The sequence below is a fragment of the Brevibacterium sp. genome (assembly GCF_022712115.1).
Classification (GTDB): domain Bacteria; phylum Actinomycetota; class Actinomycetes; order Actinomycetales; family Brevibacteriaceae; genus Brevibacterium; species Brevibacterium salitolerans.
Genome location: NZ_JALAHB010000197.1, coordinates 1 through 45,764, shown reverse-complemented (window position 1 = coordinate 45,764; position 45,764 = coordinate 1). Strand labels below are relative to the sequence as shown.

Annotated in this window: 38 protein-coding genes and 1 pseudogene; 29 read left to right on the top strand and 10 right to left on the bottom strand. The window is 71.5% G+C overall.

Annotation, left to right across the window (positions count from 1 at the left end; genetic code table 11):
- Window positions 1-2 precede the first annotated feature (2 nt).
- From Q0A33_RS11320 to Q0A33_RS11310, 3 genes are all read left to right on the top strand, one after another.
- On the top strand, window positions 3-713 hold the full coding sequence (locus tag Q0A33_RS11320; RefSeq protein ID WP_291796480.1) for a thiamine phosphate synthase: 711 nt from the start codon (window positions 3-5) through the stop codon (window positions 711-713).
- Between the two features lie 102 nt (window positions 714-815).
- The gene (gene thiD / locus Q0A33_RS11315) at window positions 816-1,688 is read left to right on the top strand and encodes a bifunctional hydroxymethylpyrimidine kinase/phosphomethylpyrimidine kinase (RefSeq protein ID WP_291796477.1); all 873 of its coding nucleotides are present in this window, start codon (window positions 816-818) and stop codon (window positions 1,686-1,688) included.
- Between the two features lie 11 nt (window positions 1,689-1,699).
- A complete protein-coding gene (locus Q0A33_RS11310; protein WP_291796474.1) occupies window positions 1,700-2,497 on the top strand; it encodes a TenA family protein in 798 nt (265 codons plus the stop codon).
- Window positions 2,498-2,709: 212 nt separating this feature from the next.
- On the opposite strand, the gene Q0A33_RS11305 is transcribed toward Q0A33_RS11310, so the two are convergent.
- Window positions 2,710-2,892 carry a hypothetical protein gene (locus tag Q0A33_RS11305; RefSeq protein ID WP_291796471.1) on the bottom strand — a complete coding sequence of 61 codons (183 nt, stop codon included), beginning with the start codon at window positions 2,890-2,892 and terminating at the stop codon, window positions 2,710-2,712.
- Between the two features lie 201 nt (window positions 2,893-3,093).
- Here Q0A33_RS11305 and Q0A33_RS11300 point away from each other — a divergent pair, with 201 nt between their 5' ends.
- From Q0A33_RS11300 to Q0A33_RS11265, 8 genes are all read left to right on the top strand, one after another.
- On the top strand, window positions 3,094-4,224 hold the full coding sequence (locus tag Q0A33_RS11300) for a GuaB3 family IMP dehydrogenase-related protein (protein WP_291796468.1): 1,131 nt from the start codon (window positions 3,094-3,096) through the stop codon (window positions 4,222-4,224).
- Between the two features lie 10 nt (window positions 4,225-4,234).
- Complete coding sequence (locus Q0A33_RS11295) at window positions 4,235-5,290, top strand: SURF1 family cytochrome oxidase biogenesis protein (protein ID WP_291796465.1); 1,056 nt, start codon at window positions 4,235-4,237, stop codon at window positions 5,288-5,290.
- The gene (locus Q0A33_RS11290; RefSeq protein WP_291796462.1) at window positions 5,287-5,730 is read left to right on the top strand and encodes a DUF3817 domain-containing protein; all 444 of its coding nucleotides are present in this window, start codon (window positions 5,287-5,289) and stop codon (window positions 5,728-5,730) included. The genes Q0A33_RS11295 and Q0A33_RS11290 overlap by 4 nt, the downstream gene beginning before the upstream one ends.
- Before the next feature lie 186 nt (window positions 5,731-5,916).
- Entirely contained in the window at window positions 5,917-6,315 is a 399-nt protein-coding gene (locus Q0A33_RS11285; RefSeq protein WP_291796457.1) for a GntR family transcriptional regulator, read from the top strand.
- A gap of 153 nt (window positions 6,316-6,468) precedes the next feature.
- Entirely contained in the window at window positions 6,469-8,097 is a 1,629-nt protein-coding gene (guaA, locus tag Q0A33_RS11280; protein ID WP_291796455.1) for a glutamine-hydrolyzing GMP synthase, read from the top strand.
- Between the two features lie 229 nt (window positions 8,098-8,326).
- A complete protein-coding gene (locus Q0A33_RS11275) occupies window positions 8,327-8,977 on the top strand; it encodes a biotin transporter BioY (protein WP_291796454.1) in 651 nt (216 codons plus the stop codon).
- Between the two features lie 224 nt (window positions 8,978-9,201).
- Window positions 9,202-9,915: an ABC transporter ATP-binding protein gene (locus Q0A33_RS11270; protein WP_291796490.1), complete on the top strand. Its 714-nt coding sequence runs from the start codon at window positions 9,202-9,204 to the stop codon at window positions 9,913-9,915.
- Window positions 9,912-10,523 carry an energy-coupling factor transporter transmembrane protein EcfT gene (locus tag Q0A33_RS11265; RefSeq protein WP_291796452.1) on the top strand — a complete coding sequence of 204 codons (612 nt, stop codon included), beginning with the start codon at window positions 9,912-9,914 and terminating at the stop codon, window positions 10,521-10,523. Before Q0A33_RS11270 ends, Q0A33_RS11265 begins: the two co-directional genes overlap by 4 nt.
- Before the next feature lie 163 nt (window positions 10,524-10,686).
- Here Q0A33_RS11265 and Q0A33_RS11260 read toward each other — a convergent pair whose 3' ends face one another.
- Entirely contained in the window at window positions 10,687-11,865 is a 1,179-nt protein-coding gene (locus Q0A33_RS11260) for a glycosyltransferase family 1 protein (protein ID WP_291796450.1), read from the bottom strand.
- A 141-nt stretch (window positions 11,866-12,006) separates the two neighbouring features.
- On the opposite strand from Q0A33_RS11260, the gene Q0A33_RS11255 reads away from it, so the two are divergent.
- From Q0A33_RS11255 to Q0A33_RS11240, 4 genes are all read left to right on the top strand, one after another.
- Complete coding sequence (locus tag Q0A33_RS11255) at window positions 12,007-12,633, top strand: hypothetical protein (RefSeq protein ID WP_291796448.1); 627 nt, start codon at window positions 12,007-12,009, stop codon at window positions 12,631-12,633.
- Between the two features lie 104 nt (window positions 12,634-12,737).
- Window positions 12,738-13,760: a tRNA pseudouridine(38-40) synthase TruA gene (gene truA / locus Q0A33_RS11250; protein WP_363316582.1), complete on the top strand. Its 1,023-nt coding sequence runs from the start codon at window positions 12,738-12,740 to the stop codon at window positions 13,758-13,760.
- A 158-nt stretch (window positions 13,761-13,918) separates the two neighbouring features.
- The gene (locus Q0A33_RS11245) at window positions 13,919-16,417 is read left to right on the top strand and encodes a 5'-nucleotidase C-terminal domain-containing protein (protein WP_291796444.1); all 2,499 of its coding nucleotides are present in this window, start codon (window positions 13,919-13,921) and stop codon (window positions 16,415-16,417) included.
- Window positions 16,418-16,675: 258 nt separating this feature from the next.
- The gene (locus Q0A33_RS11240) at window positions 16,676-16,867 is read left to right on the top strand and encodes a hypothetical protein (protein ID WP_291796441.1); all 192 of its coding nucleotides are present in this window, start codon (window positions 16,676-16,678) and stop codon (window positions 16,865-16,867) included.
- A 156-nt stretch (window positions 16,868-17,023) separates the two neighbouring features.
- Here Q0A33_RS11240 and Q0A33_RS11235 read toward each other — a convergent pair whose 3' ends face one another.
- Window positions 17,024-19,135 carry a hypothetical protein gene (locus Q0A33_RS11235; protein WP_291796438.1) on the bottom strand — a complete coding sequence of 704 codons (2,112 nt, stop codon included), beginning with the start codon at window positions 19,133-19,135 and terminating at the stop codon, window positions 17,024-17,026.
- Window positions 19,132-21,867 carry a hypothetical protein gene (locus Q0A33_RS11230; RefSeq protein ID WP_291796435.1) on the bottom strand — a complete coding sequence of 912 codons (2,736 nt, stop codon included), beginning with the start codon at window positions 21,865-21,867 and terminating at the stop codon, window positions 19,132-19,134. The genes Q0A33_RS11235 and Q0A33_RS11230 overlap by 4 nt, the downstream gene beginning before the upstream one ends.
- A 261-nt stretch (window positions 21,868-22,128) precedes the next feature.
- Here Q0A33_RS11230 and rplM point away from each other — a divergent pair, with 261 nt between their 5' ends.
- The 3 genes from rplM to glmM all read left to right on the top strand — a co-directional run bounded on the left by rplM (window position 22,129) and on the right by glmM (window position 24,654).
- The gene (gene rplM / locus Q0A33_RS11225) at window positions 22,129-22,572 is read left to right on the top strand and encodes a 50S ribosomal protein L13 (RefSeq protein WP_291796418.1); all 444 of its coding nucleotides are present in this window, start codon (window positions 22,129-22,131) and stop codon (window positions 22,570-22,572) included.
- A gap of 40 nt (window positions 22,573-22,612) precedes the next feature.
- On the top strand, window positions 22,613-23,119 hold the full coding sequence (rpsI, locus tag Q0A33_RS11220) for a 30S ribosomal protein S9 (protein ID WP_291796417.1): 507 nt from the start codon (window positions 22,613-22,615) through the stop codon (window positions 23,117-23,119).
- Between the two features lie 170 nt (window positions 23,120-23,289).
- The gene (glmM, locus tag Q0A33_RS11215) at window positions 23,290-24,654 is read left to right on the top strand and encodes a phosphoglucosamine mutase (protein WP_291796416.1); all 1,365 of its coding nucleotides are present in this window, start codon (window positions 23,290-23,292) and stop codon (window positions 24,652-24,654) included.
- A gap of 76 nt (window positions 24,655-24,730) precedes the next feature.
- On the opposite strand, the gene Q0A33_RS11210 is transcribed toward glmM, so the two are convergent.
- Together Q0A33_RS11210 and coaA are read right to left on the bottom strand one after the other, a co-directional pair.
- A complete protein-coding gene (locus Q0A33_RS11210; RefSeq protein WP_291796414.1) occupies window positions 24,731-26,719 on the bottom strand; it encodes an ABC transporter ATP-binding protein in 1,989 nt (662 codons plus the stop codon).
- 204 nt (window positions 26,720-26,923) lie between these two features.
- Window positions 26,924-27,970, bottom strand: a complete 1,047-nt coding sequence (gene coaA, locus Q0A33_RS11205) for a type I pantothenate kinase (protein ID WP_291796412.1) — start codon at window positions 27,968-27,970, stop codon at window positions 26,924-26,926.
- Between the two features lie 281 nt (window positions 27,971-28,251).
- On the opposite strand from coaA, the gene Q0A33_RS11200 reads away from it, so the two are divergent.
- The 8 genes from Q0A33_RS11200 (at window position 28,252) to Q0A33_RS11165 (ending at window position 37,987) form a co-directional block, all read left to right on the top strand.
- Window positions 28,252-29,640, top strand: a complete 1,389-nt coding sequence (locus Q0A33_RS11200) for an MFS transporter (protein ID WP_291796409.1) — start codon at window positions 28,252-28,254, stop codon at window positions 29,638-29,640.
- Window positions 29,641-29,707: 67 nt separating this feature from the next.
- Window positions 29,708-31,582, top strand: a complete 1,875-nt coding sequence (gene glmS / locus Q0A33_RS11195) for a glutamine--fructose-6-phosphate transaminase (isomerizing) (protein WP_291796405.1) — start codon at window positions 29,708-29,710, stop codon at window positions 31,580-31,582.
- A gap of 11 nt (window positions 31,583-31,593) precedes the next feature.
- Window positions 31,594-32,127: a holo-ACP synthase gene (locus tag Q0A33_RS11190; RefSeq protein WP_291796402.1), complete on the top strand. Its 534-nt coding sequence runs from the start codon at window positions 31,594-31,596 to the stop codon at window positions 32,125-32,127.
- Between the two features lie 236 nt (window positions 32,128-32,363).
- Window positions 32,364-33,602 carry an aconitase X catalytic domain-containing protein gene (locus tag Q0A33_RS11185; protein ID WP_291796399.1) on the top strand — a complete coding sequence of 413 codons (1,239 nt, stop codon included), beginning with the start codon at window positions 32,364-32,366 and terminating at the stop codon, window positions 33,600-33,602.
- Entirely contained in the window at window positions 33,599-34,228 is a 630-nt protein-coding gene (locus Q0A33_RS11180; protein WP_291796396.1) for a DUF126 domain-containing protein, read from the top strand. The genes Q0A33_RS11185 and Q0A33_RS11180 overlap by 4 nt, the downstream gene beginning before the upstream one ends.
- Before the next feature lie 107 nt (window positions 34,229-34,335).
- On the top strand, window positions 34,336-35,364 hold the full coding sequence (locus tag Q0A33_RS11175) for a TAXI family TRAP transporter solute-binding subunit (protein ID WP_291796393.1): 1,029 nt from the start codon (window positions 34,336-34,338) through the stop codon (window positions 35,362-35,364).
- Window positions 35,365-35,600: 236 nt separating this feature from the next.
- Complete coding sequence (locus Q0A33_RS11170; protein ID WP_291796390.1) at window positions 35,601-35,894, top strand: DUF1850 domain-containing protein; 294 nt, start codon at window positions 35,601-35,603, stop codon at window positions 35,892-35,894.
- Window positions 35,891-37,987, top strand: a complete 2,097-nt coding sequence (locus tag Q0A33_RS11165; protein ID WP_291796387.1) for a TRAP transporter permease — start codon at window positions 35,891-35,893, stop codon at window positions 37,985-37,987. Before Q0A33_RS11170 ends, Q0A33_RS11165 begins: the two co-directional genes overlap by 4 nt.
- Window positions 37,988-37,997: 10 nt before the next feature.
- Here the strand turns inward: Q0A33_RS11165 and Q0A33_RS11160 are convergent, their stop codons facing one another.
- Together Q0A33_RS11160 and Q0A33_RS11155 are read right to left on the bottom strand one after the other, a co-directional pair.
- A complete protein-coding gene (locus Q0A33_RS11160) occupies window positions 37,998-39,395 on the bottom strand; it encodes a M20 family metallopeptidase (RefSeq protein ID WP_291796384.1) in 1,398 nt (465 codons plus the stop codon).
- A gap of 45 nt (window positions 39,396-39,440) precedes the next feature.
- Window positions 39,441-40,952, bottom strand: a complete 1,512-nt coding sequence (locus tag Q0A33_RS11155) for an AbgT family transporter (RefSeq protein WP_291796380.1) — start codon at window positions 40,950-40,952, stop codon at window positions 39,441-39,443.
- 262 nt (window positions 40,953-41,214) lie between these two features.
- Between Q0A33_RS11155 and Q0A33_RS11150 the strand changes: the two genes are divergently transcribed.
- A complete protein-coding gene (locus tag Q0A33_RS11150) occupies window positions 41,215-42,126 on the top strand; it encodes a LysR family transcriptional regulator (RefSeq protein ID WP_291796377.1) in 912 nt (303 codons plus the stop codon).
- A 99-nt stretch (window positions 42,127-42,225) separates the two neighbouring features.
- On the opposite strand, the gene Q0A33_RS11145 is transcribed toward Q0A33_RS11150, so the two are convergent.
- Both Q0A33_RS11145 and Q0A33_RS11140 read right to left on the bottom strand, forming a co-directional pair.
- Window positions 42,226-43,479 carry an MFS transporter gene (locus Q0A33_RS11145; RefSeq protein ID WP_291796483.1) on the bottom strand — a complete coding sequence of 418 codons (1,254 nt, stop codon included), beginning with the start codon at window positions 43,477-43,479 and terminating at the stop codon, window positions 42,226-42,228.
- Between the two features lie 188 nt (window positions 43,480-43,667).
- The gene (locus tag Q0A33_RS11140; RefSeq protein ID WP_291796374.1) at window positions 43,668-44,105 is read right to left on the bottom strand and encodes a MarR family winged helix-turn-helix transcriptional regulator; all 438 of its coding nucleotides are present in this window, start codon (window positions 44,103-44,105) and stop codon (window positions 43,668-43,670) included.
- Window positions 44,106-44,229: 124 nt separating this feature from the next.
- Here Q0A33_RS11140 and Q0A33_RS11135 point away from each other — a divergent pair, with 124 nt between their 5' ends.
- Window positions 44,230-45,564 carry a M20 family metallopeptidase gene (locus tag Q0A33_RS11135; RefSeq protein WP_291796371.1) on the top strand — a complete coding sequence of 445 codons (1,335 nt, stop codon included), beginning with the start codon at window positions 44,230-44,232 and terminating at the stop codon, window positions 45,562-45,564.
- Window position 45,565: 1 nt separating this feature from the next.
- Window positions 45,566-45,764: pseudogene (locus Q0A33_RS11130) on the top strand (hypothetical protein); the annotation flags it as partial.

The window sequence follows — 45,764 nt, the reverse complement described above, 5'->3', positions numbered from 1 at the left end:
GGCTGGCGCCCTACGACTGGACGCTCTACTTCGTCACGGACACCGCACAGTGCGCGTCCGTGGGCCGGACCGTGGCTGAGACCGTCGCCGAGGCCGTGGCCGGCGGTGCGGGCATCGTCCAGGTGCGGGACAAGGACGCCTCGGACGCAGAGGTCGAGGCGCTCACCCGCGAGGTCCTCACGGCGGTGGAGCGCGGTGCGGCCGAGCGGGCCTCGGCCCCGGTTCCGGTCTTCGTCGACGACAGACTGGACGTGGTGCGCAGACTCCGCGAGGAGGGCCTGGACGTCCACATCCACGTGGGCCAGACGGACGAGCCCATCGCCGAGGTGCGGCGTGTGCTGGGACCCGAACCCCTCGTGGGGCTGTCCGCCCGCACCCCTGAGCAGTTCGCCGCGGCGGCGGCTCTGCACGACGAGGACACCGGGGCGGGCCTCGTGGATCTCCTGGGCATCGGCCCCGCCTACGACACCACCACCAAGGCCGGGGCGCCGGCGGGCTTCGGGCCGGACGGCATCGCCGCGCTGGCCTCGGCCGCGGTGCAGATGGGACTGCCCGCCGTGGGGATCGGCGGGATCACCGCTGAACGCGCCCCGGAACTCGCCTCCGCGCCCCTGCTGGGCATCTGCGTGGTGTCCGCGATCTGCCGCGCGGAGGATCCCCGGGCCGCCGCGGCCGCGATCCGGGCCGCCTACCTGGGTGCTGCCGCAGGCTGAGGAACCGCGTTCCTCCCTGCTCCTCGCCCCGCACGCTCCTCGCGGCTCTACCCCCGCACGCTCCTCGCAGCCACCCCTGCACGCTCCTCACGGAAGGCACCCATGCGTCCGCCCGCAGCACTGTCCATCGCCGGCACCGATCCCTCCGGCGGCGCCGGCATCCACGCCGACCTCAAGGCCTTCTCCGCCCGCGGCGTCTACGGCACCACCGTCATCACCGCCCTCGTCGCGCAGAACACCCACGGCGTGAGCCGTGTCTATCCCGTGGACGCGGACTTCGTCGCCGACCAGTTCGCCGCCGTCCTCGACGACATGCCCGTGGACGCCGCGAAGACCGGCATGCTCGGCTCCCGCGAGCTCGTGGAACTCACAGTCGAACAGGTGCGCACCCGCGACCTCGGCTTCCTCACCGTCGACCCCGTCATGGTGGCCACCTCCGGTCACAGGCTGCTGGAGGAGGACGCCGTCGAGGCCGTGCGCACACTGCTCGCACCCGTCGCGGACCTCATCACCCCCAACCTGCCGGAGGCGGCGCTGCTGCTGGGCGACGATGTGGCCCCGGCCTCGGACGCGGAGGAACAGCGCGCGCACGCGCTCGAACTCGTGGCCCGAGGCTCCCGCGCCGTCCTCCTCAAGGGCGGGCACATGGCCGGGAACGAGCTGCTGGACGTCCTGGCCGTCCGCGTGGGGGAGGGGATCGTGCTGCGCGAGTTCCGGCATCCCAAGGTCGCCACCGCGCACACGCACGGCACGGGCTGCACCCTTTCGGCTGCGATCACGGCCGAGGCCGCCGCGAGTGCGCGCGCAGGACGGGACCCGCGCGAACCGGAGGAGCTCGCCGAGGTGGTGGGCACCTCGCTGGACTATCTGGCGCGGGCGCTGGCCTCCGGGGCGGAGTGGCAGGTCATGTACGAGCCTGCCGGCGCGCACGGGCCGGTGGATCACATGGTCGACCTGATGAGGACTGCTGAGTGAGGAGCGGAGAGATGCGCACGTACCACTGCGGCCCGCATTCGCTGCGGGTCTGGGACTCCGTGGCCGGCACGCTGCGGGAGATCGAGGAGCTGGAGTTCCTCACGAGGATGCTGGACGGGAGCCTGGAGCCCCGCCGGTTCGTCAACTACATCCTCCAGGACGGGATCTACCTCCAGGGCTACGCGCGGGCGATGAGCCTGCTGGCCGCCAAGGCGGGCAGCCGCGAGGAGTCGCGGTTCTGGAACTCGTCCGCGGCGGGTGCCATCGCGGACGAGGAGGCGATGCAGGCGGACCTGCTCGCGGACGCGAGGTTCGCCGGCCTGGCGGTGGAACTGGCTGTGGGCTCCGACTCCGGCAGTGCGGCTCCGGGTGCCCTGGCTATGGGCGGCTCGACCGGCCCGGCCACAGACGGCGCGGCGGCACCCAGCCCCACGACGCTGGGCTACACCTCGTACCTGGTGGCCGCCGCCGCGACCGAACCCTACGAGGTGGGGGTCGCGGCGATCCTGCCGTGCTTCTGGATCTACGCGCACATGGGCAAGGTGCTCACGGCGCGGGCGGCCGCAGGGGACTCCGGCGGCGACGCGAGTGCGGCCCTGGCCGGGAACCCGTACGAGGCGTGGATCCGCGCCTATGACTCCGAGGAGTTCGACCGTGCGGCGGAGGAGGCGGTGGCGGTCTACGAACGTCTCGCCGCGGGCGCGACGGAGCGGATCCGCGCGCAGATGGAGGAGGCCTTCCGCCGCGCTGCGGTCTACGAGCTCCACTTCTGGCAGCGGGCCGGTGCGCTGGAGGACTGGAGCGTCTGACCTACGCTTTTCGCAGCGGACGGGAAGCCCGCCCCGGGGGCTCCATGTCTGCGGATTCGCCGCTCGGACTGCTCAGGAGCGGCGAATCTGCAGACGGGAACGGGAGAAGACGGCGTTCCGGTCTGATTGAGCACGGGGAGCGCAGCACGCCGCCCGCGCGGCCGCTCCGCACCGTCAGCGCCGCCGCGCCGCAGGCAGCGCCGCCCCGCCTCTCAGCCGCGGCGGTCCGTGGCGGCGCCCAGCTGGTTCCAGCCGCGCGCGATGGTGCCGGTGAGGTCGTCCTGCGTCATGTCCGCCAGCCGGATCCTGTCGTGCTTGGGACAGGCGAGGTGGCCGATGACGAAGCAGAAGGCGAGCTGGCCGAGGGTCAGGAAGAGAAGGACTGAGCAGAGCATGACAGCTCCTTTGCGCGGAGGAGGTGCGGAGGCGGCGCCGTGGCGCGGTTCGGCGGGCGGCGGTGTCCGCGTACATCCAGGATGGAACCGCCGTCGCCCCACTGACAAGAGGGCCGAGTGAGAGTTCCGTCATACGGCCGCTTCTTCTCACATACCGCCCCGCCCAGAGGCCTCCCAGGCGTGGACCGGTACCCTGGGGCCGTGAGCCAAGAGATTGAGATCGGCCGGGGCAAGCGCGGTCGCCGCGCCTACACCCTCGACGACATCGCCATCGTCCCTGCCCGCCGCACGCGCGACCCCCGCGACGTCGATCTGTCCTGGCAGATCGACGCCTACCGGTTCGACCTGCCCTTCATCGCCGCCCCCATGGACTCGGTGATGTCACCGCGGACCGCCATCGAGCTGGGACGCCTGGGCGGCCTGGGCGTGCTCGACCTCGAAGGGCTCTGGACCCGCTACGAGGACCCGCAGCCGCTGCTGGACGAGATCGCCGGCCTGGACGCGGCCTCGGCGACCGTGCGCATGCAGGAGATCTATGCGGCCCCCATCCAGCCGGAGCTGATCACGGCGCGGCTGGGGGAGATCCGCGAGGCGGGCGTCACCGTCGCCGGCGCGCTCACTCCCGCGCGGACGCAGGAGCACTGGCGGACGGTCGTGGAGGCCGGCTGCGATCTCTTCGTCATCCGGGGCAACACCGTCTCCGCGGAACACGTCTCCAGCGCGGAGGAGCCCCTCAATCTCAAGCAGTTCATCTACGAACTGGACGTCCCCGTGATCGTGGGCGGCGTCGCCTCCTACACGCCCGCCCTGCACCTCATGCGTGCGGGCGCGGCCGGTGTGCTCGTGGGATTCGGCGGAGGCGCCTCCTCGACGACCCGCCGCGCTCTGGGCATCAACGTGCCCATGGCGACGGCGCTCGCGGACATCCACGCCGCCCGCCGCGACTACATGGACGAGTCCGGCGGACGCTACGTCCACGTCATCGCAGACGGCGGCCTGGGCGACTCCGGCTCCATCGTCAAGGCCTTCGCCATGGGCGCGGACGCCGTCATGCTGGGTGCGGCCCTCGCGCGTGCGGACGAGGCGCCCGGCCGCGGCTCCCACTGGGGCGCCGAGGCCCACCACCTGCAGCTGCCCCGCGGCCGCAAGGTGGAGCTGGGCTCCGTGGGGCCGCTGGAGCAGCTCCTGTTCGGCCCCGGCCACACGGCTCTGGGTGAGGTCAACATCGCCGGTGCCCTGCGCCGTTCCATGTCCACCGCCGGTTACCTGGAGCTCAAGGAGTTCCAGCGGGTGGACGTCGTCGTGACGCCCCAGACCGCTCCGGAGATCTGAGACCGCCCACGTGCTACGACTCGCCCTCACCCCGCGCTGGCTGGCTTTCCTCGCGCTCGTGCTGGTGCTGGCCACCTGCTTCGTGGGACTCTCCGCATGGCAGGCGGACCGTGCCCAGCACAAGAACGACGTCGTCTCCGCGCAGGACGTCGACACCCCGCGGCCCTTCACGGAGACGCTCGACGCGCAGGTGATGATGCCCGGCTACCTCTCCGACCAGCGGGTGACGCTCACGGGCGAGTACCTGCCGGACGCGCAGGTGCTCGTGGCCGACCGCATCGAGGACGGGCGGACCGGCTTCTGGGTGGTGACGATGTTCGTCCCGGAGGGCGCGAGGCTGGGCGAGGAGGCACAGCTGGCGCCGGCCGACGGTGAGGAGGCCGCCGGCGGGACGGATGCCGGGGCCGCTCCCGAGGCCGGGGCCGCCGGTCCCAAGCCCATCGCCGTCCCGGTGGTGCGGGGCTGGGTCCCGGATGCGGCCTCGGCGGCGGATGCCCCCGCGCCCGCCGGCGTGCAGGAGATGACCGCGCGGCTGGGTCCGGTGGAGGGTGCGGAGCCCACCGGCGATCTGCCGGAGGGGCAGGTGCACAGCGTCTCCACCGCGCAGCTCGTCAACCTCTTCGACGTGTACTCGTACTCCGGCATCCTCTTCCCCGAGGACGTCGCGGCCGTCGTCGCGTCGCCGGAGAACACTCCTCTGGAGCCGGTGGTGCTGGAGAAGGACACCGGCGGAGGACTCGATCTGCAGTCGGCTATCTATGCGCTGGAGTGGATCTTCTTCGCCGGCTTCGCCCTCTACATCTGGTTCCAGCTGCTGCGTGACGCCTACCACCGGCAGGAGGCCGAACGCGGCGGGGGAGCCCCGCAGGAGTACGTCGTCGTCAAACGCGCCGGTGAGCGGGACATGCGTGCGCCTGCGGCGGTGGGCACCGCTTCGGGGGCGGATGCCGCCGGTGCCGGCGGTGCGACCCATGCGGAGGCCGCCGGTGGTGGCGCCGCCGCCGAACCCGCCGCCGGAGCGCAGCCCGCAGACATGGATCACGGAGCCCAAGGAGCCCCACGTTGAGTCAGAATCCCGATGCCGCCCCGGCCTTCGACCCGGACGAGGTGTGGACGGTCAAGCAGTTCACGTCCGCGCGCAACGCCATGCGGTTCTACCGCGTCATGGCGCTGCTCACCGGCACCATGCTCCTCATCCTCACGGTGGAGATGCTGTACAAGTACGTCTACGTGCCTCTGGTGCTGGGCGGGTCCCCCAGTGAGGCGCTGCAGTTCGGCGATTTCAACCTCGCCGCGGCGATCGCCATCTGCCACGGCTGGTGCTACGTCGTCTACCTCATCGGCTGCTTCTGGCTGAACCAGGCGATGCGCTGGAAGCTGGCACGGCTGCTCGTGCTCGCCCTGGCCGGCGTCGTGCCGGTGATGTCCTTCATCCTCGAGCGGCGCATCCACCGTCAGGTGGAGGAGGAGCTGGACGCGGCAGTGGTGGTCGCGCCCAAGGAGTGAGGCGGGAGTGTTCGGCCTCCTGCTGGACGTCTGCCGGCGCCCCTCACTGCTGAGCCTCGTGCCGCTGGTGAGCCCCGCGCCGCTGATGGGGCGGGGGCCTGCATGTCCGGCGTCACCGCGCCGGGAACGGTGCGTGCGTCCATTCGCCGTCGCGCCCTGCCCTACAGACCCCGAGGAGGTCCCCGCATGACCCGGCTGACCGTCGATCCCGACGACTCCACGCCGCCCTACGAGCAGATCCGCAGGGGCGTGCTCGACCAGGCGGCGCGCGGAGTGCTGCTGCCCGGCGACCGCCTGCCCGCCATCCGTGCGCTGGCTGCCGATCTCGGCCTCGCCCCCGGCACCGTGGCCCGTGCCTACCGTGAGCTGGAGGAGGGCGGGATCATCACGACCCGCCGCGGTGCCGGCACGCGGATCGCGGAGGGGCTCGACGTCTCCGCGCTGCCCACCGCGGAGGGTGAGGACCCTGCCGTGCTGCGCTACGCCGCCGAGGTCGTCGCCGTCGCCGCTGAGAGGGGCCTGCCGCTCGACCAGCTGGCCGCCGCCGTCCGTGACGAAGTGACCCGCGTCTCCGCCGGAGCCTGAGGGGCGGTCGGTGCTGCGAGCGGCCTCGGCGGCACGGGCGACGGCCGCGGGTGGTGGCGGCCGTCACGAGTGCGGTGCAGGTGTGGGAACAGGCGCGAACCGGCCCGGCCCTCCGCGTCCGGAGGGCCGTCCTCACCGTCTAGAATCGCACGTATGACCTCACCCCAATCCGCGCAGCCGGAGGGCGGGGGCGCGCCAGACGCCTCGGCCTCGGCCCAGCACAATCCCGTCCTCGTCGTCGACTTCGGCGCACAGTATGCCCAGCTCATCGCCCGCCGTGTGCGGGAAGCCGGTCTGTACTCCGAGGTGATCCCCTACTCGGCCACCCCTGAGGAGTTCACGGCCCGCGCCCCGCGCGCCATCGTGCTCTCCGGCGGCCCCTCCTCCGTCAACGACGAGGGCGCGCCGCGGCTGGCGGACGGCGTCCTCGACCTCGACGTGCCCATCCTGGGCATCTGCTACGGGTTCCAGACCCTGGCCGCGCGCCTGGGCGGCACCGTCGCGCGCACCGACAAGCGCGAGTACGGCTCCACGCACACGCGGCTCGCCGCGGATCCGGGCACGCTGCTCAAGGGCATGCCGCAGGAGCAGACGACCTGGATGTCCCACGGCGACTCAGTCACCGGCGCACCGCTGGGCTTCACCGTCCTCGCCTCCACGGAGTCCACGCCCATCGCCGCGTTCGAGAACCTCGAGCGCCGCTGCGCAGGGGTCCAGTGGCACCCGGAGGTCCTCCACTCCGAGCACGGCCAGAAGGTCCTGGAGAACTTTCTCTACGACGTCGCCGGCCTCACCCCGGACTGGACCAACGAGAACATCATCGACGACCAGGTGGAGCGCATCCGCGCCCAGGTGGGCGAGGCGCGCGTGATCTCCGCGCTCTCCGGCGGCGTGGACTCCGCCGTGTCCACCGCGCTGGTGCACAAGGCGATCGGCGACCAGCTCACCGCCGTCTTCGTGGACCACGGCCTGCTGCGCAAGGGTGAGCGGGAGCAGGTGGAGAAGGACTACGTCGAGTCCACCGGCGTGCGCCTCATCACCGTCGACGCCGCGGACACCTTCCTGGGCCACCTGGAGGGCGTGACGGATCCGGAGGCCAAGCGCAAGATCATCGGCCGGGAGTTCATCCGCGCCTTCGAACAGGTCCAGCGCGACCTCGTCGAGGAGGCGAAGGCCTCCGGCGGCGCTCCGGTGAAGTTCCTCGTGCAGGGCACGCTCTACCCGGACGTCGTGGAGTCCGGCGGGGGAGCGGGGACCGCGAACATCAAGTCCCACCACAATGTGGGCGGTCTCCCGGACGACCTCGACTTCGAGCTCGTGGAGCCCCTGCGCGCGCTGTTCAAGGACGAGGTCCGGGCGATCGGCCGCGAGCTGGGCCTGCCCGAGGCGATCGTGGGACGGCAGCCGTTCCCCGGCCCCGGCCTCGGCATCCGGATCGTGGGCGAGGTCACCCGCGAGCGCCTGGAGATCCTGCGTGAGGCGGATGCGATCGCCCGCGAGGAGCTCACCGCCGCCGGGCTGGACGCACAGATCTGGCAGTGCCCCGTGGTGCTGCTCGCGGACGTGCGCTCGGTGGGCGTGCAGGGCGACGGCCGCACCTACGGCCACCCCATCGTGCTGCGTCCCGTGAGCAGTGAGGACGCCATGACCGCGGACTGGACGCGCATCCCCTACGACACGCTGTCCGCCATCTCCAACCGCATCACCAACGAGGTCGACGAGATCAACCGCGTCGTCCTCGACGTGACCTCGAAGCCGCCGGGCACCATCGAGTGGGAGTGAAGCGCGAGGGAGCCACGCTCCCCCTCCTCTGAGTTACGTCTGCGTACCGGCCGCCCACCACGGCCGCTACGCAGACGTAACTTGTTTTTGGGGGAGTGCTGCGGGCTGCGTGGGTTCACAGTTGCCGCCCTGAACGGTGTTCAGGTACCGTGTGGCGTGTCCTGAACGGTGTTCAGTGGTGCCGGAAGGCCCTCGCCGTTCCCTCCCGTCCGTGAAAGCCGAGTGAGCCATGACTTCTGCCGCATCGTCGCCCCAGGCCGTGCGCACCGAGACCTCCGCATCGTCAGCCACCGCCTCAGCCGCCGCGCGCACCCCGCGACTGGGTTCCCGCGACGTGGCGTTCATCGCCGTCTTCGCCGCCCTCGCGGCCGCGCTCTCCGCGGTGCCCGGCATCCCCACGGGCGGTTCCGGCGTCCCCATCACGCTGCAGACGATCGGCATCGCCCTCTGCGGCATGGTGCTGGGCCCGCTGCGCGGATTCCTCGCGGCACTCCTCTACGTGGCCCTGGGGCTCCTGGGCCTGCCGATCTTCTCGAACTTCTCCGGCGGCCTCGGAGTGCTCGCCGGCGGCTCCGCCGGGTACGTCCTCTCCTTCCCCCTCTACGCGCTCATCTGCGGTCTGCTCGCCCGCTGGGCGGTCAAGCGCCTCACCGGCCCGCGCCTCTGGTGCGTGCTGGCCCTCGGCGGTCTGCTGGGGAGCTTCCTCACCAACCACCCCGGCGGCATCCTGGGGATGTCGATCAACCTCGACCTCACCCTGCAGCAGGCGCTGTTCGCGGACATGGCATTCTGGCCCGGTGATGTCCTCAAGAACCTGCTCGCCGCCGTCCTGGCGGTCACGGTCCATCGTGCATTCCCCGCCGTCCTCGTCCGCCGATGACCCCGCCTCGCCCGCTGACGACCTCACTCCCGGCCTCCGCGGCGGCCGCCGGGAAGACCGCCGCGAAAGCCGCGTGTGCAGCACCGCCGGAGGCCCTCGTGCTCGCTGAAGTGCCGGAGCCGGCCGGGCAGCGCACAGCCGCCGAGGCCTCGGGCGTGGTGTTCGACTCCGTCACGGTGGGCGTTCCGGAACCGGTGCCCGGCGGGCGGCCCGGTGAGACGCGCCTGCGGCCGGTGCTCGCGGACATCAGCTGCGCCCTCACGGAGCAGACCGTGAGCGTCGTGGGGGCGAACGGGTCCGGGAAGTCCACGCTCCTGCAGCTCGTCAACGGGCTCGTGACGGCAGATGCGGGCACCGTGACGGTCGACGGTCTGGACGTCGCGGCGAAGGGCGCTGCCGTGCGTCGGCGCGTGGGCTTCGTCTTCACGGATCCCGCGGCGCAGCTGGTGATGCCCACTCCGCTGGAGGACGTGGAGCTCTCGCTGCGACGCGGCGTGCGGAACCGGAAGGAGCGCACCCAGCGGGCGTTCGCGGTGCTGGACGAGCTGGGGGTGGCGGACCTGGCCCACCGCAGCGTCTACGAGCTCTCCGGGGGGCAGCGGCAGCTGGTGGCGCTGGCGGCCGTGCTCGCGGTGGACCCCGCCGTGCTCGTGCTCGACGAGCCCACCACCCTGCTGGACCTCGCCAACCGGGAGCTGCTGCGAGGCGTGCTGGCGGATCTGGCACAGCGGCGCGGGGTGCGGATCCTCGTCTCCACCCACGATCTCGAGTTCGCCGCGGATGCGCAGCGCACCCTCTGCATCGCCGACGGTCGTCTTGCCGCCGACGGCGCTCCTGCCGGGACCATCGCCGCCTACCGTGCCCTGGTCTTGGGAGAGAGGGAGTCCGGAGCTCGAGGCACTGCGGAGGCCCGGCACACCGTCAGGCCCCCGCGATGAGGGAGCGGCAGCAGTTCCTGGGCCGGCGCATCCCCGGGGACGGCTGGCTGCACCGGCTGGGGCCGGGGTGGAAGCTGGGCGCGGTGGCGGCGGTGAGCGTCGTCGTCCTCCTGTTCCGCGACGCGCGTGTCAACGCCGTGCTTCTGGGCGTGCTCCTCGTGGTCGCGCTCACCGCTCGCGTGCCGCTGCGCAGCACGCTCGCACCGTTGCTGAGGATCTGGCCGATCGTGGCCGGCGTGGTGGTCATCCACGCCCTGCTCACGGACTGGACGAACGGCCTGCGCGTTGTCTCGACCATCGCGGTCTGCCTCACGGCGGCATCCCTGCTCATGCTCACGACCTCCGTGGCGGCCCTGCTCTCCGCGTTCGGCGTGCTGGCCGCACCGCTGCGGTACGTGGGCGCGGACCCGGACAAGGTGAGCCTCGCCGCCGCGCTCATGGTCCGCAGCCTGCCCGTGCTCGCCGATCTGGCGCGGGTGTCCGGGGACTCCGCCCGCGCCCGAGGCCTCGAACGGAACCTGCGTGCCCGGACCGTGCCGCTCGTGCTGGGGACGGTGAAGTACGCGCAGGACACCGGCCGGGCGCTGGAGGCCCGAGGCCTGGGCTGAGCGTGTGCGGCCGGTGCCTGCGCCGCGCGCGCATCCGGGCACCCGTGTTCTCAGCGGGACTCCGGGACCCCACCGGACCTCCGCGTCCTGACCAGGTCTCCACGTCCGTACCAGGACTCCGTGACGTCTCCGGGCCTCGTGACTGCGCCGAGCCCCTTGCGTCTCACCGAGCCCCTGCGACCTCGGCGAGTGACCAGCGGCCGGTGACCTGCGCCTCCGGCCGCTCGATCGCCGTGGCGTAGTGGCCCCGCAGCTGCGAGCACACGCTCTTCCACGACCGCCCCTGCACGGCCTTCCGTGCGGCGATGCCGAAGGCGCGTCGCTTGGCCGCGTCGCCGGCCAGGTCCCGGACGTGCGCGCGCAGCCCCGCGAGGTCCCCGGGTGCGTAGAGCCAGCCGGTGCGGGAGGAGTCCACGAGGTCCAGGGGTCCGCCGCGCGCGGGGGCGATGACCGGCACGCCCGAGGCCATCGCCTCCTGGATGGTCTGGCAGAACGTCTCGAACTCACCGGGGGAGACCATGAGGTCGAAGCTCGCCACGGCCTGCGCCAGCGCAGCGCCGCCCAGGAACCCGGTGAAGTGCGCATGCGGCAGCAGGCGCTCCAGCTTTGCCCTGCGCGGCCCCTCGCCCACGATCACGAGGCGGACGTGGGGCAGCGCGTCCAGCACCCGCAGGTCCTCGAGCTGCTTCTCCGCGGCGAGGCGGCCCACGTAGCCCACCACCACCTCGGGCCCGGAGCCGTCCTGTGAGACGCCCACCCGAGCGCGGAAGGCGGCGGAGCGGTGACCGGGGTCGAAGCGGGAGGCGTCCACGCCCCGGGCCCACAGGCGCACATCGTCCACGCCGAGCCCCTCGAGCTGGGCCAGGGCGTACGAGGACGGCGCGAGGGTGAGGGACGAGCGCTGGTGGAGGGCGCGCACGTGGTTCCACAGGGCGGTCTCGACCCCGGGCATGCCGTAGCGGGCGGCGTAGGCCGGCACCTCGGTCTGGTAGACGGCCACGCTGGGCAGACCCAGGTCCTGCGCCGCGAGCGCCCCGCGCCAGCCCAGCACGAACGGCGAGGCGAGGTGGACGACGTCCGGTGCGAAGGCCGCGAGCATCCGGCGGATGCGCGGCACACCGCCGGGCGCCACCCGCACGGAGCGGTAGGAGGGCATGGCGAACCCGGGGACGCGGAGGATCGGGAACCCGGCGACCTCGTGGGGCCCGCTGCGGCGGGTGCCGGGCGCGATCACCACCGCGTCGTCGCCGCGCTCGGCCAGGTGGTCGAGAACGCGGAGGAGGCTGTGCGTGACACCATTCATCTGGGGCAGGAAGGACTCTGCGATGACTGCGACTCTCACGTCCCCCACTCCATCCGGTGCAGGTTACGGACGTCTGCGGCGGCAGATGACCGGCAGGCCAACGTCTGCAGACGTTCTGGGGACTGTGTATCCTGCGAGTGCTCATCAGCTGAACAGAGGTGGAACACAAGGATGAAGTGGGTGCTGCTCGCAGTCCTCCTCGTGGTGCTCGCCGCGCTGGTGACCTTCCTGGTCATCCGGTTCAACCAGCTCTCGATGAACCGCTCGCTCACGGCGGAGGCGCTGCGCCAGTACACGGAGGCCCGCCGTGCGCGGCACGGACTGGTGCCCACCTATCTCATCGCCGCGCGCGAGGTCGTGGGCGACTCCGTGGAGACCCATCGGCTCGAGAGCGCGGTGCGGGCCGCCGGGCAGTCCGAGGAGAGCCGCGCCACGGGTCCCGCCGAGTTCCGCCTCACTCTCTGCGTCGCCGCCGTGCACGCCCGGGTGCGCTCCGTGGCCTCCGGCGAGGGCGAGCGGCCCACGGCCTCGCGGGCGCTGGCCCGGGAGCTGTTCCAGCAGCTGCGCACGCAGGAGACGCACATCGGCGCGGCGGCGCGGCATCACAACAGCAGCGTCCGTGCCTACGAGGACCGGCGCAGACTGCTCGGCTCGCTGCCCTGGCGGTGGGCGTTCCGGCCCGTTGCGGAGATCGGCTATTCCCTCGCGGACGCGGGGGACGACGATGCGGCGGGCCCGTCCGCGGACCTCGTCTCCCCGGACGGCGGCGAGGACTACCGCCCCGGCCGGCTGAGCGAGGACCTGTGAAGCCGGAGTCTGTGGCATCGGGGCCTGCGAGGCCGGGGGCTGCGGACTCGGGGCCTGCGAACTCGGGGAACGCGGACTCGGGGCCTGCGGGCGAGGAGGCCGGGGTGGCACTCCCAGAGGCGGGATCCGTGGGCGGGCCAGCCGAGTCCGTTCGCGAGCGGTCGGCGACGGCCCCCGGGCTGCTGGGATCCCGGCAAGACGCGCGCGTGCCTGCTGCCGCGGCCTCGGTCGCCGAGGCCGCGGTGCGGTTCCGTCTCGACCTCGGCTATGCGGGGGGAGGGTTCCACGGCTGGGCGACCCAGCCGGGTCTGCGCACGGTGCAGGGAACTCTCGAGGCCGCGCTCGCGAAGATCTGCGGCGTGCCCGTGCGGACCGTCGTCGCCGGCCGCACGGACGCGGGGGTGCATGCGCGCAGGCAGGTGGTGCACCTGGACCTGCCGGAGACCACTGCGGCCAGGCTGGGCGGCACACAGGGGAAGCGGCGGCGCACGCCCGCGGAAGGGCTGACGAGCCGTCTGCGAGGAGTGCTCGCGCACCTGGAGGCCCCGGATGTCGTGGTGCATGCGGCGCAGGAGGTGCCCGCGGAGTTCGACGCGCGCTTCTCCGCGGTCTGGCGCCGCTACTCCTACCGGATCGCGGATGCCGCCGCGTTCCTTGACCCGCTGGCCGTCGGCCACACGGTGCAGCTGCGGGGCGAGCTCGACGTCGAGCGCATGGCCGCTGCCGCCGCGGAACTGCTGGGCCTCCACGACTTCCTGCCCTTCTGCAAGCCGCGTCCGGAGTCCACCACCATCCGCACGCTGCAGGCGCTCACGGTCACGCGCGGCGCGGGCGACGGTGCGATCACGCTGGGACTGCAGGCCGATGCCTTCTGCCATCACATGGTCCGTGCGCTGGTGGGCGCTCTCGTGAAGGTGGGGCATGGCTCCTGGGACGTCACGGCACCCGCGGAGCAGCTGGCCCGCGCGGAGGCCGGTGCGGCGAAGACGGCGCTCGCCCCCATGCACCTCATGCCCGCGCACGGTCTCGTGCTCGAGGAGGTGGGCTATCCGGAGGGCCCCGCGGGATGGGCGGAGCAGGCGGAGACGGCTCGCAACAGGCGGAGCGCGGAGGAGCTGCAGGGCTGAGCGTCTGCGGTGCGGTGCCGAATTCCGCTCTGCGGAGATTCGCGCGCGCTCGGGGAGTGTTCACGGTATGTTCAGGTGCGTACAGCATTTCCGGGGTCTGCGCTCAGGATAATGACAGCTGACACGCAACCTCGTTCCCTCGACTGTCAAGGACGGACATGAAGAAGAATCTCATCCGCGGGGCCGTCGCCGGCGCCGCGGCAGTGGGCCTGCTGGTGCCGCTGGGAGCCCTGCCGGCCGTGGCGGCACCGGGGCTGGGCGGCGCTGAGCGCGACTCCGCCCCGGCCGCCCCGGAACAGGCCCCCTCCGCCTCGGAGGACCAGGGCCTCGGCGAGCAGGAGCAGGACGGCGGGGACCGCCTCGGCGAGGCCGCTGCGGAGGAGACCGACGGACTCGCGACCGCCGCGGCCCCGGCCGCCGGCACCGAGCTGCAGCTCCTCAACATCACGGACTTCCACGGCCGCATCAGCGAGGCGGGGGTGAATGTGGCGAGCGTCGTGGAGCGCGAGCGCGCCGCGGCGGCCGAGGCCGGTGCGGAGACCGCCTTCATCTCCTCCGGCGACAACATCGGAGCCTCCACCTACGTCTCCTCCTCGCAGCAGGACACCCCCACGCTGGATGTCCTGAACGCGATCGGTCTGGACGTGTCCGCTGCCGGCAACCACGAGTTCGACCGCGGCTACGCGGACCTCCGGGACAGGGTGGGTGCGGAATCGGACTTCGCGCACCTGGGTGCCAATGTCTACGCCAAGGGCACCAAGGACGTCGCCGCGGGCCTGAAGCCCTGGGAGATCATCGAGGCCGGTGACCTCAAGGTCGGCGTGATCGGTGTGGTCACCCAGGACACCGCCACGCTCGTGAGCCCGGACGGCATCGCGGACATCGAGTTCGGCGACTCCGTCGAGGCGATCAACCGGGCGGCGGCCGAGCTGGAGGGACTGCCCGAGGAGCAGCGGCCGGACGTCACGGTCCTCAACGCGCATGCGGGGCCCGCCGTGACCTCGGACTTGGACTCCGCTCTGGCCTCCAACGCGGAGTTCAAGGCGATCGTGGAGCAGTCCGACCCGTCGATCGACGCGATGTTCATGGGCCACTCGCACCTGCCCGCCAACTTCTCCGCGCCCGTTCCCGGCACGGACCGCGAGCGTCCCATCCTGCAGTCGCAGAAGTACGGCGAGGCCGTGGGCAGCCTCACGCTCACCGCGGACGGCAGTGGTGAGTGGACGACGGATGACGCCTCGCTGCTGGAGACCAAGGGCGTCGAGGTCACCTCGCCCGTGGTGGACGAGGTCCGCGACATCGTGGCGGATGCGGAGGCGCAGGCCAAGGAGATCGGCTCCACCGTGGTGGGCACCATCACCGAGGACATCACCCGGGCCACGGCGGACGGCAGCGAGGACCGCGGCAAGGAGTCCACGCTGGGCAACCTCGTGGCGGACGCGCTCAAGGAGGGCGTCGAGTACTCGCAGCTGGAGGAGGCGGACTTCGGCCTCACCAACTCCGGCGGACTCCGCACGGACCTCCTCGTGGATGACATCTACAACGGCGAGAAGCCGGGCGAGGTGACGGTGGCCGAGCTCAACGCGGTGCTGCCCTTCGCCAACGACCACGGCGTCGTGACGCTCACGGGTGCGGATGTGCTGCAGGTGTTCGAGGAGCAGTGGCAGCCGGAGGGCGCCTCGCGGCCGATGCTCCATCTGGGCGTCTCCGAGGAGGTGGGTGTGGTCTACGACTCGACCGCTCCGAAGGGCGAACGGGTCCTCTCCGTGACTGTGGACGGTGAGGAGATCGACCCCGAGGCCACGTATCGTGTGGCGACGCTGAGCTTCCTCGCCTCCGGCGGGGACAACTACGCGGGCTTCGCCAATGGCACCTTCGAACAGTCCGGTCTCACGGACTTCGACGTGTGGGAGAAGTACTTCGAGGAGAACACGCCCGTCTCCCCAGACCACCAGGAGCGCCAGGCGGACTACGCCCTGGACGTGATGAACACGGGGGAGCTCACTGCGAGCCTGGGTTCGCCGGAGCGGGCGCAGGTGGAGCAGGGCGCAGAGCTGCCGCTCACCTTCGACACCGAGGCCACCCGTGAGATCGAGGGGCCGTTCCTCCTCTCTCTGGAGCTGCCCGCGGGCTTCTCCGCGGACCTCACCGCGGTGGACACCGTCTCCACGGCCGCTGCGGAGACTGCGGAGTCGACCGTGCTGCCGTCCATCGCAGAGGGAACGACCAGTTCGGATCTCACGGTGACGGCGGGTGACGACGTGGCTCCCGGCACCTACACGGTGCAGGCGAACCTCGTCGCGGATCCGGAGCACGCCTGGTGGGACGACAACCCCAAGCCTCTGCCCTCCTCCGTGGAGTTCGAGGTCCAGGTCGTGGCCGCCGGTGAAGGTGGAGACGACGACGGTTCGGGCAACGACGACGGTTCCGGCAGCGGGGACGAGGACGGCAACGGGGACGGCTCCGGCAGCGGTGACGGTCAGGACGACGGCAGCGGCTCCGGTGACGGCAGCGGCTCCGGCGATGACCGGAAGGACGACGGCAGGCTGCCTCGCACCGGTGCGGAGTTCGCCGGTGCGCTGGGTCTGGCCGCCGTGCTCGTCGCTGCGGGCGGCACCGCTCTGGCGGCGTCCCGTCGCCGCAAGAGCACCGTCTGAGGTCCGCGGCACCGCCGGGGCGAGGCGCCGCAGCCGCGCAGGGCTGAGGCGCGCGGCGCCGCAGAGGTGAGGCGCGCGGCCGCGCGGCACAGCGGTCCACCCCGTCCGGAGCCGCAATCCCCAAGTTACGTCTGCGTACCGGCCGTCCTACACGGCCGGTACGCAGACGTAACTTGGGGTGCGTGGCTGGATTGGGGGTGAGGGGTACGTGGCCTTCTGCGGCGTCCGGACCCCTTCGACTCCGGTAGCCTTCTGCGCATGGGGTTCGTCAAGGTGCTCGTGGTCGTCGTCGCCCTGCTGCTGGTGCTGGGCAGCGCACTGCGACGCTGGGGACGCAAGAGGTCCAACGCGCGCATGGCCCGGCTGGGCACGGTGACGCTGGCGCTGATGATCCTCCCCGCAGGCATCGCGGTGTGGCTGGTGATCCTGTCCGCCGAGGCCGCCGGCTAGCTCCCCGCAGGCCAGCGGACAGCTCCCTGCAAGTCGCCGATGACGCCGATGAGCTCGCCGCACGTCGCTGGTGGGCTTCCTGCACGCCCCGGTCAGACCTCTGCACGTCGCCCGTGAAGCTCGCCGCACGCCTCCCTGCGCCCCGCGCCTCCTCGCTCAGCCCCGGCGCATCTCCTCGGAACTGCCCGCACAGGAGGCGAGCGCGGGCACGAGGAACAGCATCCCCACGGCCGGCACCACCACGCCGGAGTCGTTGATGAAGGTCCCCACCGCGAGCAGCACGGCGAGCGAGATGACGGCCGGACGCAGAAGGGGGAGCCTCCGGTACTGTTCCGCCAGGCCGGGGATGCGGAAGCGCGCCGGCGAGATCGCCGCCCACAGCACCACGGCGATGAGCAGGGGCAGCAGCAGCGTCATCCAGCTCTGGGTGAGGATGTCGACGTTCATGCCGATCTTGCGCATGAGCACGGCACCGGCCTCGCCGGTGAGGATCGAGTCGAAGAATCTGCCGAAGTGCGTGCGCGCCTCCGCCGGCCGCAGCCAGTCGAGGAAGAGCACGGCGAGCATGAGTGCTGCGGCACCTCCGCCGAAGACCAGCAGACGCTTCCACGAGAGCCGGATGCCGGCGGCGGCGAGGGCGAACACGGCGCTGCCCAGCACCAGCGTGGGCACGGAGCCGAACTTGGTGCCCAGCCCCGGAGCCGCGAGCAGCCCGCACGAGGCCAGGACCGCCGCGATGACCACCGTCGTCGTCACCCATCTGCGGTGCCTCCACGTGGAGCTGCGCAGCCATGAGCAGGCCAGCCCCAGCCCCACGAGCAGCGCGGTGCAGTAGAGGGCGAGCGCGGAATTGCCGATCCCGTAGAAGCGGGAGGCGATGAGCAGCGGTTCGCCCAGCATCGTCGACATCTGCAGCCGCGAGCCCGTGAGCACATCGGCGGCGAGCACCGCGACCGTCACTGCGGAGACGAAGGCGAGGCTGCCGCCCCGCAGCCTGCGCCACGGCCCTGCGACGGCGAGCGCGGTGAGCACGATGGCCCAGCCGATCACCCCGCCCAGCATCGCCACGTCCGGCGAGGTGGAGCGCTCCCAGGGGAGCAGGTTCACCAGGTAGGTCGAGACGGGCAGCGAGGCCATGAGCATGCCGCCTCCGGCGAGCAGCGTCGCGACCCGCGCGGTGCCCGAGCGGCGCGCCATGACGGTGCACAGGACCAGGCCCACCAGCAGCAGGCCTCCCCACGCGGCGTACATCCACGCGGAGATGCTCTGCTGGGTGAGGACGGCCGTCTGCCGGTCGAGCATGAGCTGGTGCTTGCCGCCCGCCCCGTCCGGTCCGTCCTGGAACTGCATGGGCGCTCCCGCGAAGTTGGAGCCGCCCTGCACCCCCGCCAGCGAGAGGAGGGTGGGGGTGAGGTCGGAGACCTGGACGAGGCCGGGCTGCCGGGTGGACGGCGAGGTGAGCAGTTCCGCTCCCGGTTCGCCGGCGGACGCGCCGGAGGCGTCGCGCCCGCCGTAGACCGCGGAGAACTGCATGCGGGACTCGTCCGTGCGGCCGTCGGCCAGGGAGGCGGCGACGAGGGAGGTGTGCCGCCCCTCGGCCCCGGCGGCGTCCACCGCCGTGAGCACCTCTCCCACCGCGGCGTCGAGGTCCGTGACCGAGTTGCCGGGGGCGTAGACGCTGCCGAGGTCCACGAGCACGATTCCGGCGTCCTCGGCGGCGTCGACCACCTGCGCGCCGCGCTCGCCGGCGGGGGCCCGCGGCTCACAGTCCGCGGCCCTGCCGTCCGGGGCGGCCGTGCCCACGGCCGCACCGGGGCCGATGCCGCGCACCGCCACGCCCGCGTCCTCCGCGGTCTGGGTGAGTGCGCCCACGCCGGGTGTGTAGTTGTCCTCGGCGGCCTGGGCCAGGTACACATCCCAGTCGGGCACCCACCCTCCGATGGGGTCGGCGAGGACGCGGCAGGTGGGGCGGGGCTCGTCGGCCGCTCTCCTGCCGGAGGCCACGCCCAGCCAGCCGTCCGCGGCGCAGCTGGTGTCCCGCACAGAGCGAGGGGTCATGGTGCCCACCGCGCCCTCGGAGACCAGGCGCCAGAGATGGGGCGTGCGGTCCGGGTGGACGTCCTCGAAGGTGAGTCCGGCGAAGCCCAGGAGGATGACGGGTCCCTCGCCGGTCCGGGCAGGCGTGCGGTCGGTGCCCGAGGCCGGAGCGGCGAACCCGCCCACGGCCAGGAGCAGTGCGAGGAGGGTGGTGAGCAGGCGGCGGATCATGCGGTGGCCTCGGGCCCGGGTGCATTCCTGTCGGTTTCCGTGCTCCCGCTCGCGCTGGCCGCACTGGTCGCACCGGCCTCGCCGGTCTCTGCGGCGGCGGGCGTGACGGGCGCGTACGCAGGTGCAGACCGGACCGTGCCGTCCGCCGTGCTGGAAGCGTCCTCGCCCTCCGCCCGCTGTGCGGCGTCGAGGCTGAGGACCACGAGGAAGGGGACGAACATCATGGCGCCCGTCGCGGGCACCGCGATCCCGGAGTCCGTGATGACGAGGCCCACGGCCAGTGCGAGGACGGCGGACAGGAAGCCGGCGTGCACGTGGGGGTCCGTGAGCGCCTCCGGGAGGTACCCGTCCCAGGGCCGGGCGAGCACGGCGGTCCGCCTGCTCCGGCGCAGGTAGGCCAGCGCGAACAGGACGATGAGGACGGCCAGGGGCACGACGATCGCCAGGCCGGGGTTGATGACGGCGATGCGGAGGTTGGCGCCCAGCTTGCGGCCGATGACGTCCAGCAGCTCACCGTCGAGAGCCTGGGCGAAGAAGCTGCCGAAGTGCGAGCGCTCCGCCGGCGGACGGAGGTAGTCCAGCCAGGCCACGCCCATGATGACGACGAGGGCCCCTGCTCCGATCCCCGCGAGCTTGAGCAGGTTCACGCGGATGCGGAACAGCGCGAGGAGGAGGACGGTGAAGCCCACCAGCGCGGCCACGGTGCCGCCGAACTTGGCGCCCCACGCCGGGTTGCCCAGCACGCACACGCTCACGAGGGCGTAGACGGCGGTGAGCGCACGTGCCCAGCCGGCGCGGCCGTGGGCGCCCAGCCGCGCGGCCACGATGCCCAGGCCCAGCAGGGAGGCGACGAGGAACAGCGCGGCGCCCTGGTTGCCCAGGCCGTAGAAGCGCCCGGCGACGATGGGGTTGTAGCCCATGAGGGAGTTGAACTGCAGGCGGGAGCCCAGGGCCACGTCCGCCAGGAGCACGAGGGCACTCAGCAGGCTCACGGCCGCGATGCGTCCGGCCCAGGTCCGCCGCCAGGGGCCGGCGACGGCCGCCAGCAGCAGCACCAGGACGGCCGCGGCGATCGACAGTGCGAGCGCGAGGGCGGGATCCGGCGCACGGCCCCAGGGGAGGAAACCGGCGAAGAAGCTGGCCGCCGGGAGGAGGCCGAGGGCGAAGCAGGCCCAGGAGACGCCGGTGCGCCAGCCGCTCAGCGGGACGGCGGGGGCGTCCGCGGCGACGGCCGCAGCCGGGCGCAGGGAGTCCGCGCGCCGCCGCGCCGCGAGGCTGCGCCGGCGCATGAACCGGACCACCGGCACCGTGAAGCCGATCATCGTGAAGAGGAAGAGCGCGTAGAAGAGGACGTCGAGCACGATCCCGAAGGTCTGTGCGTGGGTGTGGACCGTCGCGGCCTTGCGCGCATCGGCCGTGAGGCTGTCGAGGCGTTCCTGCGCGGACTTCCCGGCGGTGCCGGTGTCGACGGTGAAGGCGGCGGGGGAGGAGCCCGCGGCCTCCATCCCGGTGTTCCTCAGCACGGCGGGCAGCACGTCCGTGAGCTGTGTGAGGCCGGCCTGCCGCGTGGACGAGGCGGTGAGCGTCCCCTCGGGGTAGGAGGGGCCGGTGGCGAGCAGGGCGCGCAGCCGGGAGGGGTAGGCGGAGTCGCCGAGGCCCGCGACGACCACGTCGTAGTCGTCCGGGACGGACTCGAGGATGAGGCCCACGCGGTCGTCGAGCTCCTGGATCTGCGCGGAGCGCAGCGTGCCCAGCGTGGCCTCGGACCAGAGGGCGGAGGCTGCCGGGTCCCACAGAGGATCGGCGGCGGTGCCGGCGTCCACGAGCGTGAGGGAGCAGGCGGAGAGCAGGGCGGTGCGTTCGGCCGCCCGCTTCTCACGGGTGCGCTCGTCCGCGTCCTCCGGCTCGTCGAGCAGCGTGGACAGCGGGGACCAGAGCCCCACCTGGCCCTCCGGGTCCGCGGCCGCGTAGCCGGCGCCGGTGCCCACGGCGGCCGTGCACCACGACGGTTCCGCGCTGCGGTCCGCCTGCGCACCCTCGGCAGCGGGCGGCGTCGCATCCGCGTCCGGCGCTCCCTCCCTCGCCAGGGCGGAGTCCGCGGCATGGGTGAAGGCGCCCGGCAAAGCGCCGTAGCCCCCGGTCGCATTGAGATCGTCCACCCGGTGGAACTCGGAGAACGCCGCGGGGGCGAGGCCCGTGGGCTGGGGTCCCGTGCTCTCCGGCGCGTCCGCCGCCTCCGAGGTGGGCTCGAGCATCCGCGGGCACGCGCGGTCGAGGAAGAGGGGGTGCTGCCAGGCCGGGGTGAGGTCCGCACCCCGCATGCGCGCCCCCGCCCCCAGGGACAGCCAGCCGGAGGCCGCGCAGGTCGCCGGTGTGAGAGTGCGCACGGCCAGGTTGCCCGCCGCGCCCTCCTCGGCCATCCGCCAGAGGTGCGGGGTGGTCTCCGGAGAGAGGTCCTCGAGGCTGAGGCCGGAGGAGCCGATCACCACCGCGCCCGAGGCCGGGCCGGATGCGTCCGCCGGCCCGGCCTCGGGCGCGGGCTGCGCGGTCAGGGACACGGGTGCGGCACCGGTGACCTGCGCCGATGTCGCGTCCTGCGCGGGTGCGGCGAGCGGTGCGGTCTGCTCCGCCGGGGCGGGCACGGGTGCGGCGTGGGCCGTTCCCGGCCACGCATGGGCGGGCAGGACGAGGCCCAGGGTGCAGGCGAGGGCGGTGAGCAGTCGGACGAACACCGCACAAGACTACCGGGGAGGCCTTGGCGGAGCCTGGATCCGGTTTGCAGGAGCTGTGCGGCCTGCGGTAGATTTGAGCGTCGTTGCCGCGTCAACACGTTCTACCGCTGGGCCTCTAGTCGCGTTGCAGGTTCTGTGGCGGGTCTTCCGTGTCTGAGAGCGCAGCTACCGAAGGTACGACCCGTTCGTCCTCTCCGACTCACGACCGGAGCAGGGGCGAGTGTGTGCGGGTCATCTGACAACGAATGTAAGAAGGCAACTTTGCGTACGTACACCCCCAAGCCCGGTGACATCCAGCGCCAGTGGCACGTCATCGACGCCACTGATGTGGTCCTCGGCCGCCTTGCCTCGCAGGCGGCTCGTCTGCTCCGCGGCAAGCACAAGCCCACCTTCGCACCGCACGTGGACTCCGGTGACTTCGTCATCATCGTGAACGCGGACAAGGTCGCCCTGACCGGTGCCAAGCTGGAGCAGAAGCGCGCCTACCGTCACTCGAACTACCCCGGCGGCCTCAAGAGCGTGAACTACGCCGAGCTCCTCGCCACGCGCCCCGAGCGCGCGGTGGAGAAGGCCATCGCGGGCATGATCCCCAAGAATCGCCTCGGTCGGGCGCAGATGCACAAGCTCAAGATCTACACAGGTCCGGAGCACCCGCACAGCGCCCAGAACCCGCAGCCCTACGAGCTGACCCAGGTCGCGCAGTAAGCGCGCTGAGCAGCTGACGGAACTTTCACCGAGGAGAATCGTGGCAGACAACATCACCGCTGACGTCGCAGACGTCGAGCTCACCGAATACAGCACCGAGACCCCGGCGTCGGCCGGCCTGGGCGAGAACGTGGCCGGCGGCCGCGGCGAGTCGCTCACCGCGCCCGGCAACGGCGTGGGCCGCCGCAAGCAGGCCATCGCCCGCGTGCGCCTGGTCCCCGGCTCCGGCCAGTGGACCATCAACGGTCGCGACCTGGAGACCTACTTCCCCAACAAGCTGCACCAGCAGCTCGTGAACGAGCCCTTCGCACTCCTCGATCTGGAGGGTCGCTTCGATGTGATCGTCCGCATCGCAGGCGGCGGCCCCTCCGGTCAGGCCGGCGCCGTCCGCCTGGGCGTGGCCCGCTCGCTCAACCAGATCGACCGTGAGGCCAACCGCGCCGAGCTCAAGGCGGCCGGCTACCTCACCCGTGACGCCCGCGTCCCGGAGCGCAAGAAGGCCGGCCTCAAGAAGGCCCGCAAGGCGCCGCAGTTCTCCAAGCGCTGATTCCCACGCGCTCGCCGCTGCGCCCGGCGCAGTGCAGAAGCCCTCGTCAGGTGGTTCCCACCGGGCGGGGGCTTCTCGCGTGGTGCGGCCGCCGTCCGTAGCGCGGTTCGGAGGCGCTCCAGGGCGGCGCGCGTACACTGACGCAGAACCCGAAGGAAGGATCTTCCGCAATGGCTCGACTGTTCGGCACAGATGGTGTGCGAGGACTGGCCAACAAGGACATCACCGCACGCCTGGCGCTGCAGCTGGCCGTCGCGGGCTCCCGCGTGCTCGCACGCCCGGAGACGGCGCCGTTCGGCACGCGCCCCGTGGCGATCGTGGGCCGGGACACCCGCGTGAGCGGCGAGTTCCTCTCCGCGTCCACCGCCGCGGGCATCGCCTCGACCGGGGTGGACGTGCGTGACGTGGGCGTGCTGCCCACGCCCGGCATCGCCTATGCGGTGAAGGCGACGGGCGCCGCTTTCGGCGTGGTGCTGTCCGCCTCCCACAACCCCATGCCGGACAACGGCATCAAGTTCTTCGGTCCCGGCGGCACCAAGCTCACGGATGCCCAGGAGGACGAGATCCTCGCGCTCCTGGACTCGGAGTGGGAGCGGCCCACGGGGCAGGAGGTGGGGCGGATCGCGCGCTACCCGGCGGCCTCGGACGAGTTCGCGGAGCACCTGGTCCGCACCCTGGGCGCCGCGGAGGGGGAGACCCCTCTGGCGGGCCTCACGGTCGTGGTGGACTGCGCGCACGGCGCGGCCTCCGTGGTGGGTCCGTCCGCGCTGCGGCAGGCCGGGGCGGAGGTCATCGTCACGGCGGCGGAGCCCAACGGCTACAACATCAACGACGGGGTGGGCTCCACCCACATCAGCAATCTCAAGAGCGCCGTGGTGGAGCACCAGGCGGATCTGGGTGTGGCCTTCGACGGCGACGCGGACCGTTGCCTGGCGGTGGACGCGCTGGGCCGCGAGGTGGACGGCGACCAGATCATGGGCATCCTCGCCCTCGGCATGAAGGAGGACGGCCGGCTCAAGGACGACACCCTCGTCGTCACGGTCATGTCCAACCTGGGCCTGCGCCTGGCGATGGCCAAGCGGAACATCCGCATCGAGGAGACCGCGGTGGGCGACCGCTACGTGCTGGAGCGCATGCTGGCCGGCGGCTACTCGCTGGGCGGTGAGCAGTCCGGCCACGTGCTCATGCTGGACCACGGCACCACCGGTGACGGCGTGCAGTCCGCGCTCCACCTCATGCACCGCATGGCCACGGCCAAGCGCACGCTGGCGGATCTGGCGGCGGAGGTGCCCAAGCTCCCGCAGGTGCTCATCAACGTCAAGGGCGTGGACAAGCACCGCGCGGGCGACGATCTGGGCGTGCAGAGCGAGATCGCGACGGTCGAGCAGGAGCTGGGGTACACCGGGCGGGTGCTGCTGCGCGCCTCCGGCACGGAGCCTCTCATCCGCGTGATGGTCGAGGCCTCCGCCGAGGACGTGGCGCAGTCCCAGGCCGAGCGTCTGGCCGCCGTGGTCAAGGAGCGCCTGGCGCTCTGAGCCCCATGCGCACGAGAGCTCAGGATCGCCGCGCAACTGCGCGGCGATCCTGAGCTCTCGCGGCGTTGCGGGCCCCTCACCCCTCCTTGAACTGGGTGCGGTAGAGCACGGCATAGCGGCCGTTCGCCGCGAGCAGCTCCGCGTGCGTCCCGCGCTCCGCGATCCGCCCGTTGTCCACCACGAGGATCTGGTCCGCGTTCTGCACGGTGGAGAGCCGGTGCGCGATCACCAGGACGGTGCGTCCGTGCATGGCCTCGTCGAGGGCGTGCTGGATGGCGGCCTCGTTCGTGGAGTCCAGCGCACTCGTCGCCTCGTCCAGGATCACGACCGGGGGAGCGGCCAGCAGCAGGCGGGCGATCGTGAGCCGCTGGCGCTCGCCGCCGGAGAGCCGGTAGCCGCGCTCGCCGATGACGGTGTCCAGTCCCTCCGGCAGGCGCCCGATCACCTCGTCCAGCCGCGCCCGGTGCACGGCGTCCTCCAGCTCTGCGTCCGTGGCGTCGGGGCGGGCGATGCGCAGGTTCTCCCGGATCGACTCGTGGAACAGGTGTCCGTCCTGCGTCACCATGCCCACGGCCGCCTTGAGGGTGTCGAAGCCGAGCTCGCGCACATCCACGCCGCCCAGCTCGACCGCCCCGGCCGTGACGTCGTAGAGCCGGGGGACCAGGGACGCGATGGTGGACTTGCCCGCTCCGGAGGAGCCCACGAGCGCCACCGTCCGCCCCGCGGGGACCTCGAAGTCGATGCCGTGCAGCACCTCCTGCCCGGCGCGCTCGTCGAGGACCGCCACCTCCTCCAGCGTCGCCAGGGAGACCTCCGCGGCGGAGGGGTAGGCGAAGCTCACGTCGCGGAAGGCGAGGGAGACCTCGGCGGAATCCGGCCGGGCCACGGTGCGGTCCGTGCGGTCCGTGCGGGTGGCGTCTCCATCCTTGGCGGACTGCGTTCCCGCCCTGTGGGCCCCGGCATCCGCAGCCCGACCCGTCACCCCCGGCAGCGGTGTGGGGTGCGCCGGCTCCGTGATGAGGGGCTTGAGGTCCAGCACCTCGAACACGCGCTGGAAGCTCACCACCGCGCTCATGATGTCCATCCGCGCATTGGCGAGCATGGTGAGCGGTCCGTAGAGGCGGGTGAGCAGCATGGCGAGCGAGACGACGCTGCCGGCGTCCATCCGGCCCGCCACGGCCTGCCATCCGCCGAGGCCGTAGACCAGCGCCAGCGCCAGTGCGCTCACGAGGGTCAGCGTGGTGACGAAGGTGGTCTGCAGCATCCCCACCCGCACGCCGATGTCCCGCACGCGCCCGGCCCGCGCGGCGAACTCCTCGGACTCCGCCCGCGGTGAGCCGAACAGCTTCACGAGCGTGGCGCCTCCCGCGCCGAACCGCTCCGTCATCCGGTTGGACATCGCCGCATTGTGGTCCGCCGCCTCGTGCTGCAGGCGTGCGAGCTTCCCGCCGAGCATGCGAGCCGGGATGAGGAAGATGGGCAGCAGGAGGATGGAGAGGACGGTGACCTGCCAGGAGATCGTCACCATCACACCCACCGTGATGAGCAGGGAGACGAAGTTGGCGACCACCCCGGAGAGCGTGTTGGAGAACGCGCGCTGCGCACCGATCACATCCGTGTTCAGCCGGGACACGAGCGCGCCCGTGCGGGTGCGGTTGAAGAAGGCGACCGGCAGCGTCTGCACATGGTCGAAGACCGCGGTGCGGAGGTCGAAGATGAGACCTTCGCCCACCCGTGCGGACAGCCAGCGATTCACGAGGGTGAGACCGGCCTCGGCGAGAGCGAGCCCGGCGATGGCCAGCGCCAGCCACACGATTACGGAGACCGGACCACCGGCGGTGATGGCGTTGACGATGCGCCCGGAGAGCACCGGGGTGATGACGCCGGCCACGGAGAGCAGCACGGAGAGCACCAGGAAGACTGCGAGCTTGCCGCGCTGACGGGTGGCGAAGGCCAGCATCCGGCGCAGGGTGGCGCCGTCCAGCTTGGCTGAGGTCCCCTGACCCGCCCTGCGTGCGCTGGCGGTCTGGAGGTGCATGAGGGACTGGGGACTGGGCATGCTCATGCGGTTCTCCTCCGGGGCGGGGGCGCGGACATCGCAGGCAACACCGCAGAGCGGGGGTTGCTTCCGCAGCGTCCGCGGATATCGCTCAGAGCGTACTGCGGATGCCGCCGCACCGCTCACCGGGAGGGGCAGGCGGGCGTGCACCTGGGAGAGGGCCGGATGCCCACCCGGCGGGTCCGGCGGGGACGGAGCGCCGGGCGCGGCTCAGAGCTTGCGCAGCTGGATGCGGGAGACGGAGTGGTTCGCGGACTTGCGCAGCAGGAGATCCGCCCGGCCGCGGGAGGGCTGCACGTTCTCGCGGAGGTTGGGGGAGTTGATCGAGTCCCAGATCTCGAGCGCGAGGTCGCGGGCCTCGTCGTCGGAGAGCTCCGAGTAGCGGTGGAAGAACGAGTCCGGGTCCGTGAACGCGCCGTGCTTGAGGCGGAGGAAGCGCTTGACGTACCAGGAGCGGATGTCCGCGGCCGCCGCGTCCACGTAGATGGAGAAGTCGAAGTAGTCGCTCACGGAGACGCCGACCTTGCCGTCCGCCCGCGGCCGTGGCGGCTGGAGCACGTTGAGGCCCTCCACGATGAGGATGTCCGGGCGCCGGACGGTGACGCTGGCGCCGGGGACGATGTCGTAGGTGTGATGGGAGTAGACGGGTGCCCGGACCTCGGGCGCTCCCGACTTCACCTGCGCCATGAAGCGCAGCAGCCCCCGGCGGTCGTAGGACTCGGGGAAGCCCTTGCGCCCGGAGAGCCCGCGCCGTTCCAGTTCCGCGTTGGGGAAGAGGAAGCCGTCCGTGGTGATGAGCTCCACGCGCGGGGTGTCGGACCAGCGCGCGAGCATCTCGCGCAGCAGGCGGGCGGTGGTCGATTTGCCCACGGCCACGGATCCGGCGACGCCGATGACGAACGGCGTGCGCTCCGGCGCCGGCTCGAAGCCCTCGTTGCGCAGCGGGGAGAGGAACTCGCGGGTGACCTCGTGCTTGGCCCCGCGCGCGGCGGAGTAGAGGTTGAGCAGGCGGGAGAGGGGCAGGTAGATCGTCTCCACCTCCTCCAGGTCGATGCGCTCGCCGAGGCCGCGCAGCCGCTGGATGTCATCGAAGGTGAGCGGCAGCTCCGTGGAGTCGGAGAGCCGCGCCCACTGCTCGCGGGTGAAGTGCCAGTACGGGGAGGCGGCGCTGTCCGCGTCCGTCTTGCGGCGGGGCCGGAGCCCGGCCAGACGGCGGACGGAATCGGACACCTGCGAGGCATGCTCAGTCGAAGCCATGCCGATGATTCTCTCATGTGACGTCCATTGCACCCGGGCGCGAGGGGCTGCGGTGAGACGGCGGGGTTCTGTCAGAATCACAGGGTGATCGCATCGTGACCGCCCAGCCGCCGGACGAACCGGCAGACAGCTCCGGCGCAACCGGCCCGGACTCCCCTCACTCCTCCGACGGTTCCGGGAACCCAGCCGGCCCGGAGGCAGCCGGCCCGGACGCAGCCGCCCGTCCGGACTCACCTCGGTCCGCCCGCCGCCGGGGCCTCCGCCGGTTTTCCCTGCGCGGAATGTTCGCGGACACGCGGCCTCTGCAGTACGGACACTTCCGCCGGCTCTGGACCGCGAACATCATCACCGCGATCGGCGCTCAGCTCACCATCGTGGCGGTGCCGGCGCAGATCTACTCCATGACGGAGTCCTCGGCGATGGTGGGCCTCACCGGTGTGTTCGGCCTCGTGCCGCTCGTGGTGTTCGGCCTGTGGGGCGGGGCGATGGCGGATGCGATGGACCGCCGGAAGCTCCTCATGGGCACGACCACGGGGCTCATCGCCACCGCCGCACTGTTCTGGCTCCAGGCCGCGCTGGGACTGGAGAACGTCTGGCTGCTGCTCGTGATCTTCGCCCTCCAGCAGGCGTTCTTCGGCCTCAATCAGCCGGTGCGCACCGCGATCCTGCCCAAGATCGTGCCCATGCGCCTGCTGCCGTCCGCCACCTCGCTCAACATGACGGTCGTGATGGCGGGTGCGATCGTCGGCCCGCTCGCAGGCGGCGCGCTCATCCCGGTCATGGGCTTCGCCTGGCTCTACCTCGCGGACACCGTCTTCCTCTTCGCCACCCTCTACGCCGTGGTGCGCCTGCCCTCGCTCGTGCCGGACAACGCGATCGGCTCGCCGGGGCTCCGGAGCGTCATCGACGGCTTCCGCTACCTCGCGATCCACCCCGTGCTGCTCATGAGCTTCGTCGTGGACCTCATCGCCATGATCTTCGGCATGCCGCGCATCCTCTTCCCGCAGATCGCGCACGAGGGATTCGGCGGACCCGTGGACGGCGGCATCGTCTACGCCCTCCTCTTCGCCGCGATCCCCGCGGGCACCGTGCTGGGAGGGATCTTCTCCGGCTGGGTCTCCCGGGTGCGCAGGCAGGGGCTGGCCGTGGTGAATGCGATCATCGTCTGGGGTGCGGCGGTGACGTTCTTCGGCATCGCGGTGGGCCTTGCGCAGCGTGCACGGGAGCATGCAGGAGCCCCGGGAGCCTCGGCACGGGCCGGTGCCGAGGCCGGCTCAGGCTCCGCCGCCGAGGCCGGCTCGTCCGCCGCCGCAGGTGCGGGCCTCCTGGGCCCGGACGGCGGTGCGCTGCTCACCGGTCCCGTGCTCGTCCTCCTCGTCCTCGCGCTGCTCATGCTGGTGGTGGGAGGCGCCGCGGACATGGCCTCGGCGGCGTTCCGGACCACCATGCTGCAGGAGGCCGCGAGCGACGAGGTGCGCGGCCGCCTCCAGGGCGTCTTCATCGTCGTGGTGGCGGGAGGCCCGCGGCTCGCGGACATCCTCCACGGCTGGGCGGCGGACGGCGTGGGCACCGTATGGGCGACCTCGGGAGGAGGGGTCCTCGTGATCGTGGGCGTGGTGCTCGCATGCCTGCTGGTCCCCGCCTTCCACCGCTACCGCGTGGAGAGGTGACGAACGGCGCATCGCTGCGCGTGCCGCATGCACCCCGCGCGGAGGCGCGCCGGTTAGACTCTTCCGCATGTGTGGAATCGTCGGATATGTCTCCTCGGTCGCCCTCACCGCGGCCGATCACCTCGCCACCGATGTCCTGCTGCAGGGACTCGGCCGGCTCGAGTACCGCGGATACGATTCCGCCGGCATCGCGGTGGTCACCGGCGACGGTGACCTCGCCTCGGAGAAGCGGGCGGGCAAGCTCGCGAACCTCACGGGGGCCATCGAGGCCAATCCCCTCCCCGCGGCGCAGACGGGCATCGGCCACACCCGGTGGGCCACCCACGGCGGTCCCACGGACGGCAACGCCCACCCGCATCTGGCGGACGGCGGGAAGCTCGCCCTCATCCACAACGGGATCATCGAGAACTTCGCGCAGCTGAAGGCGGAGCTCGCGGCCGACGGCGTGGAGTTCGCCTCGGAGACGGACACCGAGGTCGCCGCCCACCAGCTCGCCAAGAACTACCGCGCCGCCGGTGACCTCACGGAGGCCATGCGGCTGACGGTGGGCCAGCTCGAGGGTGCCTTCACCCTCCTCGCCATCCACGCGGATGCGCCCGGCACCGTCGTCGCCGCCCGTCTGAACTCCCCGCTGGTGATCGGTCTGGGCGAGGGCGAGAACTTCCTCGGCTCGGACGTCGCGGCGTTCATCGACCACACGCGCAAGGCGGTGGAGATCGGGCAGAACCAGATCGTCACCATCACCCCGGACTCCGTCGAGATCATCGATGCAGACGGCGAGGCCGTGCTGGGCGAGCCCTTCGAGATCGACTGGGATCCCGCCACGGCGGAGAAGGGCGGCTTCGCCTCCTTCATGGACAAGGAGATCCACGACCAGCCGCAGGCGGTCGCGGACACCCTGCTGGGCCGGTTCGATCCGGCCGGAAACCTGCAGCTGTCCGAGATGAACATCGACGAATCGCTGCTGAAGTCCATCGACAAGATCGTCGTGATCGCCTGCGGCACCGCCGCCTATGCGGGTCAGGTGGCCCGCTACGCGATCGAGCACTGGTGCCGCATCCCCACGGAGGTGGAGCTCGCCCACGAGTTCCGCTACCGGGATCCGGTGGTGAATGAGAAGACCCTCATCGTGGCGGTCTCGCAGTCCGGCGAGACGATGGACACGCTCATGGCCGTGCGCCACGCCCGCGAGCAGGGTGCCAAGGTCATCGCGATCTGCAACACCTACGGCTCCACCATCCCGCGGGAGTCCGACGGCGTCCTCTACACCCACGCGGGCCCGGAGATCGCGGTGGCCTCGACCAAGGCGTTCCTCTCGCAGGTCGTCGCCTGCTACCTGCTGGGCCTCTACCTCGCCCAGCTGCGCGGCAACAAGTTCCGCGACGAGATCCAGGTGATCCTGAACGAGCTGCAGACCATCCCGGAGAAGATCGAGCGGATCCTCACGGAGATCAAGCCTCGCGTGGGCGAGTTCGCCCGCGAGCACCAGGATGAGCAGTCCGTGCTGTTCCTGGGCCGCCACGTGGGCTACCCGGTGGCGATGGAAGGTGCGCTCAAGCTCAAGGAGCTCGCCTACATCCATGCGGAGGGCTTCGCCGCCGGTGAGCTCAAGCACGGTCCCATCGCGCTCATCGACTCCGGGCAGATGGTCTTCATCGTGGTCCCGTCCTCGCGCGGGCGGGACTCGCTGCACGCCAAGGTCGTCTCCAACATCCAGGAGGTGCGCGCCCGCGGGGCCAACACCGTCGTGATCGCGGAGGAGGGAGACACGGAGGTGGAGCAGTACGCCTCGGAGGTCTTCTACGTGCCGCAGACCTTCACGCTGCTCGCCCCGCTGCTCACCACCGTGCCGCTGCAGATCTTCGCCATGGACCTCGCGACGGCCAAGGGGCTGGACGTGGACCAGCCGCGCAACCTCGCCAAGTCCGTCACCGTCGAGTGAGCTGAGCACCGGTGGCCATCATCGGGGTGGGCGTGGACATCGCGGACGTCCCGCGCTTCGCCGAACACATCGAGCGCGTCCCGGAGCTGCTGGACCGGCTGCTCACACCGGCGGAGCAGCTGCGGAAGAACGGGCGGCGGCGGTCTGCGGAGTCCCTCGCCGCACGCTTCTCCGCCAAGGAGGCGCTGGTCAAGGCACTCCAGCTGCCGCAGATCATCCCCTGGCACGAGGCCGAGGTGGTCTCCGCCTTCTCCGGCGCGCCCAGCTTCCGGCTCACGGGCTGGGTGCGCGAGCACTTCCGGCAGAAGGGCGCCGAGCGGGTGCATCTGTCCATCACCCACGACGGTGACCGGACGGTGACGTTCGTGGTGGTGGAGGGCCCGGAGCAGGCAGCTCAGGCGGTGCCCTCGGTGGATCAGCCCGCCCCGCTGCTGCCGGGCTCGCCCGAGGCGCTGGCGGAGCTGGCGGCGTTCCGCGAGCGAGCACGGGCCTCCCGTGAGGCCAGACGTGCAGAGCGCGAGGAGGCCCGGCGCACGCAGAGCTGAGGCTGCGCGGTGCGCGGAACGCGGAGGGCTGCATGGCGCGCGCAGCCCGCAAGCTGGGGCAGCGGCGCTGCTCCCGCGCCCTGGAGGTCCACCCCACCTCATACGATTATCAATCGATCATTTCACCCGGCCATTGCTGTGCAGACGGCTGGGTGAAGTGATCAGACAACTGTCGGGGGTCCTGCGGGGGACCTGCAGGGGAGCCTTCGCCGCCGAGGCCCGGTAGCCTCGGGCGTATGCTCACTCTCACCCCGGCCCAGCAGGGGATGCTCGACGGCGCTCGCGGTCCCGCGGTCGCGATGGCGATGCGGATGGTCGCGGGGATCGCCCGGGTGAAGGGTGCGGAACGGCTCGTCGGAATCACTCGCGCGCACATCGACTCCTGCCTGTACCACGGGGACTCCGGCCTCGCCTATGCCCGGAGGCTCGCCGACCTGGGGGCCGCCTGCGCCGTTCCCACCACCGCCAACGTGGGTTCCGTCGACCTCCTGCACCGCGAGTTCCGGCCGCGCGGCGAGCTCACCACCCGGCAGGGTGCGCGCCTCATGGAGCTCTACGCGCAGCTGGGGGTGCAGCAGACGTGGACCTGCGCGCCCTACCACCTGCCGAGCAGACCGGAGGAGGGCGAGCACATCGCCTGGGCGGAGTCGAACGCCATCGTCTTCGCCAACTCCGTGCTGGGTGCGCGCACCGACCGCTACGGCGACTTCCTCGACATCTGCGCCGCGATCACCGGATTCGCCCCTCTCGCCGGACTGCACCTCGAGGAGAACCGCCGGCCGACACTGCACCTGGACTGCAGTCGGATCACCGAGCGCGGTGAGCATGTGCTCCCATTGCTGGGCTACCTTGCGGGCACGCGGGCCGGGACGGGAGTGCCGTTCATCAGCGGGCTCGCGGAGGTGCCGGGCGAGGAGGGGCTCAAGGCTCTGGGTGCGGCGGCGGCCTCGGCAGGCGGGGTCGCGCTCTTCCACGTGGAGGGCGTGACGCCGGAGGCCGCTCGTGCGGAGCGCGCTGTCGCCGAGGCCGGGCTCCCGGCCGCGGCGCTCACCGACGAGGACCTCGCCCGGGCCCGGAGTGAGCTGAGCGGTCTGCCGCCCGGCCAGCGCATCGACGCGGTGAGCCTCGGCACCCCGCATGCCTCTCTGGCCGAGCTGCGCGCACTGGCGAGCGAACTGAGGAGGCCGCAGGACGCCCGGCTGCGGGTGCCGGTGTGGGTGAGCACCGGCAGGGTCACGCTCGCGCATCTGCAGGAGCAGAGCGCAGAGGACGCCGCCGTCCTGGACGCGGCCGGCGTCCGGATCGTCACCGACACGTGCACCTATCTGCACCCGCTGGAGGACGAGACCGTGCGTGCGGTGATGACCAACTCCGCGAAATGGGCCCACTACGCGCCCGGGAACATCGGCGTCGCAGTGGCCTTCGGTTCGCTCGCGGAGTGTGTGCGGGCGGCCCGGACGGGGTGTGTGCCGTGAGCGGCGCGGCGGAATCGCAGGCGGTGGCCGGCACAGGCGGCGGAGAGCGGTGTGCGCACGGAGAGCCCGCGGCAGGGCGATGCCTCGTCACGGCGGTGGGAGCCGCAGGGGACGAGGTCCGCATGGAGGCGCGTGTGCTCGTCCCGGGCGGTATGAGCGGTCCAGCATGGGCGACCCATCCGGTCGGCCCGGTGACCGATTCGGACGGGCGGGTGACCGATCCGGACGGCCCGGCGACCGTGGAGGGGCGACCTCTGCGGATCGCGCCGGTGTCGTTCTGGGGCGGGGTGGACGCCACTGGGCGGATCGCTGACGTCCACCACCCGCACCACGGCACGCTCGTGACGGGGCGGATCCTGGTGCTCGAGGCGTCCAAGGGTTCGTCCTCCGGCTCCAGCGTGCTGGCCGAGCTCATCGTGACCGGCCGCGCTCCGGCCGCCTTCGTCCTCGCGGAGCCGGACGCGATCATCGCAGCGGGCTGCCTCGCCGCCGCCGAGCTCACGGACGCCGCCTCGGTCCCGCCGGTGGTGCAGGTGGAGGCAGGCCGGTTGGATGCCGTCGGCGCTGCGGCTCGGGTGGGAATACGGCAGGGGCTTCTGTCTCCCCGAGGAGGCGAATTTCGATGAGTGCGGTTACAGTAGTGTCTGTGTGATCTCACATGCATCTACCAGCCGACTATCGGGAGCAGACAGTGAAAATGAGACGATGACGCCTCACAGCTGCGGGGATCGCGATGACGGCGGCTTCACTCCTCGTGCTGAGTGCCTGCGGCGGCAGCGGCGGTGAGGCGGAGGCCGGCGGCGACGGCGAGGTGGGCGGCCTCGACGCCGAGTTCCTCACGATCGCCACGGGAGGGTCCTCCGGCGTGTACTACCAGATCGGGGCCACGCTCTCGGATCTGCTCAAGGACGAGCTGGGGTCCGACACCTCCGTGCAGGCGACCGGCGCCTCGGCGGAGAACATCAACCTCATCACCGACGGCAACGCTGAGCTCGCGTTCACGATGGGTGACGCGACGGTGCAGGCACTCGAGGGCACGGGGCCGTTCGAGGGCGAGCCGCGGGAGGGCCTCATGGCCATCGGCACGCTCTACCCCAACACGGTCCAGCTCATCGCCACCGAGGCCTCGGGCATCGAGTCCGTGGAGGATCTGGCCGGCCGGAATGTGGCGGTGGGCGATGTGGGCTCCGGGGTGGAGCTCAACGCTCAGATGGTGCTGGGCGCCTACGACATGGACTACGACGACCTCAGCGCCGACTACCTCGACTACGCGGAGGCGACGGACCAGATGGCGAACGGGCACATCGAGGCGCTCTTCGCCACCTCGGGCCTGCCCAATCCCTCGCTCACGGAGCTGGCGACGAGCACGGACTTCATCACCGTGCCGATCGACGGGGAGGGGAGGGACGCGCTGCTGGACGAGTACGACTTCTTCCAGGAGGCGACGATCCCTGCCGGGACGTACAAGGACGAGGCAGACGTGGAGACCGTGAGCGTGATGAACCATCTGCTCGTCTCCTCAGAGCTCAGCGAGGACGCCGTCCACGAGATCACGGCGGCGATCTTCGACAACCTCGACCGCGTGCACTCCTCGCATTCGGAGGCGGAGAACATCACGCCGGAGACCATCACGGAGGGGCTCGTCGTCCCGCTGCACCCCGGTGCCGCCAAGTACTTCGAGGAGCAGGGTGTGGACCTCACCACTGTGCCGGGTGCAACCACTGCGCCGGAGGACGTGAAGACTGAAGATTCCGGCTTGTGAGCACCCCGCAGCCGGGGCCGCATCCTGCGCGGCGGCGGCTGCTGCAGTGGTCAGTGGCGGCCGCCGCAGGTGCTGTGCTGAGCGGCTGCACCGGCAGGGTCGCTCAGGCTGAGGGTTCCGCACCTGACCGGACGGGGCAGGCCGAGGGCGCAGTTCTGGTCTGCCGGCACCAGCACAGCGGCGAGGAGTACGGGCGGTTCCCGCTGAGGAGCGGAACGCGCATCACGCACTCGTGGGTGCACTCCATCGAGCACTCGAGGTGGACGGACACCTTCGAGTACGACGGTGAGGTGCTGCGGCTGGTCGCCACGAGATTCAAGGAGTACGGAGCGGGCATGCCGCTCGACGAGGGCGATGTGCGGCTGGAGGACGGCTGGGTCTCCATCGAGGGCATCGACCGCGAGTTCGAGGCGGTCCGCTGGATCCATTCGCACCGCGTCGACTACCGGATCGGGATCGACGGGGAGGACGACGTCATCGATCCGCTCACCCTGCCGGATCGCGAACCACTGGAGTTGAGGCCACTATGACCGAAGAGTCGCGCAGGACCGGCAGCTCGTCCGGGCCGGGAGATGCGGAAGGCCCGGGCGCCGCGCCCGGCGGAGTCGCTCCGGACGGGGCCGGCGGCCGTGCCTCGGAGGCTGCTCCGATCACCCTCGACCGCGGAGACGAGGACGCCATCCGGGCGGCGGAGCAGCAGGCGGCCGAGGCCGCCGCGAAGTACGACACGGAATCGCAGACCCGGACGACCGAGTGGAAGCCCCTGGTGCTCCTCCTCAGCGGGGTGGCGGTCTTCACCGCGCTCTACCACCTGTGGACGGCGTACTTCGGGACTCCTCCCACCCTCATCCACCGGTCGATCCACGTCAGCCTCATCCTGTTCCTCGCATTCATGCTGTACCCGCCGGCCAAGCGCGCCCGCCAGAGCTGGTGGAGGATTCCGGACGCGGTGCTGGCCCTGCTCTCCCTGGTGCCCACGTGGTACCTGTGGCAGAACTACGAGCAGCTCGTCCTGCAGGCGGGCCGCTTCACCACCGGCGACATCGTCGTGGCGACGCTGCTGGTGGTGCTCGTGCTGGAGGCCGCCCGCCGCGTCACCGGATGGGCGCTGCCCGTGCTGGCGCTGCTCTTCATCGCCTTCGGCCTCTACGGCCGTGAGATGCCGGGACTGCTGCGCCACCGCGGCTACGACTGGGACACCCTCGCCTATCAGTTCATGGCGACGACGGAGGGCATCTTCGGCACGGCGGTGGGCGTCTCCTCGACCTACATCTTCCTCTTCATCCTGTTCGGAGCGTTCCTCGCGAAATCGGGCATGAGCCAGCTGTTCAACGATCTGGCGCTGGCGATCGCGGGACAGGGGCGAGGCGGACCGGCGAAGGTCGCCACGCTGGCCTCGGGCTTCATGGGGTCGATCAATGGCTCCGCCATCGCCAACGTCGTCTCCACCGGTGCCTTCACGATCCCCCTCATGAAGAAGGTGGGATACACCCGGACCTTCGCCGGTGCCGTCGAGTCCACGGCGTCCGTGGGCGGGCAGATCCTGCCGCCCATCATGGGCGCGGCCGCCTTCATCATGGCCGAGACGATCGGCGTCCCGTACACGACGGTGGCGCTCGCCGCGATCGTGCCGGCGCTGCTCTACTACATCAGCCTCATCGCTCAGATCCACCTGCGCGCCACTCGGATGGGGCTCAAGGGGATCTCACGCGACAGCCTGCCGGCGGTGGGCTCCGTCCTCAAGGAGCGCGGCCACCTGCTGATCCCGCTGGCGTTCCTGCTGTACATGCTGTTCTTCTCCGGTCGCACCATCCTCTTCTCCGCCTTCCTCACCATCGTGGTGACGGTGGTGGTGGCGACTCTGCGGAAGTCCACGCGGATGTCGGTCCGCCAGATCCTCGAAGCGCTGGAGGAGGGGACCCTGTCCGCTCTGGGCGTGGCCATCGCCTGCGCCTCCGTGGGTGTGATCGTGGGGGTCGTGACGATCTCCGGGTTCGGCGTCACGCTCGCCAGCGCCATCGTCTCGCTCTCCGGCGGCGTGCTGTTCTGGACCCTGGTGTTCACGATGCTCGCCTGCCTGGTGCTGGGCATGGGCCTGCCGTCCATCCCCGCCTACATCATCACGGCGACGATGGCGGCGCCGGCCCTCGTCACTCTGGGCGTGGAGCCGCTGGTGGCGCACCTGTTCGTCTTCTACTTCGGACTCTTCGCCAACATCACGCCCCCGGTGGCGCTGGCGGCCTTCGCCGCGGCCGGGATCAGCGGAGGCAGGCCCATGGCGACCGGCATGGCCTCCCTCAAGCTCGCGGCCGCGGGCTTCGTCATCCCGTACATCTTCGTGTTCAACCCGGATCTGCTGCTGCGCGGGGTGGACGTGGTGACGGGCATCGCCGTCGTGGCGACCGCGCTGGCTGCGATCCTGCTTCTGTCCACGGCCATCGAGGGTCACTTCATGGAGGACATGGCGTGGTACCTGCGCATCGTCATGACGGCAGGCGCTCTGCTCCTCCTCAACACCAACATGCTCCACGACCTCCTGGGGGCAGTGCTCGTGGCTCTCGTCCTCGCTGTGCAGATGGTGAAGGCGAAGCGGAGGGGAAACCTGAGCATCAGGGCGATCTGAGATCGGCGGCTCACGGCCGGTGGGAGCGGAGGTCCCAGAAGAGACCGGCCATGATGCCCATCGCCTCCCGCGCCAGGGAGGCGAGCATGTGCTCGTCGGGAGCGTGCTGGGCGCAGCCGGGGTGGGAGTGCGGGATCCATACCGTGGGCAGCCCCAGCACGTCGGAGAACGCTCCGTTCGGGATGGTGCCGGCCAGGTTCGGCACCAGCGAGGCCTCGGCCCCGGTGGTGGCGGCGATCGAGTCCATCGCCAGCCGTGCCCACGGGCTCTCGGGGCTCAGCCGGGTGGCGTCCATCCCGCCGCGGTCCTCGACCTGTACACGGTCGAATCCGTGCGCGTTCAGGTGCCCGCGCACTGCGGGGACCACCTCGGCCGGAGCCGTGGAGCCGACGACGTAGCGGAACTGCAGGTCCGCATGGGCGGTGCCCGGGATCGCGCCCACCGGGCTGTGGGGGTCGCCGCAGAGGAAGTCGAGCACCTCGAGCGTGTTCCAGGCGAAGAGCCTTTCTGCGGGTGTGAGCCCGGGTTCTCCCCAGCCCTCGGTGAGAGTGGGGTCGCCGGGGTCGGTTCCCACCTCGAGCGCGGCGCAGGCGCGGCGCACTGCAGGGTCGATCTCCGTGGGACGGAGCTCCTCGACGAGGAGCCGTCCCCGTGCATCCGTGAGTGAGGCCAGCGCACCGGCGAGGATGGTCCCGGCGTTGGAGAGCACGCCGCCCCAGTTGCCGGAGTGGTGGGAGCGCTCCCTCTCATCCACCCGCAGCCGCAGCAGGGTGGTGCCGCGTGAGCCGAGGAAGACGGTGGGCGACTCCGCGGAGATGCGCGGACCGTCGGAGGCGAGGAAGACATCGGCGGCGAGGGCCTCACGGTGAGCCGCGCAGAACTCGCTGAGGCCGGGCGATCCGGTCTCCTCGCCGGATTCGACGAGCAGCTTCACGCTGTAGCCCAAGCGGCCGCCGGAGAGGGCGAGGACCTCCTCCAGGGCGGCGAGATTGATGGTGTGCTGCCCCTTGTTGTCCGCGGATCCGCGTCCGTACCAGCGGCCGTTCCGCTCGGTCAGGGTCCAGGGGTCGAGGCCCTCGCTCCACTTCTCCGCCTGCGGCGGCTGCACGTCCGCGTGCCCGTACATGAGGACCGTGAACGCGGCGTCCTCCTCGCTCCTCTCCGCGATGAGGAAGGGGTGCCGGGGCGAGACCGGGTTCTCGTACCTGCGCCACTCGAAGCCCAGCGCGTTCAGGGTGCGGCCCAGCTCGCCGTCGAGATAGTCGAGGACGGCGGCCGAGGACCGGGGGTCGGTGCTGACGGTCCGGTGGGAGACGCGCCGGGCGAGTTCCGTGAAGAGCGCGCCGGAGTCCGCACGAGCGTGTGCAGCGGCGACGGCGTCCGCGCGGGTGGGGGAGTGAGCTGTCATGGATGCGGCCTTTCGAGGAGAGCGGGTGCGGGCGGGGAGCGCGGATCAGTCGAGCCGGAAGCCCACCCCCGGACCGAGGGGGAGTCCCAGCCAGTAGAACACCAGGAAGAGGGCGGACTGGGCGACGAAGACCCCGATGGCGTAGGGCACGGTGGCCGAGATGACGTTCCCGAGCCCCTGCTTCCTGTCCCATTCGCGCATGAAGCCGAGGATCACGATCATGTACGGCATGAGGGGCGTGACCATCGACGTCGAGGAATCGCCGATGCGATAGGCCATCTGCACGGCGGCGGGATGGAAGCCCAGCTGCATGAACATCGGCACGAAGATGGGGGCGAGGATCGCCCACAGTCCTGTGCCGCTGGTGATGAGCAGCGTGATCAGCGCGGAGATGAGGGTCACGCCCACGAGCACGCCCACTCCGGTGGCGCCGATGCCGACGAGGAACTCGGCGCCGTTGACGGAGACCCAGAGGCCGATGTTGGACCAGTTGAAGTAGGCGCTGAACTGGGAGATCACGAAGATGACGACGAGGAAGAAGCGCATTCCGCCGATCGCCTCCGCGAAGTGCTCCACCACCTGCCTGCCGGAGGTGAGCGTGCGCGAGCCGAAGCCGTACGCGAGGGCCATCAGGGTGAAGAACACGAGGAGGATAGGCACCACGCCGGAGAGCAGGGACGAGGGCACGAGCCCGCCGTCCTCGTTCTGCAGCGGTGAGTCCGGCACGAGGGCTGCGACGGCCACGAGGCCGATGTACAGCGCCGCGGCGGTCCCGGCCCACCACAGGCCGCGCTTCTCGCCGGTCGTCAGGGGCTCCGCACGGGCGGTGTGCTCACCCGTGTACGCCCCGAAACGTGGCTCGACGATCCACCGTGTGATGGAGCCGCCCACCAGGGTGCACAGGACGGCCGCCGCGACCATGAAGAAATAGTTGTCGACGGCCGTGACCACGGGGCCGTCGCCGATGATCGCGACAGCTTCGTTGGTGATGCCCGCGAGCATCGGCTCCATCGAGGTGATGAGGAAGCCGGACCCGTAGCCGCTCGAGGAACCCGCGAATGCGGAGACGATCCCCACCAGGGGGTTGCGGCCCAGCGTGCGGTAGACGATGGCTGCGAGCGGCGGCATGATGAGGAACGCGGCGTCTGCGGCGATGGTGGCGGCGTTGGCGACCAGGAACACCGCATAGGGCAGCAGCCATGCGGGCATGCCGAGCATGACGGCGCGGATGAGGGTGCCCAGCAGGCCGATCCTGTCTGCGAGCCCGATGCCGAGCATGATGGTCAGCACGGTTCCCACGGGGGCGAAGCCCACGAAGTTGGAGACGGTGTCCTCGAGGACGAAGACCAGTCCGTCCCCGCTGAGCAGGCTCCGCACGGGCACGTCCTCACCGGTGTCCGGGTGGATGACGGAGACGCCGGCGGCGGCGAGCGCGGCGGAGACGACCGCGATGAGCAGGATGAGCCAGAGGAAGATGATCATGGGCTCCGGCAGCTTGTTCCCCAGCCACTCGATGGAGTTGAGGAACCTGCTGCGGCACCGTTGATCTGACGGCATGGAAGCGCTCATGAAAGTCTCCGATGACTGATGGCGCAGCTGTCCGGGACTGGGTCACGGAGCGCACCGAGTTGCACGATTTGCTGGTGCCGGCCTGAAGCGACTCGAGACAATCTACTGAAGGAGATACCGTTCTGGTGGTGTCAGGCACAGCCGATTGCGCACGGGTGTGTTGCATTTCAGGCAAGGAAGGCGCTGGGGCGTGATCGGGCGGTGCCGGCGCGGCCGGCGCTCGGAGGAAGAGGGGCGAAGGGGGCGCATCATGGTCGAGGACCTCCTGCCGGCGGAGCTCGTCTACTTCCGGGAAGTCGCGGAGGCGGATTCCGTCAGCGCCGCCGCCCGGAGACTGCGGGTCAACGCCTCCGCGGTGAGCCGGCAGATCGCCAAGCTGGAGCGGTCGCTGGGAGCGCAGCTCTTCATCCGGCGCAGGCAGGGGATGGAGCTCACCGCGCAGGGCTTCCGCCTGCTCACGCATGTGCGGCGGGCGAGGATCGAGGCGCAGGCGCTCCGTGCTGATCTGGCGCAGGCGGCTCCCGGGAGCCGCCGGCTGCGCGTGGTCTGCTCCGGCGGGTTCGTCGGCCCTGTGGTCGCGCATGCGGCCGCATCCCTGCGGCAGCGGCGGCCCGAGGCGCGGGTGGAGGTCGCAGTCGCCTCCAGCGACGACGTGGTCCGGGCGGTCCGGGAGGCGCGTGCGGACATCGGCGCGTGCTTCGTCACCGGACTCACGCCCGGGGTCCGCGTGGAGTACGCGCTGCAGGTCGACATGCACGCCGTCGCGCCCGCCGGCCACCCCGTGGCCGAACGGTCCGGACTCACCCTCGGCGAGGCGCTGTCACACCCCTATGCGCTCCTCGCTGGGCAGAGCTCTCAGCGTGATCTGCTGGCCGAGGCCGCACGGGAGCGCGGCATCGCCCTCGATCCCGTCTTCGAATCGGACAGCAGCGCCGCCCTCCTCGACTTCGTGCGTGCGGGCGGCGGCCTCGCGTTCCTCTCGCCGCTGGGCCCGCGGCTGGAGGACGGGATGCGATTCGTCCGCCTGGGCGAGGCGGGTCTGGGCCGGCGCAGCGTCCAGATCCACACTCCGGCGGACAGCGCACCGGACAGGGTCCGCGCGGAGTTCCTCAGTCTTCTCGTCGCACGGCTGCGGAGCGGGGAGGCAGACACGGCGCACTGACCGGCCGCTGTCCAGGGGCCGGTGCACACGGAAAGCCTCCCCTCGATCGCGCGTGTGCGCTCGAGGGGAGGCTTCCCGCGTCCCGACGGGGAGGTGCGCTCAGACCTCGTCGCCGGCCGTGATCGCCTGGGCCTCGGCCTCGGCGTTCATGTGCGGGCGGGAGAGGTGGCTCAGGTGCTTGCGGCCCACGATCAGGACGATGATCGCGATGAGCACCGCAGCCGCGCCGAACCAGTAGGGCCCCGGGGTGCCCAGCCAGGCGGCGATGCTGCCGGAGACCGCCGGCGCGACCGCGCCGCCCAGGAAGCGGACGGCCGAGTAGGTCGAGGACGCCACCTGGCGGGGGAGATCGGTGGCCTCCATGACGGCTTCGGTGAGCGCGGTGTTGAGGACGCCCAGGAAGAAGCCGGCGACGATGATGGTCACCGTCAGCCCCGTGACCGAGGAGGAGAAGGCGCCGAGTGAGAGCTCGCAGACCACCAGCAGGCCCAGCATCGTGAAGAGCGTGGGGAGCAGGCCCAGCCTGCGGGTGAGGACCGGGGCGACGAACACGGACGAGAGCGCCAGCATGAGGCCCCAGCCGAAGAAGACGAGGCCCAGCTCATGGGCGCCGAACTCCATGCCCTGCGCCGCGGCGGCGGACTCGAGCGGGTACGGAGAGTAGGCGAGCAGCGTGAAGAAGCCGTAGTTGTAGGCGAGGGCGGCGATGCCGAAGGTCAGCAGGGCCGGGTTCCCCAGCGCGCGGAAGCCTGCGGTGAGCCTGACCGGCTCCGGGCGCGCCATGCCGGTGCGGAGCATGGCGACGATGGCGATGAGGCCCACGGCCATGAGCGCGGCGGTACCGAAGAAGGGGGCGCGCCAGGAGACGTTGCCCAGGACCCCGCCGAGCAGCGGGCCCACGGCCATGCCCACGCCGATGGCCGCCTCGTAGAGGATGATCGCGGACGCGCTGCCGCCGCTGGCCGCGCCGACGATCGCGGCGAGCGCGGTGGAGATGAAGAGCGCGTTGCCCAGACCCCAGCCCGCGCGGAAGCCGATGATCTCACCGACGGTTCCGGAGGCTCCGGCGAATGCCGCGAAGGCCACGATCAGCACGAGGCCGACGATGAGGGTGGTGCGCACGCCCAGCCGGCTGGCTATGAAGCCGGTGAAGAACATCCCGAGCGAGGTGATGAGCAGGTAGCTGGTGAACAGCAGCATCGTCTGGCCGGGGGTGGCATTCAGGTCGTGACTGATCGCAGGGAGGATCGGGTCGACGAGGCCGATCCCCATGAAGGACACGACGCAGGCGAAGGCGATCGCCCACACCGCCGGCGGCTGGTGGAGGACCGAGCCCTCCTTGTGCGGCTTCATGCTCTTCGCGCTGCCGGTGCTCGCCGTGCCGTGATCTGCAGCCATGCCGCTCTTCGCGCCGGCGCGGGCCGGAGCCTCTGTCTGTGCTGTCATCGTGGGCGTCGGAGCTCCTCTGTGGTTGTCGTCTGTGTGGATCGTGTCCGCCTCCGCCGTGCGGGCGGTGCCGGGCCGCTGCCGCGCCGGGTGATTCACCGGCTGCGCAGCTGTTCCGTGAGCTGGTCCAGCAGCTCCGCGGCGCGGGTGAGCGCCGCGAGGTCCTCCGCGGGGAGGGCCTCGATGAGCGGTGCCGCGGAATCCGCCGTCCGCAGCCGGAACGCGGTGAGTTCCGCGCTGCCGGCGGGGGTGAGCGTCACCACCGCCGCGCGCGCATCGTCCGGATCCGGCTCCCGCGTCACGAGGCCGGCGTTCGCCAGGCTGTTGACCGCGCTGGTCATGGACGGCTGGGCGATGCCCTCCCGCTGTGCGAGCTCGCCGATCCGCAGGCCGCCCTCCTTCTTGAGGTTGGACAGCGTGCGCATCGCCACGAGGGAGAAGCCGCGGGTCACGCCGCGTGAAGCGGTCCGTGCGAAGCCGCTCCCGCCGACGATGAGTCGCGCTGCGAGCTCCTGTGCGGTGTCCTTGGGCATGTCCAACATCGTAGATCTATATAGATTGCCTATGCAATTTTCCGGCATGGCTCCTTCCTCACACCGTCGTCTCGGATATGGCAGGGAACCCGCCGGACCGGCCGGAGCGGATTAGCCTGGGCGCATGAGCAGCACAGAGCGCACGGAGAACACAGAGCACACGGCGACCGCGGTACACACGGACGGCTCCCACGGCACCTCGGCACCGCATCTGCCCACCCCGGCCGATGCCACGGCGGTCCTGCCGCGGCTGCAGGCTCTGCGGCGCTCACTGCACCGGGAGGCGGAGGTGGGCCTCGACCTGCCGGCCACGCAGCGCAAGGTGCTCGAGGAGCTCTCCGGCCTGGACCTGGAGATCACCACCGGCAGCGGGCTGAGCAGCATCGTCGCCGTGCTCCGCGGCGGGAGGCGGGCGGAGTCCCACCAGGCGGTGCTGCTGCGCGGGGACATGGACGCACTGCCGGTGACGGAGGCCACCGGCTTCTCCTTCGCCTCCGAGCGCGGCACCATGCACGCCTGCGGCCACGCCCTCCACACCGCGGGCCTCGTAGGGGCGGCGCACCTGCTGCACGGCGTGCGGGACGCGCTCGCCGGCGATGTCGTCTTCATGTTCCAGCCCGGTGAGGAGGGCTGGGACGGTGCGGGGAAGATGCTCGAGGAGGGTGTGCTCGACGCCGCCGGGGTGCCGGTGGTGGGCGCCTACGGCCTGCACGTCTCCGCCGACCAGCCGCTGGGGCACGCCTACACCCGCGAGGGCTCCTACATGGCGGCGTTCTCCGCGATGGACGTCACCGTCCGCGGTCGCGGGGGCCACGCCTCCCGGCCGGAGGACGCGCTAGATCCCATCGAGGCCGGCGCCGCTCTCATCGGCCAGCTGCAGGAGTACCTGTCCCGCTCCTTCAACGCCTTCGACCCCGTGGTGCTCACGGTGGGCAGCTTCCACGGCGGCACCGCGACCAACGTCATCCCGGACACCGCGGAGCTCTCCATCAGCGTCCGCACCTTCTCTCCGGAGGCCACCGCCCGGTGCGCGGAGGAGCTGCCCCGGTTCGCGGAGCGGTTCCTGGGGGCGCACGGGCTGGGCGCGGACGTCACCTTCGACACGCGCCTGCCGGCCACCGTGAATGACGACGCCGAGGCCCGGTTCTACCTGCAGACGTTCGCGGACCTCTTCGGCGGGGACCGGGCGCACGCCGTGCCGCACCCGCGTGCCGGGTCCGAGGACTTCTCCCGGGTGCTGGCCCGCGTCTCGGGCGCGTACGGGCACGTGGGAGCGGCGATGCCGGGCACGGACCCCGCGGAGCAGGAGGTCAACCATTCGCCTCGGGCCCAGCACTCCGACGAGGGGCTGGGCGGCAACGCGCTCTTCCTCGCCCACCTCGCCGCGCGTCGGCTCGAGCGTGCGGCAGCCGATGCTGCGCAGGTGCCTGGAGCTGCCGGGCCGGCAGAGGGGCGCTGACATGCCCCTCCCCGCATACTCGGCCGCCGCGATCCGTGCCGCTGAGAGACCCCTGCTCGAGGCCGGCAGAGGCGAGGCGCTCATGCGCACCGCTGCCGCCGGGCTGGCCTCCGTGTGCCGGGAGATGCTGCGCAACGGCCTCCCGGACCGCGGCGGGCGGGGGCGCGGGAGTCTCTCGGCTTGGGCCGGCGGGGTCGCCG

Excerpts from the sequence above, each read along its gene's own strand:
- coaA (WP_291796412.1), bottom strand. The coding sequence starts at position 27,970 with ATGGCTTCGACTGAGCATGCCTCGCAGGTGTCCGATTCCGTCCGCCGT.
- Q0A33_RS11210 (WP_291796414.1), bottom strand. The coding sequence starts at position 26,719 with ATGAGCATGCCCAGTCCCCAGTCCCTCATGCACCTCCAGACCGCCAGC.
- Q0A33_RS11140 (WP_291796374.1), bottom strand. The coding sequence starts at position 44,105 with ATGCCCAAGGACACCGCACAGGAGCTCGCAGCGCGACTCATCGTCGGC.
- Q0A33_RS11275 (WP_291796454.1), top strand. The coding sequence starts at position 8,327 with ATGACTTCTGCCGCATCGTCGCCCCAGGCCGTGCGCACCGAGACCTCC.
- Q0A33_RS11135 (WP_291796371.1), top strand. The coding sequence starts at position 44,230 with ATGAGCAGCACAGAGCGCACGGAGAACACAGAGCACACGGCGACCGCG.
- Q0A33_RS11200 (WP_291796409.1), top strand. The coding sequence starts at position 28,252 with ATGTTCGCGGACACGCGGCCTCTGCAGTACGGACACTTCCGCCGGCTC.
- Q0A33_RS11240 (WP_291796441.1), top strand. The coding sequence starts at position 16,676 with ATGGGGTTCGTCAAGGTGCTCGTGGTCGTCGTCGCCCTGCTGCTGGTG.
- glmS (WP_291796405.1), top strand. The coding sequence starts at position 29,708 with ATGTGTGGAATCGTCGGATATGTCTCCTCGGTCGCCCTCACCGCGGCC.
- Q0A33_RS11145 (WP_291796483.1), bottom strand. The coding sequence starts at position 43,479 with ATGAAGCCGCACAAGGAGGGCTCGGTCCTCCACCAGCCGCCGGCGGTG.
- Q0A33_RS11175 (WP_291796393.1), top strand. The coding sequence starts at position 34,336 with ATGACGGCGGCTTCACTCCTCGTGCTGAGTGCCTGCGGCGGCAGCGGC.
- Q0A33_RS11185 (WP_291796399.1), top strand. The coding sequence starts at position 32,364 with ATGCTCACTCTCACCCCGGCCCAGCAGGGGATGCTCGACGGCGCTCGC.
- Q0A33_RS11235 (WP_291796438.1), bottom strand. The coding sequence starts at position 19,135 with ATGATCCGCCGCCTGCTCACCACCCTCCTCGCACTGCTCCTGGCCGTG.
- Q0A33_RS11245 (WP_291796444.1), top strand. The coding sequence starts at position 13,919 with ATGAAGAAGAATCTCATCCGCGGGGCCGTCGCCGGCGCCGCGGCAGTG.
- Q0A33_RS11265 (WP_291796452.1), top strand. The coding sequence starts at position 9,912 with ATGAGGGAGCGGCAGCAGTTCCTGGGCCGGCGCATCCCCGGGGACGGC.
- glmM (WP_291796416.1), top strand. The coding sequence starts at position 23,290 with ATGGCTCGACTGTTCGGCACAGATGGTGTGCGAGGACTGGCCAACAAG.
- guaA (WP_291796455.1), top strand. The coding sequence starts at position 6,469 with ATGACCTCACCCCAATCCGCGCAGCCGGAGGGCGGGGGCGCGCCAGAC.
- Q0A33_RS11155 (WP_291796380.1), bottom strand. The coding sequence starts at position 40,952 with ATGCCGTCAGATCAACGGTGCCGCAGCAGGTTCCTCAACTCCATCGAG.
- Q0A33_RS11165 (WP_291796387.1), top strand. The coding sequence starts at position 35,891 with ATGACCGAAGAGTCGCGCAGGACCGGCAGCTCGTCCGGGCCGGGAGAT.
- Q0A33_RS11310 (WP_291796474.1), top strand. The coding sequence starts at position 1,700 with ATGCGCACGTACCACTGCGGCCCGCATTCGCTGCGGGTCTGGGACTCC.
- Q0A33_RS11285 (WP_291796457.1), top strand. The coding sequence starts at position 5,917 with ATGACCCGGCTGACCGTCGATCCCGACGACTCCACGCCGCCCTACGAG.
- thiD (WP_291796477.1), top strand. The coding sequence starts at position 816 with ATGCGTCCGCCCGCAGCACTGTCCATCGCCGGCACCGATCCCTCCGGC.
- Q0A33_RS11150 (WP_291796377.1), top strand. The coding sequence starts at position 41,215 with ATGGTCGAGGACCTCCTGCCGGCGGAGCTCGTCTACTTCCGGGAAGTC.
- Q0A33_RS11305 (WP_291796471.1), bottom strand. The coding sequence starts at position 2,892 with ATGCTCTGCTCAGTCCTTCTCTTCCTGACCCTCGGCCAGCTCGCCTTC.
- Q0A33_RS11160 (WP_291796384.1), bottom strand. The coding sequence starts at position 39,395 with ATGACAGCTCACTCCCCCACCCGCGCGGACGCCGTCGCCGCTGCACAC.